Origin of the sequence: Halomonas sp. DP3Y7-2, from assembly GCF_019800795.1 — a bacterium.
Taxonomy (GTDB): domain Bacteria; phylum Pseudomonadota; class Gammaproteobacteria; order Pseudomonadales; family Halomonadaceae; genus Halomonas; species Halomonas litopenaei_A.
In genome coordinates this window covers 115,344-172,150 of the sequence record NZ_JAHVKJ010000005.1, presented here as the reverse complement: position 1 = coordinate 172,150, position 56,807 = coordinate 115,344, and the positions used below count along the sequence as shown (strand labels likewise).

The following is a 56,807-nucleotide window of genomic DNA, read 5'->3' as shown; positions in this document are numbered from 1 at the left end:
TGACCGCACCGACGGTGTCTATCTGCTGCCGGCCGCCACCCAGTTCGAAAGCTACGGTAGCGTGACGGCCACCAACCGCTCTGTGCAGTGGCGTGACCGTGTGGTGGAACCCGCGTTCGAAGCCAAGCCCGACCACGCCATCATGTATCTGCTTAGCCAACGTCTTGGCTTTGCCGACGAGCTGTTCAAGAACATCCAAGTCAATGGCGATGAGCCACTGATCGAGGACATCACCCGAGAATTCAACCGCGGGATGTGGACCGTCGGCTATACCGGCCAAAGCCCAGAGCGGCTGAAGGCCCACCAGCAGAACTGGCACACCTTCAGTTTCCGTGACTTGCGTGCCGAAGGTGGGCCGGCTGACGGCGATTACTACGGCCTGCCCTGGCCGTGCTGGGGCACGCCAGAACTTGGCCATCCAGGCACTCCGATTCTGTATGACACCAGCAAGCCGGTATCCCAGGGGGGGCTGACCTTCCGGGCTCGCTTCGGTATCGAGCATGAAGGCACCCCTATTCTGGCGGACAACTCCTTCAGCGCCGAGTCTGATCTCGAGGATGGCTATCCTGAATTCAGTGCCGACATGCTCAAGGACCTGGGCTGGTGGGACGAGCTGACCCCGGAGGAAAAACAGGCTGCAGAGGGCAGGAACTGGAAGACGGATCTGTCCGGCGGCATCCAGCGTGTCGCTATCGCCCACGAGTGCGCCCCCTTCGGCAATGCCAAGGCGCGCTGCAACGTGTGGACCTTCCCCGACCCGATTCCCAAGCATCGTGAGCCGCTCTATACCTCGCGACGCGACCTGGTCAAGGACTATCCCACCTGGGAGGACGTGGCCTCCCATTATCGCCTGCCGACGCTCTACCAGAGCATTCAGGAAAACGACGCCAGTCAGAAGTACCCCATCATCATGACGTCTGGACGTCTGGTCGAATACGAAGGTGGCGGCGAGGAAACCCGCTCGATGTCGTGGCTGGCCGAGTTGCAACAGGAGATGTTCGTCGAGATCAACCCTGCCCTGGCCAATGACCTGGGCATCCAGGACGGCAACATGGTCTGGGTCGAAGGTGCAGAAGGTGGACGCATCAAGGTCAAGGCCATGGTCACGCCGCGGGTGGCCAGGGAAGTGGTTTTCATGCCGTTCCACTTCGGTGGCGTGTTCCAGGGAGAAAGTCTGGCCGACCGCTACCCGGAAGGCACGGTCCCCTACGTGATCGGCGAGGCGGTGAATACGGCAACGACATACGGCTATGACTCGGTGACCCAGATGCAGGAAACCAAGTGCACGCTGTGTCGTATCGAGCTCGCGAGCTGAACCGTCGAATCGAACAAGAGATCGGGACCGGTGAACAGCCCGTCCCGACCTCCGGGAAACCAGGAGTTGCAAGATGGCCCAAATGAAATTCATGTGTGACGCAGAGCGCTGCATCGAGTGCAACGGCTGCGTTACCGCCTGCAAGAATGCCAACGAGGTCGAGTGGGGAATCCAGCGCCGGCGCGTGGTCACCCTGAATGATGGTGAACCCTCCGAAGTCTCCATCTCGGTGGCCTGCATGCACTGCGATGACGCCCCCTGCATGGCCGTCTGCCCCACCGACTGCTTCTACAAGACAGATGACGGCATCGTCCTGCACGACAAGGACCTGTGCATCGGCTGCGGCTATTGCCTTTACGCCTGTCCTTTCGGCGCCCCCCAGTTCCCTCAGCAGGATGCCTTCGGCGAACGCGGCAAGATGGACAAATGCACGTTCTGTGCTGGTGGTCCCGCGGACAGCCCGGAAGAAGAGTACGAGAAGTACGGCGCCAACCGTATTGCGGAAGGCAAGCTGCCGCTGTGCGCTGAAATGTGCTCCACCAAGGCTCTGCTGGCCGGTGATGCCCAGACCGTAGCGGATATCTTCCGCGAGCGGGTCGTCCGTCGCGGCCACAAGGACGGCGCCTGGTCCGCTATCGGCAACGGGTCGCCCTCGGCGATCGACGCAATGGCCTACGATGCGACTCAAGACCAGTGAGGAGGCCCCATGAACATGCGTGATGTCTTGAGCCGGCTGGGCCAGGGGTTTCGCTTGCCACGGCTGGCGATAGCCCTTCCAGGAATAGCCCTGCCCGGTTTACTCCTGCTGGTCGCCCTGGCCTTTGGTAGCGCTGCACTGGCTGCCGACCCCAATGCGGAGATTGCGGTCGCCGTGCCCGCCGCTGACGCAGATACCTGGCGACAGGTGAAGGATGGTGAGTCCTTCATCGATACTCGCCATGATTCCACCTACAGCCTGATCAACCAGAGTGGTGAGACCTGGCGTCAATGGCGCAACAAATGGGTATCGCCATTCGGGCTGGTGGCGGTGGGCGGTATGCTGGTCATGATCACGATCTTCTATCTGATCGTGGGGCGCAGCCAGCTCGATGAACCGCGCACCGGTCGCAAGCTGTTGCGCTGGTCGGTCTTAAGCCGAGCACTGCATTGGACCTTGGCCACCCTGTTCCTGATTCTGGCGCTGACCGGGCTCAACATTCTGTATGGCAAGTTTGTGTTCAAGCCCTTGTTCGGGGATGCGGTTTGGGCGGCCATGATCAGTGGCACCAAGTTCCTGCACAACTATATCGGCCCCTTCTTCGGCATCCTGCTGATCTTCGTGCTGGCGAAATTCCTGAAGCACAACTGGATCAAGCGCCATGATATCGAGTGGTTCAAGCAGGGGGGCGGCATGATCGGGGACAAGCATCCGGATGCGGGCTTCGCCAATGGCGGGGAGAAGGCGTGGTTCTGGATGCTGGCGACGGCGGGCATGGTGGTCTTTGCCAGCGGACTGGTGCTGGACTTCCCGAACTTCGATCAGAGCCGCGACACGATGCAGTGGGCCAACATCATTCACGCCGTAGGTGCACTGATTCTGACCGCCGTTTCCTTCGGCCATATCTACATTGGCACCCTCGGCACAGAAGGTGCGTTGGAAGGCATGACAACGGGATACGTCGACGAGACATGGGCCAAGCAGCACCACAACTTGTGGTACGAGGAGGTCAAGGATCAGGCCGGTGAAGCACCAGCGGCACAGCCCCACGACGATCAGGCCGACAGCGCCCCCTCCTCGTCCTCACCCTCGTGATCATCAAGGGCTATTGTCCATCGCAGTGACGGTCAAAGCTGCACATCGCTTCACACGTCGCCCCGACTCATGTTCGGGGCGACGTGTTTCTTGCGGGCGGGCTTGGCGTTACCATCATGGCATCCGGCTTTGTGCTCGACATATTTTCTGGAGAACCTCATGCAACATCTCGATGAACACACGCGCACTGAAGTGGAAGCGGCAGCCTTCCGTCGTCTCCTGAAGCACCTTGATGACAACAAGGACGTCCAGAACATCGATCTGATGATCCTGGCAGACTTCTGCCGCAACTGCCTTTCCAAGTGGCTGGTAGCAGCCGCCGATGAGCGCGGTGAAACCATCGACTATGAAAGCGCCCGCGAGTACGTCTACGGGATGCCCTACAGCGAATGGAAGGAACTCTACCAGGCAAAGGCCACGCCAGAGCAGATGGCCGCCTTCGAGGCACGCCAGCAGACCAAGCGTGACAAGCAGCAGAGCAAGGAGAGCCCGAGCTCATGAGCCACGATGCCATGATCGGATTGAAGATCGCCGTCCTCACCGTCTCCGATAGCCGAGATGAAGCGACCGATCGCAGTGGACAGGCATTGGTCCAGCGCCTGGAAGATGCCGGTCACCAGCTGGCCGACAAGCAGATCGTCATCGACGATATCTATCGTATTCGTGCGGTGCTGTCCCAGTGGATCGCGGACCCGGAGGTTCAAGTGGTGCTGACCACGGGCGGCACCGGGTTTACCGGCCGTGATTCGACGCCAGAGGCCGTCAGTGTGCTGCTCGACAAGCGAATTGAAGGCTTCGGCGAACTCTTCCGCCAGCTGTCGTGGCAGGAGATTGGAAGTTCTACCGTCCAGAGCCGCTGCCTGGGCGGCATGGCCAATCGCACGGTCATTTTCTGCCTCCCTGGTTCTACAGGGGCTTGCCGCACCGCCTGGGATGGCATCCTTGCCGAACAGCTGGACAGTCGCCACAAGCCCTGCAATTTTGCCAATCTCGTGATTGCGGAGCGCGGACAGCATGACCATTGAGCCGTCGAGCAGGCTGGCACCGATGCAGGACGCCCTGGACACCCTGCTGGAGGGCGTAAAGGCCCTCCCCGAGGAGACCGTCAGCTGCGACGTCGCCGACGGCCGAGTGCTGGCCAGGGACGTCAAGGCCGTGCTGGACGTACCGCCTTTCGACAACAGCGCCATGGACGGCTATGCCCTGCATCATGAGGATGCCGGCCGGCGTCTACCCGTGGCGCTGAGGATGGCGGCAGGATCGCCCACGGCGAAGCTTGAACGAGGCACCTGTGCACGCATCTTTACCGGTGGCGTGCTGCCACAGGGCGCGGACTGCATCGTGATGCAGGAAAAGGTGGAGCGTGACGGCAATATCGCGATCATGCCAGCGACGATTCCTGCCGGCGACAACGTGCGCAGGCAAGGGCGTGATGTCACCAGTGGCGACACCCTGCTGGCGGCGGGCACGCGCCTGGATGCCGCTGCCCTGGGGCACCTGGCAGGCCAAGGCATCGTCGAGGTGGCTGTCCACCGCCGACCCCGTGTCGCCCTGCTGTCGACCGGTGACGAGATCATTGACCCGGGCAAGACGCTAGCCCCCGGTCAGATCTACAACTCCAATCGTGCCATGCTACTCAGCTTGCTGCAGCGGTTCGGTGCCGAGGTGGTACTGACCCGCAGCGTGCCAGACACTGCCGAGGGTACTCGCGCTTGTCTGTCTGAAGCTGCCGCGATGGCCGATCTGGTGGTGTCTACGGGTGGGGTCAGCGTAGGCGAGGAAGACCATGTCAAGGCAGCCCTGGAACAGCTGGGTCACCTGGATCTATGGCGCCTCGCCATTCGCCCTGGCAAACCCCTGGCGTTGGGCCAGTTGCCGAATGCAACAGGACATGCGACACGCTTTGTAGGTCTGCCTGGCAATCCAGTCTCCAGCTACGTCGGTGCCTGGCTATTCTTGCGCCCACTGCTCGGCAGCATGCAGGGTTGCCAGCAAATGGCTGAGCTACCGCGCCTTTGGGCACAAAGCGATTTCAGCACCAGCACGGGGCCACGCCAGCACTACATGAGGGTTTCCCTCGACTTCCGTCAGACTGGCATTGCGGCGAAAGCCTTCGACGACCAGAACTCAGGCGTTCTATCTTCCTGCATCAATGCCGACGCCTTGGCCGTCATTCCACCGCACACCGAGATAAGCCCTGGAGATGCTGTCGAGTGCCTGTGGCTACGAACGTCATGAGAGACGTGGGGAGACTTCCCAGTGGCGACGGGTATCCCGCCACAGGATGGCGAAGTCTTCCCGCAGGACGTCGTAATCCTGCTCCAGGTGCGGCACCAGTTCCGCCAGCCGATTGGGACCCGATAAACGCGTACCGATGCCGGCAATCGCGCGGGTGGTGAACGCCAGGCTGGAATAGCGCCGCAACCAGTCCTCACGCACCATCACGGGCACCATCTGGGCCAGCCGCTGCGGCGCACCATGCCGCTCGAACAGTCTGTAGCAGCGATCAATCAGCTCGTCCCGCTCGCGCCACTGATCGCCGCTCAGCTCATCAGCGAGAAAGTGGTCCCACATCATGTCCAGCGCAATACCGGCAACGCGACGCCCACCTGCTGGCGCACGAGCCCTTGCGGCAGCGACTCGGGGGTGATGATCGACAAAGGCATCAACCTGGCGATGATGGAGCACGCCTTCCGCGACTGGCGCTGGCCACGCAGACAGGTCGGTCCCCTTGACGCCGTCGGCAATCAAGTTGCCGAGCAGAAAACCGTCACTGCCCTCGCGGGCCAGCCAGCCATGAGCCAGGAAATTCACAGCCGAGCCTAGAGGCAATTGGTCGGTTTAGGCAATCCAGCAAGGCGGGCACCTAGCTTCGGCGGACTGCCCGGAAATAACCGCATGAGATAGATCGAGCTAGCCTTGTCCTGGCCAAGGGCCTTGCCCACCGCCTTTACCAGCGGGCGCATGGCTGGCGACTGCTCGTAGCGTCCGTAGAACTCGCGCAGCACGTGGAGGATCTCCCAATGCTCCTCGGTAAGCACCAGGCCCTCCCGCCCTGCCAGCGCCTCGGCGACTTCAGGGGTCCAGTCGTTAAGATCGACAAGGTAGCCCTCGGGATCGAGTCCGATGGTGCCCGTGCCAAGGTTGAGCTCCTCAGCGGTCTGTGTCGTTGCCATGATGACGCTCTCCTGCTGGACGACGCTGATGACGGTGAATACTGAATGCCATGCCTGTATGGCGCTAGATAACAATAGGTGGGGGCACTGACAGCGAGCATAAACCCCGCGAATCCCCGGGGATGGCAGCTGGCTATCACCAGACTTACTGACTCAGTACCAGCTCACCACCTTGGTGGCCTGCTCCGTCAAGGCGACAAACTCCTGGACATCAATGACGGTGATGCTATCGGAACAGGCATCAACGAGACCTCGCGACGCCAGATCCTCTTGCAGCGCGAACACTCTGCCAGTGAGCTGAGGCCAGCGCCCAGCCTGGGCTGGCAGGCTCCCCAGGACACCATCCTCTATGAGCAACAGGCAATCTGCCTCGGTCATGGCGGCCAACGCCTGAATGTAGACTGACGAATCTAGCGGCGAGCGATTGAGGGTATGCAGAATCATTCTTGCTCCACACGGGCGACAAATGGCAATGGTGCAATAGATGGGTGAAGTCGATGGGTGCAATAGATGAGCCGTGACTCAACCAGCAGGATCGCTTCCGTCGTCCATAGACAGTGAACGCCTCGCAGGCCTCAGAACGTCATTACCAGCGAATGGCATGCCATCAACTGAGCGACACCGCCACTGTCGACAGCGGTGACGTCGATGACCAGCGCGTCTGCCGACATGTCGAGGGCTTCCAGACTGGCACTGTCGGCATAGCACCGATCGATGTCATACATCTCGAGCATATCCAGCGTCGGCAGAGTTCCCTTCTGGTCCAGCGGGCCTTTGCCCTGACCTGGCATCAAGGCGGCCACGCCACTGCCCATGAACAGAAGCGATACACGGCGCCCAAAGGCGGCAGCCACCAGAGCAGCATCAAGCCCTTCCTTCAGCGCGATACCTGAATGAGGACCATGGCGAAGAATCACCAGCAGTTCTCCCGCTGCCCCCTCGTCGACTGACGTCGTTACCGTCATACCCACTCCTCCGGGTTTGTCCCTGGCCGTGACTCCGGTCGCGTCATGCGCCGAAGGTGATCAGACGGTCACAGTCAACACCAAGGTCGATCAGCTGCCCCAGTCCGGTGAGCGTGAAAGGTGGCGCAAGGCTGTGCCCGTCCTTGCCATGTCGCGCCGCCTCAGCGGCATCGATGATGCCGCGTCGAAGAGCCGCCGCAATGCACACCTCGAGCCTGACCTCATGGTCACGCTGAAGATCTACCCAGCCATCGACAATCTGCGGCTCGTCCTGGGGCGGGGTCGCCAGGCTCGCCGCATTGTGAACGCCATCAGCGTAGAAGAACACGGCTTCCAGGCGGTGACCACGCGCTATCACCGCCTGGGCGAAACGCAGTGCACTATGGGCTGCCTGAGAGCTGTAAGGCGCACCCAGCAACAGGATGGCGTAGCGCATATGTCTCTACCCCTGGACAGCGTCATCAACCACTGGCATCGGGTCTATGGCGACACGCAGCCAGCACAAAAAAATGGCCCCGCATGAGCAGGGCCACCATTCTACGATACTTGTGCCATTCCGTCCCGTCTGGATCAATCCTGGCTGACAACGCCCAGCAGTGACAGCAGGCTGATGAACAGGTTGTAGATCGAGACGTACAGGGTGATGGTAGCGAGGATATAGTTGGTTTCACCGGCCCGATGAACGATCTCGCTGGTTTGATACAGGATCGCTGCCGAGGAGAACAGGACAAAGCCCGCAGAGACCATCAGGGACAGCGAAGGAATGTTGAAGATCAGCGCGGCAACCATGGCCAGAATCAGTACGATGGCACCCGCCATCATGAAGTTGGCCAGGAAGCTGAAGTCCTTGCGGGTGATCAGCGCGACCGCCGACAGACCGAAGAAGGTCAAACCGGTCATGCCCAGCGCGGTCATGATCAGTTCAGGGCCATTCGACAGCGTCAGGTAGGCGCTGAGAATAGGACCAAGGGTGAAGCCCATGAAGCCGGTGAAGGCGAACGTCGCCAATAGCCCCATGGCGGAGTTAGCGGTCTTGTGAACCAGGAACATCAGGCCGTATGCGCCAATGAAGAACACCAGAATGTTCATCTGCTGAACGCCGAGGGCCACTGCCGCCCCCGCTGTCACCGCAGAGAACAGCAGTGTCATCGCCAGCAAGCCGTAGGTATTGCGCAAGACCTTATTGGTCGCAGCTACCTGCGTCTGGGTCTGACGACTCACCTGTGACTCTTGATAAGCCATGTATCCGTAGCTCCCTGTTTGTGGACATGCATTCGACACAGCATGCCCATGGGAGGTTCCCGGCGCAAGACGTCCACCTGCGCGGTTTCAACGAAGGGAATTCACCTGAATGGCGCTGCATCCCCGCCACACTTGGCTCGAACAGCGTTTCCTATTGGCGACAAAAAATTGCTTAGCTGCACATTTCTTGCGCAGTTTCCCCCTTGCCAATCGCCTGGGCTAAAGATTAATGACCTGGCTGACGAGGGCTCCTCGGGTAAGCCGTAACACATTGATCGCACACAACTGTTGACGTGAGAAGAAAAGCTGGTAAAGTACATCGCCGTGAGCCGGAGGGATGGCAGAGCGGTTGAATGCACCGGTCTTGAAAACCGGCAAGGGTTAACGCCCTTCCAGGGTTCGAATCCCTGTCCCTCCGCCACCTCGAATTGCCAAACGCCGAATCTGTCCTGCAGATTCGGCGTTTTCGTGATGGTAAATCCACCTGGATCGTCAGCACGATCAGCCCCTCTCTCACCATACCGATGAAGCTCGAACCAACCCGCCTAGCATTCAGCGGTGCCCCGCGCTTGTCTTCTGTCTCTAGCCGCTTATTCCTTCTCTCTTCTCTCTTATCCCTTCCCACTTTGCTTATTGTTGTTGTTTCTTGTCGGTGTCTCTGCCCTCACCTGTCTCTGCCCTCATCTTCGACCATTGCGCCGGCACTCAGGTTGACGCCCGCCGTTTGAGCAGCAGCTGCCTATAGCGCTCCCAAGCGCTGCGCCTGGCAACCGCACTGACGTGATATCATTAGCAGACTAGGCATTAGCAGATGCCAGGGGATGAGCGGTCCGACTGCTGAAGCGCCGCGCCCCCTGGGGGCAAATGATGCGGACGGACTGAACCTTTTCGTTCCGTCATACTCTTATTGCTCAATAAGATATCGCTTAATGAATACCCTAATCATTACTCAGCATACGGCGCGTGACATCATCGTTGAAGGCTCAGTAAACTTTTGACCATGCTGATGGCTTACAGCACGTAGACTGCGCGCCTTCGCAAAAAGAGCAGAGTTTCCCATGAAGCACTTTCGCGTCGAGAGCTACCAGACCAAGGCGCTCAAACGTACCCGGTGGGCCGTCGTCGCCTTCTCCGACTCATCACCAGGAGCGACACGCCAGGTTATCTCACGCCATGACAGCCAGGACGCGGCGCGGTCGGCAGCGGCCGCCCTTGCCTTCGAGGACAGGCTACCCACCCCCCCTGACGATAAAGCGTAAAGAGCGTCCTATTGGCGCGGTATGGCCACCGCCGACCAGCCCAGGATCGCTACAGGCAACGAGACCCGCCAGACAACGTGGGGCCCATGCCAGAGCTGTCAGGCAAAGAGAAAGGATATAGAGGTGGCACTATAGCGGCCGAGCAGAACACCGAGATTCTACCGCCTCTTGATACTGTCTCTTGGCAGCAGCCATATGCTCTCTTAGCCCACTGATGCGGGACTGATGGCCGGGATGCGTGGACAGGATCTCAGGCGGTTGACTGCCGCCAAGCGCCGCCATATTGCGCCACAAGGTGATGCTGGCGCCAGGATCAAACCCAGCGCGTGCCATGATCGCAAGCCCCATCAGGTCTGCTTCTGACTCATGCACCCGGCTGAAAGGCAGCGCAATGCCTAGCTGACTGCCGATCCCCAGAGCTTCCATCAGCGGCTCCTGGCCGACATCGCCCTCGCTGATCAGACCCACCACCAACAGCACCGCCTTGATGCCTAGCTGCTGAGTCAACCGCTCGTTACCATGCTTAGCCAGCACGTGGGCGATTTCATGTGCAATGACGGCGGCCAGCTGGTCCGGGGACTGCGCGACTTCAAACAAACCCGTGTTGACCCCAATACGCCCACCCGGCAAGGCAAACGCATTGGGTGAAGGGGAGTCGAAGATCACCACCTGCCAGTCCTCGGGTGTCTCCACCTCTGGATATTCCAGGCGAGCTGACTTGATGAGGGCTGCGCTGATGCACTGGACCAGCGCCTTGCGCGACACGTCCTGATCCAGAGGAAGCTCATGGCGAAGCTGATCAAAGGCCTGCCTGCCCATATCGCTCATGACGAAACCCGGCACAAGAGCCAGCTGGCTGCGACCAGCCGGCGTTTCGTCGCAGCCGCTCAGCACCACCAGCAGCAACAACGGCAATAGTCGTCTGAGCATGACCATCTCTCCACACGCCTCCCAGGGACGACGCCCCATTGCTCCAAGGCTCTGACAACATGATTCGGACGCCTGCTCACCATCCAGCGGCAGGCTATTCGCCAGGTTTTGTCCGACAAGTCGACGAGCGAAGGTGAAACAAGGCAAACATCGGTGAGAAAGCGCAGTTTACGAGGTGTAAATGAGCATTTAGACCGATGTTTTAACGCCGTATCACCAAGCGCAGGCACTTTCCGTACAAGCCCTAGTACAGGCGCAGCCCCACCTTGGTGATATGGTTTCCCTCCATATCACTGACCACCCACTGGATACCGTGCCAGTCGACGTCATCGCCCACGACAGGATGACCGCCCAACCGCAGCCCCAGAAACTCCCCTAGCGTCAACGACGCTTCGCCAGGACTCAGGGTCAATCCGTAAGCGTCGGCCACGTCACCCATGCGCGCCTCAGCATCCAGCGTAAAGGTCCCGAAGAAGGCTCGCTGCTGGCGATGCTTCGCGTCGCCATTGAACAGACGATTCAGCGCAGGCAGGTCATCGCTCTTGCCGATGACACAGATGATGTCGTCCATGCGCAGCTGGGTACTGCCTTTGGGATGCAACATCACATGCTGACGAAACAGCGCCGAAATCAATGAGCCCGAGGGAAAGCGCAGCAAGCGAATCGGGATGTCTTCAAGATCAGAGTTCTCGACCTTGTAGACAAACATCTCGAAGTCGTTTTCCGGCAAGATGCCAAGCGGGCCGCGATGATTGGGCGTTGCGCTGTCAGGCACCATGACCTTCATCCGCTTGGCCATCCACGGCAAGGTCCCGCCCTGAATCAACAGCGATAGCAATACCACCGCAAAGGCCACATTGAAGTAAAGGTCCGCCCGCTCGACGCCGCCAATGACGGGAAAGATGGCCAGCACGATAGGCACCGCGCCGCGCAACCCCACCCAGGAGATAAAGCCGACCTCACGCCAGCGAAAATGAAAGAACGGCTTGAGCGTGAGAATCACCGCCAATGGCCGCGCCACGAAGATCAACGCCAGCGCCACTACCGATGCGGGTAACAGGACGTCGAACAGCGCCGACGGCGTAACCAGAAGCCCCAGCACCAGAAACAGGCCTATCTGACTCAACCATGCCAGCCCGTCGTGTACCGGCAAGATGAAGTTGAGATGACGACCGGGCTGATTACCGATCATCAGGCCCGCCAGATAGATAGCCAGGAAGCCGCTTCCTCCAAGAGCACTGGTCAGGCCGAAGACACAGAATCCCAGGGCCAGGGCCAGCAGCGAGTAGAGGCCAGGAGCCAGGTCAAGGTAGCGCAGCAACTTGCCGATCAGCCAGCCCGCGCCGAGACCCAGTGCAATGGCGACGGCGAACTGCTGAATAAAGAACAGCAGCATGTCCAGCGGTCCACCCAGGTCCCCCACCAGCGCTTCGATCAACACCAGTGTCAGAAAGATCGCCATGGGATCGTTGGTGCCGGACTCGATCTCAAGGGTTGCACCCACACGCTCATTGAGATTCAGGCCACGCCCGCTGAGCATGGAAAACACCGCAGCAGCGTCCGTCGACCCGACGATGGCTCCGACAAGAAGCCCCTGCAGCAGCGACAGGTCGAACACCCACATCGCCAACAGCCCCACCAGACCGCTGGTGATGAACACGCCTGCGGTGGCCAATCCCAAGGCCGGCCGGAAGCCCACTCGAAAGGTCTTCAGCCGGGTGCGAAGACCGCCATCGAGAAGAATCATCGCCAGCGCCAGATGACCAATGACGAAGGCTAGGGAATAGTTGTCAAAGTCGATGCCAAGCAGGCCATCCTCGCCCGCCAGCATGCCCAGCCCAAGAAAGAGCACCAGAAGAGGCACCCCGGCCAACGCGGAGAGTCGGCTCGCCAGCACGCTCAACGCGATCAAGGTGCCACATAACAGAAAAAGGCTATTGATGGAGTCCATGCGAGTCCCTTGCAAAGTTCGACCACAGTATCTCATGCGGGTCAAACGCTGATCCATCAAGATGTTGATGGATGCCGCTGGTAGGTGAAATTACCGTTGTATACACTAGCCCGCTGGTACGAACGCCTGATCCACGGGAGACACTTGATGGCGAAGTCAATGTCCTGGCGCCATCGTCTAGGCTGGCTCATGGCCACCGCTTTGACACTGGGCTTTATTAGCGCTTCCTGTCCGGCTGCAGACGAGCAGGGCTCAACCGATGCTGCCGTCGCAGTCGACAGCAACGAGGCCGCCACGGCGATCCAGCCGCAGGCTGACAACGATGCTGGGGAGCAGGAAGCGCAGCAGCAAGGGCAGCCCGACGAGAGCACCGCCAGCGCTCAGGACGACCCCACGGATACCCCGCCCGCTGCCGAACACGCCAACAACAGTGCGTCCGGTGCCGAGCGACATGATCCCGCGGCAGCCTATGAAGGCCTGCCCACAGGACCAAGCGTGGATACGCCGTCACGGGCCATCGCGCCATCGATCACCGCGGCGCCGGCAGACCCCATCGCTCCCCCGCCCGTGACCACTCTCAACGTCATTCTCGAATGGACCCCGGGTCCGCAGCACGCCGCGCTGCTCGTGGCGCAACACAAGGGACTGTTCCGGCGCCGCGGACTTGACGTTCATCTCAAGACGCCAGCAGATCCGGACGTGGCGGCCAAGCTGGTCGCTGCCTCACAGGCAGATCTTGCCCTGACAGATCAACTCAGCCTGCATGCCGCCGTCGATGACGGGCGTCCGATCATGAGGGTCGCTACGCTGGTGGAGCTTCCCCTCGCGGCGCTCGTCGTGCGTGACGACATCAACGCCGCCTCAGCGCTGTCATTGATCGATCATCGGGTCGGCTACGCCCAGCAATCCGACAAGGATGTCCTGCTTAGAGCCATTCTGCAGCAGGAGGGATTGAACCTGTCACATGTGGAAGCGAAGGACGTGCATTTCAGCATCATTCGCGCCATGAGCGAAAACTGGGTTGATGCGGTCGTTGGCGGCCACGGCATCTCGCTACCACGCGAATTGGGTGACCTGGGAGTGGCGACGCGAGTCATGTCGGCAGCCTCCTTGGGCATACCAATTCACGATGGGCTCATCCTGGTGGCCAACCAGGAACACTATCAGTCACAGCAGGATGCCATTCGTAGATTCATTGACTCGATTGAGGAAGCCACTCGCTGGATCATCGAACATCCCACCGAGGCGTGGGACATCATGGTGCAACAGCAACCGACCATGGACAGCGCAGCAAATGCCGCCGCGTGGCCCGACATCAGGCGCCGACTCAGCCTCCGCCCGGCGGCCATGGATCACGGTCGCTATCGGCGCGTGGAACGCTACCTGCACGACCAAGGCATAGTGAAGGAGATAACCCCAGTGTCTCGCCTTGGCCGCGACCCAGGCTGAACCTGGGTCAGAGCCCAGAGCCTTAAGCCACGAGCCCCAAGCCCGGCCGCAAGCGCCACGAAATGACCGAGTGCCTTTTATCCGCCTGGCGTTGGCCGTTATCGCGGCACCTGTCGCTGTTAGACTGACTAGGCTAATGGTTCAAGAAAGCGATCGATGCACTGCTGGAATTCCTTGGCCTTCTCGGTATGCAGCCAATGTCCGGCGTCAAGGGTTTCCAGCGAAGCCTCCGGCAGCACTTCACGAACCGCCGCCAACCTGGCGTCAGCCACATAGTCCGAGCGACTACCGCGAATGACGATGGAAGGCACTCGAATGGGACCCCGACCGGCGGGTTCGGCCATGATGTCTTCGTAACTTCCCTCGATGGCATCCAGATTGACCCTTAGGCAAAGTACATTGCCTTCCCCCCGAACGAGGTTGGTCGCCAAGAACATGCGGGTTGGCTTGTCCTCCACATGCGCAGCCATCAGCTCATCAGCTTCTCGGCGGTCCTTGGGGGCAGACGCCTCCACCGCACGTAGCGCCGCGAACACACTGTCATGTCGGTGCTCGTAGGCTACCGGCGCAATATCGGCCACCATCAGGGACGCGACAAGATCCGGATACAGGCGAGCAAGAGACATGACCACCTTGCCACCCATGGAATGCCCCAGCAGGTGGACCTTGTCGGCCCCTGATCCCGTGATAACGTCGGCCAGGTCCTCTGCCATGTCCTCGTAACTCATGCCGTCTGCGTGGGGAGAGCGCCCATGGTTGCGAAGATCGACCGCGATGACACGGCGCTGTTGCGACCAGTGCTTGACGTGGGAGCGCCAGTTGTCGGCGCTACCTAGCAGGCCATGCACAATCACCAGGGGCACTCCCGGCCCACCGCTGTCAGCTAGTTCAAGGGCAACCGCCATGTCTGCAACTCCTTCTCTTGCGCAATTCTAGGATCAGCCCCCACCCGCGATGGGGGAAAGAAATGGGGTAAGCACAAAGCTTACCCCGTCGCACCAGCGCCGCAAGGCTGACTTGGCCGTACCACTAGCCACGCCGATCTGCTGCGCGCTCCGGCCAGCGGTCAGCACTGCCCGTGGCGACGACCAGGCGCTGAGTCAGCGTCTTGAGCAACACCCCGTAAAGGGGCAGGAAGAACGCCAGACTGATGGCCAGCTTGATGGCGTAGTCCACTGCCGCAATTTCCGGCCAGTGCAAAGCCATGAAGGGATCAGGCCCCGCATGGAAGGCAATGGCGAAAAACGCCAGCGTATCGACAAGATTACCGAGCAGCGTGGAAGCTGCTGGGGCTACCCACCAGGCGCCCAAGCGCCGTAAGCGATCAAACACCTGCACGTCCAGCAGCTGGCCGAGCAGATATGCCATAAAACTGGCAAGCGCAATACGCGCGACAAAGAGGTTGACCTCATCGAAGGCAGCCATGCCCACGTAGCTTCCCTTGGGAAAAATCACCGACACCAGGTAGGAGATCACCAGGGCTGGCAGCATGACCCGCAAGATGATCGCCCGAGCGGGCTCCTTACCGAACAGCCTTACCGTCAGGTCCGTGGCGAGAAAGATGAAGGGAAAACTGAAGGCGCCCCAGGTGGTATGCAAGCCAAATACCGTGAAGGGCAACTGCACGAGGTAGTTGCTGGCGGCAATGACGGCAATATGAAAAGCCACCATAAGTGCCAGCAATCGACGGCGCTGATCGGTCGTAAGCGTCAACATAGCGAACCTTTTTGGCAAGGGGTGAGGGAACCCTGGTGATCGAGTCATGACGACAGACGTCGCGCATGAGGGTGTTGAGAGGCAGCAAACGTAGGCCCTGCTCGGGGAAACCGAGGTAGACCCGAGACGCAAACACCCCAAAAGTGCCTGCCGCGCGCTCTTATGCCGGGTGAAGGATTATACGCACATCGCCATGGCCATGCCATGCATGCCACGCGGCAGCCAGCCTGGGCCCCCACCACACGACGATGAGACAGCGTCTGTTAGCGCCCGTTGCGAATCGATTCTCTTTAGTCAACATCGGTAACAACACGAAGGCTATGGTTACTTAACGAGACAATGATTTGCTAATTCTGCTGTAGCGGTCACAAACAAGCGTTTAAGACGCGTTTACTCCTACAATGCGCTATAATTGAGGAGTTTCTTAATCACTGACGCACTGAAAGGCGAGCCGTCCTGGAGCGACATAAGCCTGGAGCAACTCAGGCCTGAAGCAACCTAGGTTCAGAGCACCCCAGGCATACAGCGAAAACGTCTATGGGCTTGTGTTGCAGCCCCAAGCGGGAGCGGGATGGCAACGCTGATCATCCGCGCTCACTTAATCAGGGTGACAAGACATTTATGCGAAACACTGCAACCTCTTGCAACGCCCCACCCGTCCAGAACCTGCTGGACCGCAAGCCAGCGCCGGGTGTCGATATGATCAGTCACCATTGCAGTGGAGAGTGCTGATGAACAGCCAACAACGTGTTGCCGGTCGTCTGCTTGAGGGAGGAGACGCCGTGGTCGATAGGGCCAGCGGCCTGCTCAAGGCGATTGCCAACGACAACCGGTTACGAATTCTCTGCCTGCTGGAAGGACACGAACTCTCCGTCACGGAGCTTAATCAACGACTTAGCCTCAGCCAATCCGCCCTATCGCAACATCTGGCCATTTTAAGGCGCGCGGAACTGGTCACTACGCGGCGCTCCTCTCAGACCATCTACTACTCACTCAATGGTGAAAGTGCGAGCATCATGATCGCCGCGATCGTCAAGATGAACGCCGCCAATGACGATTGATGGCCGTCAGATCGAGACGGACAAAAGGCAGGATGCCAACCGTCTTGAGTATCGCTACAAGGCTTGAGGACCAACGCTGTCACGCAGAGCGTGGCGAAAAACTCAAGCCTTGTGCAGGCGGGTGTTACTCGTCTCCTTCCAGCAATACCCTTTAACGATGCTCCCAGCGAGATGCGTCCAGGCGCTCTTCTACTCTATCAAGGGCTTTGTCCACCACAGCAGAAGAGGAAAAGCCTAGCCGCTGAGCTAGCGTCGGCACTGACGACAGCTTGACGCTAAAGACCCGCCGTTTGGACATCACCTGAGCGAGATAGGCTTCGCTGGTCGCCACTTCATCTGCCAACCCCTTCGCCACGGCTTCCTCGCCATACCAGACCTCGCCAGTGGATACGGCTTCAATATCCACATGGGTACGACGCTCAGCTACGTAGGACTTGAACCTCTCGTGAATATTCTCGAGATCCTGCTGAAGCTTGTCTCGTCCCTCATCGGTATTTTCGCCTAACACCGTCACCGTTCTTTTGTAGCGACCGGCGGTAAACAGCTCGACGTCGATATCATGGCGCTTCAACAGTCGATGGACGTTAGGAACCTGTGCCACGACACCAATGGAACCGATGACGGCGAAAGGTGCCACGATAATGCGCTTGGCGTTGCAGGCCATCAGATACCCGCCACTGGCGGCCACCTTGTCGACACATACCGTGGTATTGAGACCCGCAGCATTGAGCCTGTCCAGCTCTGCAGCAGCTTGCCCGTAGGCATGGACGACTCCGCCAGGGCTCTCGATACGAACGATGACATCATCCCCCTCACGGGCAGTATCGATCAGCAGTGAGACCTCCCTGGCCAGGCGGTCGACCCCACTGGCCTTGAGATTACCGTGAAAGTCCAGGACCCAGGCAGTAGACCTGCTATCGTCACCTTGGCCTGCCTCTTTCGTCTCGTCCGATGACGTCTTGAAGGGCCAGAGCCCCCGGCGGCGCTTGGGCGACATGGCCTGAACAAGCCTCGCCCGCAGCCGGCGCTGGCGCTGGCCCAAGTCGACAATCTGCAGCTGCTCTCGCCCTTCGCTCCTCTGGCCGCGTGATCCAAGCGCAATCGCTCCCATGACAACCAGCGCGACCAGCAGCAACTGAACAAAAAACGTCACCAATTCACCCAACCACTCTTCCATGACATCCTCCTGCGACACTTATAACGTGAGACGAGGCCGAACAGACAGAATCATGCTTTACAACCACCAGCATGCTCGGCAACGACAATCTCGACCTTGATTAAAACATCCGTTTGAAATACGCTTCCGTACAGATTCCCAGACCCCAGGATGCAACATGTCAACCACCCTCGAGTCCCTGCGCTCTCGCTTCAACCCGGATGCTGCCAAGGGCATGAACGAAGTCTTCCAGTTCCATTTCAGCGATGTCGAAGACTACTACGTGGTCATCGATGATGGCGCGCTGGATATCCAGCAAGGCGAGCATGACGACCCTTCTGTCAGCCTGAGCATGAGCAGTGAGACGCTCAAGGGAATCATGCAAGGCAACATCAACGGCATGACGGCCTTCATGACCGGTAAACTAAAGGCAACCGGCAACATCATGCTGGCGACACGGCTTACCGACCTGTTCCCGAGCTGATAGCCCGCGGCCAGCAGACAAGCTGCTGGCCGCTCCGCGCGACTGTCATTCTTCGACGCCGACCTGGACTGACAGGCGCTTACACAGCTCATCCCTAAAGCCGTTCATTTCTCAAGCCACTCATTTCTCAAGCCGTTCACCCCTCAATGAGTTCATCCGCCAAGTGGCTCAGGCCCTAACCACCCCGGCCGTCGCGCACCTCAGCCAGGTGCAGCTCTATCAGTTCGCGGGAAATCGAGTAGAGAGGGGGAAGCTGGGGTAGTGTGCGCGGTGTAAACCAGGCGGCATCCTGAATTTCATGGCCATCAATCCGGATTCTTCGGGTCGAGGCTTCCACCAGATAGCCAAGCATCAAAGAATGCGGAAATGGCCACGCCTGACTGCGAATGTAACGTAGCCGTCCCAACGAGATACCGACCTCTTCATGCACTTCACGATGCACGGCCTGCTCGGCAGATTCGCCGGGCTCGATGAATCCCGCCAGAGTGGAATATCGGCCAGGGGGAAACCTGGGACTGCGAGCCAGCAGCAGCGACTCACCATGGGTCACCAGGGTAATGATACACGGTGAAATACGAGGATAGTTGCGATGACCGCAATGGTAGCAGTGCATCGCAAATTCGTGCTCGAGCCGCGTGGCGGCCTGGCCGCAGCGCCCGCAGTAGCGGTGGTTGGCCATCCAGGCCCCCACCTGAAGCGCGGTCGACACGAGGGCGAACCATGATTCGGGTAACTGAGCCAACCATCCACGGCCGTCGATCCAGTCATCCCCTGGCTCGGATTCCAGACGCAGTCCAATCGGGTCGTCGTTCCACCAGCAAAGGGGTTGCACCTGGTCGTCCCAGTCCTGAATCAGCCCCAGTGGCGTATCGTCGACGCCAGGGGCGATGCGTCCTTCCGACAGCCTGATCACTCGGCCGCGCGCTATTCCCTGCGGCAGCTCCCGACGTAGCATCAGTGACTCTCCTCCTTGGGCTGACCTAGGCCAGCATACTCCGGTGCCAAGTGATCCCAATGACACTGGCCCGCCTTGGACCTCACGGCGTCGAGCTTCGCCAGGTGCGCCTGCTGCTCATCCTCATCGGGACGAATCACCGTCAGCCGCCCTGCATCCAGTGACAAGCGGCGCACTGACAACTCACCCGGAACTGCCGCCTGCTGATCCTTGTCATCCCCGGCATCCAGCGTCAGCGCGGTCTGGCCGCCCGTCATTGCTAGATAGACGTCGGCCAGAATCTCAGCGTCAAGCAAGGCGCCGTGAAGCACCCGGTGACCGTTGTCGATGTCATAGCGCTTGCACAGCGCATCCAGGCTGTTGCGTTGGCCGGGATGCAGCTCCCGCGCCATCGTAAGGGTATCCAGCACGCCGCAATGCTGCCTGACCGGACCAGGATAGAGATCGGGTCGAGTCGCCTTCAGCAGCGAGAATTCATGATCGATGAAGCCCACGTCGAAGGGTGCGTTATGGATAACCAGTTCAGCCCCCCGTATGAAGTCCCAGAACTCGGCTGCCACGTCGGCGAAGACCGGCTCGTTGGCGACTCGCTCATTGGTGATACCGTGAATCCCGATGGCTTCAGCATCGATATCACGTTCTGGATTGATGTACTGATGATAGGTGTTACCGGTGAGGCGACGATTGATCATCTCCACCGCACCGATCTCAATCATTCGGTGACCATCGCGGGTCTCGATACCGGTGGTCTCAGTATCCAGCACTATCTGTCGCATGGGGATTTCCTGAATGTGGTAACGCCAGCGCCTGCGGGGTCAGGCGCCGCTCAACAAGTCGTCGATGGCTTCGTTGACCAGCCTGTCGGCAGCTTCATTGCCTGGGTGGCCGCTGTGCCCCTTGACCCAGTGCCACTCGATCTGATGACGCTGGGTTTGGGCGTAGAGCTCGCGCCAGAGATCAGCATTCTTGACCGGTTGCTTGGCAGCTGTCTTCCAGCCACGCTTGATCCACCCGTGAATCCACTCGGTAATGCCCTTGCGCAGGTATTCTGAGTCTGTCCACAGCGCGACTCGGCATTCCCGCTTCAACACGCCGAGGGCGCGTATCGCGGCGGTCAGCTCCATTCGATTATTGGTGGTGTCATGCTCGGCGCCCTTGAGCTCCTTGCGATGGTCGCCACTCTCGAGCAGCGCGCCCCACCCTCCTGGCCCTGGGTTACCTCGACACCCTCCGTCCGTATAAATAGTGACGACAGGGAGTGAGTCCGGTGTGGTCAACGCATTTCACCCTTTTTTCTGCTTCTGATGTTGTCGGACGCTAGGCTCCAGACAGGTGGTACCCAGGTGAGCACCACCGACCTGCAGGCCAAACAGCGGCCGCCGTCCTTGTGTGCACGCCAACTGAGAGCGACAGCGCGCCTGAATGATGTAGCAGTCGCCCATCGGCAGGTTATAGCGCCGACCCAGGGTTTCCAGCATGGTGTTGCGCCCGGACAACCCCGGCAGACGAAAGCGGCAGTAGTCTAACCGGTCGATCTCGACATCGACAAACTCCAGCCAGTCCCTGAGCGTACCCGGTGTTCGCCAGTGGCCCTGACCTGGCAGATGGCGTCGCTGCCGTGGGCTGAGCCTCATCAGCCCGGACACCGACAAGGGAGACCACCCGAGCAGCACCAGCCTGCCCTGCGGCGCCAACACACGCACGGCCTCCTGCAGCAATTGATGAGGATGGGCCACGACCTCAAGCAGATGATTGAGCACTACTAGATCAACCGCCCCATCGGGTAGCGGGAGGCGCTCGGGCAGGCATACCAGCGTGCTGGAACTTTCCGCCAACTCCCTGGTCGGAGACCATCGTATCCAGTGACGCACGGCGGTCATGTCGACCAAAGGTTCGGCTAGAGATAGCTCGAGGCCATGCTGGCCGCACCAGCGCTCCGCCAGAGGACCCAGACAGGCCCTCTCGCAACGGCGGACAGCTTGACCACTGTCACTGGACCAGTAGCGTCGAGCGTGCCGTATCAGGCGCGCGAGCTCCATCGGCTCCGACGCATTTGACATAGTGGACTCGTGCCTCCAAAGTGTCTGATTTTGCAGGGCGAAAAGCGAAGTTTACTGAAGACATCAGCTGCCGCCTGTCGCCACTAGCAGAGCGCCTGCAAGCTAACTAGACGTGTGCGCCTGCGGCATTAAATCCAGTGGCTATCGACTCTGCGGCTTTCGAAGGAACCTGACGACCATGCTAAGCGTGACACCGATTCCTGCCTTTAGCGACAACTATATCTGGCTACTGCGCCAGGATTCGAGTCAAGAGGTCTGCGTGGTCGATCCAGGCGACGCCGAGCCCGTCATTCAGCTGCTTGAACGGGAAAACCTGACGCTGGGATGCATCCTGGTGACCCATCACCACCACGACCATACGGGCGGCATCGCCGAACTGGTCGAGCGCTACTCACCGCGCGTGGTCGGACCCAGAGCGTCAGACTCGGACGCTCCCACGGTCGAGGGCATTACCGAGATCGTCGGTGATGGTGATGAACTACGCGTGATGGGGCGCCTGTTCGAGGTGATGGCGGTTCCGGGGCACACCCTCGACCACATCGCTTTCTTCACCGCTGGCATCCCCTCTCTACTGTTTTGTGGAGACACCTTGTTCAGCGGTGGCTGTGGCAGATTGTTCGAAGGATCTCCCGAACAGATGCTGCGCTCCCTCGAGCGGCTGAATACGCTACCAGCCGAAACCCTGGTATTCTCGGCCCACGAATACACCCTGGCCAACCTTGCCTTTGCGCAGGCGGCCAATCCAGGCAACCCCGAGGTTGCCCGTGCCCTGACCGACTGTCAGAAAGCACGTGAACTGGACCGACCCACGCTGCCAACAACGATGGAACGTGAGCGCCGTATCAATCCTTTCCTTCGTTGCGATGATGAGGATGTCAAGCGCGCTGCATCAGCTCATGGGTCGACCGACAGCACGGACGCCACCTTTGCCACGTTGAGAGCCTGGAAGGATGACTTCTAAGGTCGCCATCAACTAGGCGTTCCATGTACATCGCCCCATGACAGGTTCGTGAACCCTTTCATGAACCGGGAGAACTCTTACGCATGACATTTCACACGACCCGTAGACGACTTCTTGGTGCGGCCAGTAGTCTGGCGCTCCTTGGCTCGTTGATGGCCGGTGCCTATACCTCGCAAGCCTCACCGCTCCCACCCGGTGGAGCACTGCCCTATAACAGCGGCCCCGGCAGCACTGCTGCCGCCCAGGGCGGCGCTGCGGCGCACCAGCATTTGACCACCCACTTCTGGGACGCGCTGGAACTGGAACCGCAGGATGCATGGACCAGCCTGCGCGGAGATTTTCAGTGGAACGATGTGGCCGTCAATGCGCGTGTGCAGGAGTGGATCGACTACTACCAGAAAAGTCCCCACAACGTTGCTGAGATCACCGAACGCGCCCGTCCTTGGCTAGCCTGGATCACCCAACAAGTGGAATCACGCGGCCTCCCCGGCGAGATCGCCTTGATCCCGTTCGTGGAAAGCTCCTTTGATCCCAAGGCACGCAGCCACTTTGGCGCCGCTGGACTGTGGCAAATCATGCCGCGTACCGGCGACGCGCTGGGGCTGAAGCGCAACGGTGCCTGGGATGGCCGCAACGACGTCGTGGCATCGACTCGCGCCGCCCTGGACTACATCGAGATGCAGGCCGATCAGTGGTACGAAGGCGATCTGATGCTGTCTCTGGCTGCCTACAACGCTGGCGCTGGTACGGTCAACAATGCCCGCCGCGCCGCGCAGGCAAGAGGCCTGGCCGGAGACTACTGGGACCTCAATCTTCCCGCCGAAACGATGGCCTACGTTCCCAAGCTGATTGCGATTTCTCGTATCATCGATAGCCCCGAGCGCTACGGCGTGACGTTACCTGACATCAGCGGCTCCGCGGCCTTCGCCAAGGTCTCGGTGACAGCTCCCATCTCGCTCAGCAAGGCCGCCGCCCTCGCCGGCGTGACCACCAGCGAGCTGGCCGAGCTGAACCCTGGGCTGAAGTCACGCAACGTCAATCCTCGCCACACCCGTCAAATTCTGGTCCCTGCCGAAAGCGCAGCGACCCTGCGCAGCGCCCTCACCAACATAAACGATGTTCAGGTGGCCAGCGCAGACCCGGCAGACACCCATGTGGTCGAGAGCGGCGAGACCCTCACGCGCATCGCCATGCTCTACTCTGTGTCACCTCGTGATCTTGCCCAATGGAATGGCATCGATAATCCGCAGGCTTTACAACCGGGCCAGCAACTGACACTTTCCGGAAGATAAAGCGGACGCCATTCTGGCGTCCCTCAGGACAAGGATTTCAGCGCGATGCGACAGGTGGCGATTGGCGTGAGCCTCGCGAGCGTGCTGCTGGCCGGACATTGTGCGGCCGCAGACGTGTCTACCGTTCCCACGGTGCATGCCCTACCTCTGTTCGGTGAGCCGGCGCTGCCGGCTGACTTTGACCACCTGCCCCATGCCAACCCCGATGCTCCCCATGGAGGCAGCCTCGTTCGTGCTGCCCAGGGCAGCTTCGACTCGACCAATCCCTTTATCGTGCGCGGCACTCCCGCCTCTGGGCTTACCCAGATCTATGACACCCTGCTGGAGTCGAATCCGGGTGAACCTTTCACCATGTATGGGCTGCTGGCCGAAGGCATCAGGCTCGATCCGGATCGGCGCTGGGTCGAATTCGACTTGCGCCCGGAAGCGCGTTTTCATGACGGTGAACCGGTTGATGCCGACGATGTTGTCTTCAGCTTCCAGACGCTGACCACCCAGGGACAGCCGTTCTATCGCGCCTACTACAGCGACGTTACCAGCGTGACCGCGGTTGATCGCGATACCATCCGCTTTGAACTTGGCGACAGCGAGAGCCGAGAGCTGCCGCTGATCCTGGGGCAGATGCCGATCCTGCCTGAGCACTTCTGGCAAGACCGTGATTTCGAGGCCGTCACCCGCGACGCCTTGCTGGGATCGGGGCCCTATCGTATCGCCGAGGTAGATCCTGGCCGCCGAATCGTCTACGAGCGGGTCGATGACTACTGGGGGTGGCAGGTTCCGGTCAACGTGGGCCGCCACAATATCCAGCGACTGGTGTTTGACTACTATCGCGACCAGACGGTGGCGCTGGAAGCCTTTAAGGCAGGCAACCTCGACTTTCGACTGGAGAACTCCGCCAGCAACTGGGCAACCGCCTACGAGTTTCCTGCGCTCAAGGAAGGATTTGTCAAACAGCTGCAGGTGCACGATGGCCAGCCAGCGGGCATGCAGGCCTACGTGATGAATCTGCGCAAGGACAAGTTTCAGGACGTGCGCGTACGCGAGGCCATCACCATGGGCTTCGACTTTCCATGGCTGAATCAGAATCTGTTCTATGGGGCATACGAGCGCACCGACAGCTACTTCGAGAATTCCGAGATGGAAGCCAGTGGCCTGCCTTCCGCCCAGGAGCTTGCCTTGCTGGAGCCCTTTCGTGACCAGCTACCCGAGCGGGTCTTCACCCAGCCATTGCCCATGGAGCAACCCGAGGCCTTACGCCCACGTCTCGCTCATGCCCTTCAGCTGTTGACCGAAGCCGGCTTCGAAGCCCGAGATGGCACGATGGTCAATGCGCAGACCGGGGAACCGCTCAACATCGAAATCCTGCTCTACAGCACCCAGTTCGAGCGCATTGCTCAGCCGTTGCTGCGCAATCTTGCAAGGCTGGGCATCCAGGGCAACATTCGCACGGTGGATGTCAATCAGTACCTCAACCGCCTACGCAACTTCGATTTCGACATGGTGGTGGGCAGCTATCCACAGTCCCTGAGTCCCGGCAATGAACAGCGCGAGTTCTGGGGAAGCGAGTACGCAGACCGCCCCCAGAGTCGCAACCTCATCGGATTGAAGGATCCGGTCATCGATGCCCTCGTGGATCGTCTTATCGCCGCGGAATCGCGCGAGGCACTGGATACGGCCGCGCATGCCCTCGACCGCGTGTTGCGCTGGGGGTTCTATGTGGTTCCGCAGTTTCACCTGGCCGCACACCGTATCGCGCTGTGGGACAAGTTCGCCTGGCAGGAGCCCTTTCCCGAGTACACGCTCGATCTCAGCGCCTGGTGGGTCGATGGCGAGCGCGAAGAGGCCGTCGAGGCCCGCCAACGCAGCCGCTGAAGGGCTGGCGAGATACCGTCCGCTGGAAGTCCAGCATGAAGGCGGCATAAAGGGGGCGCCGACGTTGATTCGGGCGAGTTGCTGAGTGACGCTCAACGCATCACCGTGGCAGCATGACGAGAACCTGTTCTGCAAGGAAGTGCCGTGGGTGCCTACATACTGCGCCGACTGTTGTTGATGATTCCCACCCTGCTGGGGATCATGCTGCTCAATTTTATGATCGTTCAGGCCGCCCCCGGCGGCCCCATCGATCAAATTCTGGCCCGTTTCGAGGGCTTCTCCAGCGAGGCCAGCACACGCCTGCAAGGCGGAGGTGGCGAGACGCTCACCAGCGGTGAGTCACGCGGTAGCCGCGGGGTGCCCGAGCAGTTCATTGCTCAACTCGAACAGCAGTTCGGCTTCGACAAGCCCGCCCATGAGCGCTTCTTCAACATGATGGTGGACTACGCCACCTTCGACTTCGGCGAGAGCTTCTTCCGCGGTGAAGCGGTCACCACACTGATGCTGGAGCGTCTGCCGGTGTCGATATCGCTCGGCCTGTGGACGACGCTGCTGGTCTATCTCATTTCCATCCCCCTGGGGGTGCGCAAGGCGCTAAAACACGGCTCCGCCTTCGATGTCTGGACATCGGGACTGGTCATCGTGGGATATGCCATTCCGGGGTTCCTGTTCGCCATCCTGTTGATCGTGCTGTTCGCGGGTGGCAGCTACTTCGATGTCTTCCCGCTGCGTGGGCTGACCTCACCGGATTTCGCGGAGCTGGGAACCTGGGGCAAAGTAAAGGACTATCTCTGGCACATTATCCTGCCGGTCAGCGCCTCGGCCATCGGCAGCTTTGCTACCCTGACCATGCTCACCAAGAACAGCTTTCTTGATGAGATTCATCGCCAGTACGTACTGACGGCCAGAGCCAAGGGCGCCGGTGACCGCAGGGTGCTGTACGGTCACGTCTTTCGTAACGCCATGCTGATCATCATCGCCGGCATGCCTGCCGCCCTGATTGGCATCTTCTTCACCGGCTCGCTGCTGATCGAGGTGATCTTTTCCTTGAACGGCCTGGGGCTGCTCGGCTTCGAGGCCGTGATGCAACGTGACTACCCGGTCATCTTCGGCACCTTGTATCTGTATACCCTGATAGGCCTCCTGTTAAAGCTGGTGTCCGACCTGACCTATGTCTGGGTGGACCCTCGCATCGACTTCGACACTCGGGAGTCCTGACCGTGCCGACGCTATCCCCCATCACCCGACGCCGACTCAGCGTATTTCGTCACCAGCGCCGCGCCTGGTGGTCGCTGTGGGTCTTTGGACTACTGTTCGTCCTGAGCCTTGGCGCGGAGCTGGTAGCCAATGACAAGCCGTTGCTGGTGAAGTACCAGCAGGAATGGTATTTCCCGCTGGCCGTGGATTACCCCGACACCGCCTTTGGTGGCTTCCTGCCTACCCCCGCCGACTATCGCGATGCGTTTACCCGGGACGCCATCGAGGCAGACGGCTGGATCCTGTGGGCCCCCATTCCCTACTCCTACGACACCCTGGATATGGCGCTGACCCACCCTGCCCCCTCGCCGCCCGATGCCCGCCACTGGCTAGGTACCGATGACCAGGGGCGGGATGTGCTGGCTCGCGTCATCTATGGCTTCCGCCTGTCGGTCATCTTTGCTCTGGTGCTGACACTGGGTTCTCTCGTGCTAGGCGTGCTGGCAGGCGGCGTGCAGGGCTACTTTGGGGGAAAGGTCGACCTGGTGGGCCAGCGCTTGACCGAAATCTGGTCCGGACTGCCCGTGCTGTTCCTGCTGATCATCCTGGCGAGCCTGGTCGAACCTAACCTGTGGTGGCTGCTGGGGATCATGCTGCTGTTCTCATGGCTCGGCCTGGTGGATATCGTGCGAGCGGAATTCCTGCGTGCGCGCAATCTCGAATATGTCAGGGCGGCAAAGGCCATGGGACTACCGTCGCATCTGATCATGTGGCGGCATGTCCTGCCCAATGCCATGGTCGCCACCCTGACCTTCATCCCGTTCCTGTTCACCGGTGCCATCACCACCCTGACAGCACTGGATTTCCTGGGCTTTGGCTTGCCACCGGGCTCCCCTTCCCTGGGCGAGCTGGTCGCCCAAGGTAAGAACAATCTCCAGGCTCCCTGGCTTGGCATTACCGCCTTTCTGACGCTCGCCATCATGCTGTCATTGCTGGTGTTTATCGGTGAGGGTATCCGTGATGCCTTCGATCCCCGCCACGTGCCCTCCTCGGCAAGCAGCGGAACAGCCCAAGGAAGCGAGACATGAGCAGCGATACGCTACTGACCCTCGATCGCCTCAGCATCGACTTCGACGGACATAATGTCGTCAATGAGCTGTCCCTGGAGGTCAGGCGCGGGGAAACCCTGGCGCTGGTCGGGGAGTCTGGCTCAGGCAAGTCGGTCAGCGCACTCGGCGCCTTCAATCTGCTCTCCGACAATGCCAGCGTCTCTGGGGGGCGCTTCCTCGAGCAGACCGATCTCAGCAGGCTTACACGGGCGCAATGGCAAGGCCTGCTAGGCAACAGAGTCGGCTTCGTCTTCCAGGAGCCGATGACGTCACTCAATCCGCTGCACACGATTGGTCGCCAGTTGGCCGAAACCTTGAGATTGCACCAAGGCATCAAGGGACGTGCGGCACGTGCTCGCTGTCATCAACTACTCGAACAGGTACAGCTTCCCCGCGCGGAAGAGCTACTCGACGCCTGGCCCCATCAACTCTCCGGGGGGCAGCGCCAACGGGTGATGATCGCCATGGCCATCGCCAACGAGCCACAGCTGTTGATTGCCGATGAGCCTACCACGGCGCTGGATGTCACCGTGCAGCAGGATGTCCTTACACTGTTGGCTGAGCTTCGCGATCGCCATGGCATGGGCATGCTGTTCATTACCCATGACTTGAATCTGGTGAAACGCCACGCCGATCGCGTCTGTGTCATGCACCGAGGCGTGGCCCAGGAAACCGGCGATGTCGACGAGGTCTTCAGCGCTCCCCGTAGCCAACATGCAAGAGAACTGCTGGAGGCAGAGCCCGAGGGACAGCCTGCCCCCACCGCAGCAGATGCCAGCCTGCTGATGCGCGCAGAAGGGCTCAGCGTTACCTTCGAGCGCCCGCGGCGGCTGCTGCAACGGGCGCGGCCAGGATTTCAGGCGGTAGCGCCGCTGGACCTCGAAATTGCCGAGGGTGAAACCCTGGGCATCGTTGGCGAGTCGGGTTCGGGCAAGACCACTCTGGCGAGCGCCCTGCTAAGGCTTACCCGCAGCAGCGGGTCCATCCAGTTCGGTGACCAGCGGCTTGATCAGCTGAGCGGCAACGCCCTGCGCAAGCAGCGTCGCCAGCTGCAGATGGTGTTTCAGGACCCCTATGGTTCCCTGTCACCCCGCATGCCGGTGGCCGACATCGTCAGTGAGGGGCTGCGCTACCATCACCCCGAGCTTTCCCCGACAGAAGTTGCCGAGCGGGTTCGCCGAACGCTACGGGAGGTCGAACTGCCGCAAGACGTAGCGCGACGTTACCCCCATGAATTCTCGGGAGGCCAGCGCCAGCGCATCGCCGTGGCCAGAGCCATCATCCTTGAGCCTCGTCTCATCGTGCTGGATGAACCCACGTCGGCGCTGGACCGAACCGTTCAGAAGCAGCTGATTGACCTGCTGCGACAACTTCAGGAGCGACATGGCTTGAGCTACCTGTTCATCAGTCATGACCTGGCAGTAGTGCGAGCCATGGCGCATCGCGTCATGGTACTCAAGGAGGGAAAGGTGGTCGAAGAAGGCCCTTGTGCCGACATCCTCTCCCGCCCAAGCAGTGCCTATACTCGTGCCCTGGTGGACGCCGCCGGACTCTCAACGGGTGACGACCCTCAGTAACGAGCGTCAGGAACGGCCGACGGCAACGGCCGACGGTAACGAACGTCAGTAACGGACGGTAACGAGCGTCAGCTACGAGCGTCAGTAACGATCGGCAGTGACGGCCGGCACTCGCCTACCATGATGTCGCCGTACCACCCCACGGGGGGCGTTCAACGGTGATAGCGGAGTGCCCTGCTCCATCCTGGGATAGACCGCAGCATCATCGCTTGCTGTAAAGGTCGACTTGCCAACGTTTGAAGGGAAAAAGCTCCGTTGTGTTTTCTGCCGCCAAGCAAGATAACGGTATAAAAAGCCAGAAGCGTAAAAAAGCGTTAATGGGAATGTCAGCCTCATCAAGTGAACCAGAGGATACCTCGTTCTATACTGGCCGGATCAGCCGTTACAGGTCCTGCCATGCGCCGCCTTTGTCTTGTTCTCCTCTTCGCCGTCGGGTGGCTCGCCAGTGGGCAGGCACTCAGCGACGCGTTGGCGCTCAATAGCCAATGGGAATACCGTTGGGGCGACTCTCCTCGAGACAGCAGCGGACGCCTCGTCTGGCTAGACGAAGCTGACACCTCCTGGCAACCCCTGGCGGGTGTCGGCAATCCGCCGGGGCGCGGCCACAACAACAGCCTCTGGATTCGACATCAGTTACCTGACGGGGCCTGGCATCAGCCGGTCCTGTTCATCTCCAGCTTGAACCTGGTGGGGGAAGCCTACGTCGACGGCTTGCAGATCTATCGCCATGGCTCACTGGAGGGCGGAGCCGCCGGGAAATTCGCCGGCTGGACCTGGCACGCCATCGACCTGCCAACGCCGGTCGCTGACAAGATGCTGTATCTAAGAATCAAGTCGTCCTACAAGGATATCGGCCTGTGGGGCAAGGTGGTGGTGATGGAGAGGGCCGATGTTCTCCCTACCATCCTGTCGGAGACACGTGGGGAGATCATCATCGCCCTCAGCTGCCTGATCCTTGCTCTACTCGCGCTGATCCTGATCCTGACGCAACCCGAGCGCTGGCGCCTTGGCAGTATCGGGCTATTCTCGCTGGCGGCGGGCTCCATGGTGCTGGCGGAAAGTGATGCCAGCCAGCTACTGCTATTTGCGCCGCTGGCGTGGGATTATGTGGCCGCCTTGGCCTACTTCTCGTTGCCAATCGCCATGGCGCTGATCCTGGAGCACTGGTTCCCGCAGATCCCGCGCAGGGGCCTTCGCCGACTGTGGCTGTGTCTCGTCGGCTATGCGGCCGGAGCACCCGCACTGGCCATGCTGGACATCGTGACCCTACCCACCACGTTTCCGGTCTTCGATATCCTCCTGCTGGCCGCCCTCGCCTACATGTCACGCTGGCTGTTCAGGTACCGCAGGACCTTCGATGGCAACCAGCGTCTGATCGTCGCCAGCTATGCCATCTTCAGCATGGTCACCGTTATCGATATGGTCGTGGCCCACGGTTTTGTGTCCTGGGTGAGCGTTCCTGTGCACCTTGGTGCACTGGCCTTCATCTTCGCCATGGTGGTCATCGCGGCACGCCACTACGCACGCTCGCAGCGCAAGCTGGAGCACCTCAACAACCAGCTGGAGCAAGAGGTCACGGCACGCACCCGACAGCTCGAGACCTACGCCGAGCGTGAGCGTCAGCGGGCCAGGTTGCTCGCCAACGAGCACAGCAAGACGCATCGCCTTGCCAACTTGATCGACTCGCTGCAAGCCTGCACGTCCCTTGAGCAGGCGCTCGACCTTACCCAACGGGCCATGCCGGACATCCTTGCCCCCATGAGCGGGGCTTTCTATCGACCCCAGGACGAACCCGACACCATGCACCTCGAGCTATTCTGGCCCACCAGCCACTGCCCTCCAGCGCGTCTGGATGGCTCGACTATTCCACCGCTGGAGGCACGTGGGGACGACGATCTGCCGGACTTCGAGGACCTGCTTCAGCAAATGCGCAGCGAACGCACCGTGCCGGTGAACGGGACCTCCGTTGATGAGCTGCCACGCTGGACCTTTCCCCTGGATGTCACCGGTCCGGGACGACAGCCCCGTCGCCTCGGCGTGATCTGTGTGATACCCCAGGGCCCTCTCGTGCGTCGACCACAATACTGGGATCGCACCTATCACTTTATCGAGCTTGGAGTGAGCCGACTGGCGCTGGTGCTGTCGAGCATCGCCTTGCAGGAGGAGCTGTCGGCCCTGTCCTACCGGGATGACCTGACCGGGCTCAATAACCGGCGCTACTTCGAGGAGCTATTCGCCCACGAGAGCGCCATATCACTACGTAAGCAAAGTCCGCTGGCGGTGGTTATCCTGGATATCGACCACTTCAAGAAGTTTAACGACCAGCATGGCCATGCCGCGGGCGATAGCGTGCTGGAAGGAGTCGGAAGGATGCTCGCCAACAGCTTCCGTGACATTGACGTGGTGTGCCGGTTTGGCGGGGAAGAATTCGTGGTACTGCTGCCCGGGGCGGCCGCGGAAGATGCTCAACACCGGATGCGCCGAATGTGTGAGGCACTGGCCAGCGCCAGCTTCCGTCATGAAGGAAACAGCCTGGGCACGGTGTCCGTCTCCTGTGGCATTGCCAGCTTTCCTGCCACCACCCAGGATCCCCATGAACTACTGGAACTCGCCGACAAGGCCCTGTACCAGGCGAAGAACGCGGGGCGAGCCAGAATCACTCTGGCCACCCCTCAGTGAGAGCGCTCCCAGCTTTAACAGCCCTTAAAACAGGGCTCGCTCCGCGTCAGTCAGCTCACGCCATTCACCCGGAGCGAGCTCAGGATCCAGCGTCAGTGCTCCAATAGCGTGACGATGTAACGCTTCGACGTGGTTGCCGATCGCGGCGAACATACGGCGGACCTGGTGGTAGCGTCCTTCGACAATGGTCAGTTCGACCTGGCGCGGGCCATGGCATACCAGAGTGGCAGGACGCGTGGGAAGCTCCTCCCCATCCAGCAGCACCCCTTCGGCAAACTGCTCGATCGCTTGCTCGGGATCTTCCAGGTCTCGTGCCAAGGTCACCTGGTAGCGCTTGCCACTGCGGTGACGCGGGGAGGTGATGCGGTGGGACCACTGGCCGTCATCACTCAATAACAATAGCCCGGTGGTGTCGACATCCAGTCGCCCCACCGGCTGGAGCCGTTCTGCCTTGGGTAGATCAATGGCGTCCACCGCTCGCGGGTACAGGCCTCTCCTGGCCGTACACTCTACGCCAACAGGCTTGTGCATCATGATGTAGCGCAACCCCACTAGCGCCAGCGGCTGGCCTTGCCAACTGACGCTGTCATCCTGCGCTAACTGGCGCGCGGCCTTCTTCTCTACTTCCCCGTTCACCGTGACCTCCTCGCGCATCAGCGCACGCTTGGCAAGGCTGCGAGTGAGATCGGTGGTTTCGCTGAGAAAACGGTCAAGGCGCATCAGTAGGTCTCATGGTCAAGGGTAAAATCGTCGGCATCTTGCCATGCCGGGAACTTCTCGCGAAAGGCCGACAGCGCTTCCCTGTCGAGCACACCGGTCCGGACGAAGGCTCGATCACGGGGCTCATCGATCAGCGCATCTCCCTTGGCATCAATCAGCATCGAGTCTCCGGCATAGCTTAACCCCTTGGCGTCCTCGCCCACACGATTGACGCCGATCACCGCGGCCAGGTTTTCCACCGCCCGCGCCTGCAGCAATACGCGCCATGGGTGACGCCGCGGTGCTGGCCAGTTGGCCACACACAGCAGGGCATCATATTCGAAAGGTGCACCTTGGGTTGCCTGCTGCCGCAACCAGACCGGGAAGCGCAGGTCGTAGCAGACGCTCAGCAAGATACGAAATCCGTTGAGCTCAACGATGACCCGCTCACGGCCCATGTCATAGCGCTCATGTTCGCCCGCCATACGGAACAGATGCCGCTTGTCATACCAGTGCAGGCCACCATCGGGTTGCGCCCATATCAGACGGTTGAGATAGCGCCCTTCATCCACTATTGCGACGCTGCCGGTCATCACACAGTCACGCTGCTTGGCCTGTTCACGCAGCCACTGGACCACCTCGCTGGTTGCCATGGGCTGTGCCATGTCGCGGGAATTCATGGTAAACCCGGTGGCGAACATCTCGGGAAGCACAATCATGTCGGTTTCCCGGCCACCCAGATCGGCCAAGGTGTCTTCGAGCATCCGGCAATTGCTGGAGGGGTCTTCCCAGCGCAGGTCGCACTGAACCAGAGTGGTACGCAGCTGTGACATGGTGATCTCGTCAGTGAAGTTCGTCTGCCTAGACTAAACGACATCGCCGCCGAGACCAAAGCCACCATGCCGCCGACAAGAGTGTGCTAATGTGGCTGGCCGATGCACGCCCTGCATCGATCCCTATCCTGTGTTATGGACGCTCTTTCGATGAAAGGACTCTCCCCCGCTACCGGATCACTCCAGGGTGTCGGTTTTGCGCTTCTCGCCTACGGCATGTGGGGCACCTTCCCCCTGTTCTTCGCCTTGTTCGATGGGGTCAGCGCGCTGGAGATCCTGGCCCATCGCGTGATCTGGTCGTGCCTGTTCCTGGCCCTGGTCATTACCCTGCTAAAGCGCTGGGGGGCCATCGCCCGACTGCGCCACGCGCCGCGCCAGTGGCTGCCAGCGATGGCCTGCGCGCTGTTGATCGGGCTTAACTGGGGGCTTTACATCTACTCGGTCGAGACACATCGGGTCCTCCAGGCCAGCCTGGGCTATTTCATGACGCCGCTGGTCAATGTGATGCTCGGGGTACTGGTCCTGAAAGAGCGGATCACGCTGGTCCAGGGCGTCGCCATCGCCCTGGCCGTGGCCGCCATCTCACTTCAGCTGTTCCAGTTGGGGTCGTTGCCCTGGCTGAGCCTGAGTCTTGCCGCCTCGTTTGGCACCTATGGCTTGCTGCGCAAGCAGCTGGCCTTTGATGGCCTGTCGGGGCTGTTTCTCGAGACCCTGCTGCTGCTGCCGTTGGCGCTACTGCTGCTGCCGCTGCAGCCAAGCCACTTCATCCCTGAGCTCATTGCGGCTCCCCCCTATACGACTGCCTTGCTGGTCGCCTCCGGTGTGTTGACCGCCCTACCCTTGCTGGCGTTTGCCGGGGCGGCGAGACGGCTGACCCTGAGCACCCTGGGCTTCTTGATGTACCTGAACCCAACGCTTCAGTTCCTGATTGCGCTATGGGTGTTCCATGAACCCATCGTGCCGGCGCAGCTGACGACTTTCGCGTTAATCTGGATCGCACTATTGCTCTACTCGTGCTCAAGCCTGTTTCAGCCCCGTCGATCCACCAGGTAGGCTAGCCTGTTGACCGACGAGGGACGCTGCAGGCAGGTGCCGTACACGTCTGCCACTTCCCCCAATTCCATTGGCGGAGCAAAGAAGTATCCCTGACCTTCCTGGACGCCTAGCATCACCAGCCAACTGGCATCTTCAATGGTCTCGACACCCTCGGCCACCACGCACAATTCCATGCGGTGACAAAGCCCGACCAGGGCCGCATAGGCCTGACGGGCTTGATCGAAGCGACGTGCGGCATGCAGCAAGGAGTAGTCCAGCTTGATCGACGTCAACGGCAGTCGCTGCAACAAGTTGAACGCGGTGTAGCCTGAGCCAAAGTCGTCCAAGGCGATGCCAATGCCACGCTCCCGTAGCGCCAGCATCTGACGCTGCACCTGCTCGACATCGTCGACATTTTCATGTTCCACCAACTCAAGCTCCAGACATTCGGGTGCAATCCCGCGTAGCGCCAGCTGCTGTGACACGTAGTCAGGGAAGTCTTCAGCCAGCAGGCTGCTGAGATGCACGTTGACGGAGACACAGTGCAACCACTCCGTCGGGGCCACCAATGAAGCGAGCCAGTCCAGCGCTTGCTTGATCACCCAGCGGTCGAATCGCTCGGCCAAGCCCAGCATCAAAATGACCGGCAAGAAGTCCGCTGGTGGTATGTCTCCGGCCTCGGGGTGTCGCCACCGAATCAGCATCTCGACCCCCACCAGGGAGCGGTTGGGCGGGGCCAGTTTGGGTTGAGCCACCAGCCGCCACTGGGTGTCGGGTTCTTCGATCAAGACACCGACCTGGCGGCACAGCCAGCGTAGATGGGTTTCCTGGTAGGGACCAGCGGCCACCACCCGCAGTATCGGGCGCACCCAGCCTTCTGCTTCCAACCGTTGCATGCCCTCATCGAGGGCGCTCAGGCAGGCGTTCAGGTTACTGGTATGCGCAGGCACCAGGGTCACACAGGCATACCAATGCAACACCTTTTCATTCGCCGCCTGCTGTCGCTTGCACACCAGCGCCAGATAGCTATCGAGCTGTGACTCAACGTCCGGACCGTGAACGTGTGCAGGTATGGCACCGATGATGCGCTCATCCTTTCCGATATACAGGCGCCAGCCCTTGGGCAGGTGCGCAGAAAGAGCATCCAGACTGGAACGTAACAGTGCCTCGAGACACATGTTGCCCAGGCGCCGCCGATAGCGGATCACTTCCGGCGCAGCGAGCAGGAATAGCCATTCGATCTCTGCACAGCGAAGGCCTTGATAGTCTGATTCGAGGGCCATCCGCGTGGGCAGCTGGAAACGATCATCCACCATCAGGCGGCGACGTCGCCTGAGCGATGAAAAGCGAGACAGCAGCAGCATGACCGCCACCAGCAGGCCGGTCAGGGTGACCGCCACCATTCCCACGACCGCCTGCTGATAGCCGCGGGTCAGCTGTTCCAGACGCCCCCTGACACCGACCCATTGAAAGGCGACATGTTCCTTACCATCGAACAGCTGATACCAGCGTGCATGGATAAGATAGCGCTGTGCCATGATCGAGGAGCTGGCGGGCACCAGCTCAAACGCTGGCGTCAGCGCGACTTCCACCGCCGCGTGGGCCAGGAACTCGATATCAAGGATGGCGCCACCGGCGCACCCCACCGCCATCTGAAAGGCAAAATGGCAGAACACGGGTACCTTCTGTCGGGCCAGCGCCTCAAGCCGCTCCGCCGTGCTGCCCGGCCCTTCGTTCCAACCGGAGTCACGCCCGCCCTGCATGTAAAGCCGTGTCCCGGGCGGACTGCGCGCAAGTCGGTCGAGGACGAGCTCGGGCGTCCAGCCGTGGATGACATCCACCAGCTGGACATCGCGCACACTGCCGACCACCTCGGTCATGTCATCAATGACGTTGTAGGCGTGCTCCGTATTTTCCCCCAGCAAGATCAGGTGCAATGGCGCGCCAAAGGTATCCACCAACATGTTCAGGGACTGGGCCATGACGGGATAGGACTTCAAGGACTTGACGCCTGCAGCTTCGGCTTCGACCCTGAGCAGGTCATCGTTCAAACCCAATGCCACCACCTTTTCGGGCCATGGTAGAGCATCTCTATAGCGAAGATAGAAGGCCATGGCCGGGTCATCGGTGAGAATCAGACTCCCCCTGGGATCCAGGCTGGCCTGCTGCAGTCTCGCTAACAGCGCTTCATCGGCCAGGTGCCCGGGCAGACGCAGCGCATCAAGATACTCCACCTGGAACCGGCCGGCCGTCGCCGTCTCGTGAGCAAAGCGTGCTTCCACGCTGGCCACGATATCGTCGTTCCAGCGATACCCCTGATGATAGGACGTCAACAGCAGCAGCGAGGCGTCACCCGCGGCCTCATTGGCGCGTGACGGGGCAGGACTTACCGCCAGCAGCAACCCGGCCGCCCACAGGACGACCAGCAGCATGATCCGACGTCGCCCTAGCCGTGTCATTGCTGAGGTGACTGACATGGAGACAAACTCCGTTAGTCCACTGCAAGCAGCAAAGCGGCCTGCTTAGAGCCGGTCCATCGACAGGATCAGCGAGAGAGGGGCTAGCCACACAAGACCTATCCACACAAGACGGCTCGTGGTGCCCTGTCATGAGCTTAGGGCCCACGACCACCAATCTCGCACTCTCATCCGAGGTAACGCTGATCATCAAAGGGGATAGCCGTCAGCCGAAAGGCCAATGGTGACGCCGTCATTCGCATCAGACTTTGACGTCGTACCCACAACTGCGCACCATCTGAGCTCACCCAGGAGTCTTGCCTACCATGCCCCTACCCCATTTACTGCTGGTCGGTGCCGGCCACGCGCACCTTTATCTGCTGAGACAGAACGCGCTGCTGAAGCGTTTTCGAATCACCTTGGTGGACCCAGGTGGGTTTTGGTATTCAGGTCTCGCCAGTGGGGTGCTGGCCGGCGACCACAGGCCTTCGCAAGACCGTATCGACCCCGCGCTGCTTTGCCGCCAGAACGGCGTGGACGTCATACGTGCCAGGCTCGTGGCACTTGACCATGAGCAACAGCGAGGAATGATGAGCAATGGCTCCTGGCTATCCTTTGACTACCTCAGCCTTAACCTGGGCTCGGCCCCTCTCGCTCCTCTGCCAGTGCATTCGACGACGAAAGGTTCACCTCACTATTGGCCAGTCAAGCCGATACCGCGCCTGTTGCAGTGTCGGCGCAGCCTGGAGCGACGCTTTCATCATCTGCCTCTGAGCCTTCACGTGCTCGGCGCTGGCGCCAGCGGCATTGAAGTCGCCTGCGCGACCAGGGCGCTAGCCCGCCGGCACGGGGTAGCCGACATGGCGCTGCCCATTCACCTGCACCATCGCGGTAACGGCCCCCTGGCACAGGCGTCCGCGGGCGCACAGCGCTATGTCCGTGACTGTCTCGATCGGCGCGCCATCACGCTGCGGGTCCATCCCCGCGCAGAGACGACCTCACTGCCCCCGCTGGACGATGACGAGGCCAGCGATATCATCGATGCCAGGGGCCTCGCTCCGCCCCACAACCTGGCCCATCTGGGCCTCCCCACCCTAGCGGGACGCGGCATCGCGGTAGCGGCTGACCTGAGGATCGACGGCAGCACCACCCAGTTCGCCGCGGGCGACTGCGCCGCCATCATCGACCAGCCGCTGCCACGTCTTGGGGTGCACGGCGTGCGACAAGGACCCATTCTCGCGCACAACCTGCTGGCCAGCCTCGCCGAGGAGCCACTCAAGCGTTACCATCCCCCAAAGCGGGCACTATCGATCATCAACCTGTGCCATGGCGAGGCCTTGGCTCTCTACGGGTCATACTGGTGGGGCGGACGACTCGCCAGTCGCTGGAAGCGGCATCTGGACATGGGGTTCATGCGGCGGACCAGGGTTCCGGTGTAACCTACATCCATGGACGATGAGGGCCGATCAGACAAGTCGCTACGCCGCCACTTCACCAAGACCAGGACGTCAATCTGCCCATGCTCAAGCGCTACATTCCTATCCTGGCCTGGCTGCCACACTATACGCCGCGACTGTGTGGGAGCGACCTCCTGGCAGGGATCATCGTCACTGTCATGGTGATTCCCCAGTCACTCGCCTATGCCATCTTGGCTGGACTTCCCGCGGTCGTCGGACTCTACGCCAGCCTGCTGCCGGCGGTGGCCTACGCCGTGCTCGGCACCAGTCGCTCTCTCGCCGTTGGCCCGGTCGCCATCATCGCTCTGATGACGGGGGCGGCGCTGTCCAATGTGGCAACCCAGGGGACATCTGCGTATGTCGAAGCCGCCTTGGTCCTGGCCCTGCTGTCCGGCCTCATGCTCACGCTGATGGGCTTTCTGCGTCTTGGCTTCTTCGCCAATTTCCTGAGCCACCCGGTCATCGGAGGGTTTCTGTCGGCGTCAGGCCTGCTGATCGCGATCAGCCAGCTATCGCACTTGCTCGGCATTGATGCCGGCGGCTACACCGCATTGGCGCTGATCACCCATCAGGTACAGCAGTTGGACCACATCAACTGGCCGACCCTGGCGGTAGGCGCCTCGACCCTGCTGTCGCTATGGCTGATGCGCGGATACGGCGTGGCCGCCCTGACCGCGCTGCGGCTACCTGAGGGCCTGGCCAGGTTGCTGGTCAAGGCGGGTCCGGTGGTGGCGGTGGTAGTGACGACGCTCCTCAGCTGGCAGCTTGACCTGGCCCGCTACGGGGTCGCCACCGTAGGTCAGATCCCCGCTGGCCTACCCTCCCTCGCCATGCCGAACATCGATCTGCCGCTATGGCACGCGTTGCTGGTACCCGCCATGCTGATCAGCGTGGTGGGCTTCGTCGAATCGATCTCCATGGCCCAGATGCTGGCCGCCAAGCGCCGTGAGCGTATCGCACCCAACCAGGAATTGATCGGCCTGGGGGCAGCCAATCTGGCCGCTGCCTTCAGTGCGGGCATGCCAGTCACGGGAGGACTGTCACGCACGGTCATCAACCAGGAGTCCGGTGCCCGCACGCCCATGGCTGGACTGTTTGCGGCGCTTGGCATTGGTACGGTGACCCTGGCATTGACGCCGCTGCTCGAGTACCTGCCGATTGCAACGCTTGCCGCGACCATCACCGTGGCGATTCTCACGCTGGTGGACCTTCCACTGCTGCGTCAGACCTGGCGCTACTCACGCAGCGACTTTTCAGCGTTGGCGGTGACCATGCTGCTGACCCTGGTGGAAGGTGTCGAGGCCGGCATCATCGCGGGGGTCAGCCTGTCCATTGCCTTGTTCCTGTATCGCACCAGCAAGCCCCATAGCGCTATCGTGGGGCGCATCCCCGGCAGCGAGCATTTTCGCTCGGTCACCCGTCACGAGGTCGAGACTGTCAGTCACCTGGCGCTGTTTCGCGTCGATGAAAGCCTGTACTTCGCTAACGCACGTTATCTGGAGGACACGCTCTACTCGCTGGTAACCCAACGCCCGGAGCTCAGCGATGTCGTGCTGATCTGTTCCGCCGTCAACCTGATCGACGCTTCCGCGCTGGAGAGCCTTGACGCCATCAACGCCAGACTCAAGGACTCACGGGTCACGCTGCACCTGGCCGAGGTCAAGGGGCCGGTCATGGACCGTCTGAAGCATTCCGACTTCCTCGATGCCCTGACCGGGCGAGTGTTTCTCAGCACCTTTGCGGCCTGGTCCGAACTGCGGCGCCCGCGAGACTGAGACACTCTGAACCAGCCCCCTGAACGACACCCGGGCCAATGCCTAACCCGTCGGCACACCCAAGGCCTTAGGCGAATGTCGAGCGCTGCGCCATTCAGGTAAGATGGCGGCGTGATACATGGACGGGCCACGAGATGGAAGACTCACCCAAGCAGAACCTCGCCATCAGCGCCTACCGCTGGCTGAAGCAAGACATTATTCGGGGCACCTTCGCGCCCGGGGAAAAACTCCTCATGGCGGGACTCAAGGAGCGTTATGAGCTGGGCGTCGGTCCCTTGCGGGAAGCGCTCTCCCAATTGGTCGCTGATCGCCTGGTGGTGGCGATCAGCCAGCGCGGCTATCGCGTAGCCCCCATGTCCCTGGCGGAGCTGGCAGATCTCTACGACGCCCGTGCCCAACTTGAGGGACTGATGCTCGAACTGGCCATTCAGCGTGGCGATGATCGCTGGGAAGCCAATATCATTGCCACCGCCCATACCCTGGCCAAGGTGGAAAGCGTCAGCTCCTCTGATGAGCTGCTGGATCTGTGGGACAAGCGCCACAAGGCGTACCACAGTGCCATTGTGGCCGGCTGCAACTCACCTCACCTGATGCAGGTGCGCGAAGCACTGTTCGACCAGGTAGAGCGCTATCGACACCTGTGGCTGCGCGAGACCGTTTTCTCGAGCCAGGCCCTGGCCGCCAAACGCGATGAGCACGCAGCACTGACCGAGGCAGTGCTGTCACGACACACGCAGAAAGCGCGACAGATGATGCGGGACCATTTGATGACCCCGGTACCCATCATCACCGACGTGATGGCCAAACGTGGACTGAGCTGAACCCTGACTCCCCCCGACTGGGCCGGCGCTGTTACCTCGGAGGTGAGGAAGACAGCGGCGGCTGCAAGGTCCATCATCGCTAGGGACGCGCTGCGTGCATCAGCTGAGCGGCGAAAGGCGCCCGCAGCGCAGAATCCGGAGCCTAGGCGGTAGAGATGGGGAGTTCGAGCAGCGCGTAACGCAGCGAATCGGCGGTGCAGGCATTCATTGTTTCCTTAGGGCTTGTCACCGCAGTGTCATCGGGTAATCCTATGCTTTCCATGAACATGTATGACGCTTGCGTCGCCACCGGAGAGACATCATGCCCCACTTACTGAGATTTTCACGGGAGCTGGAGGCTCGCCTGGACCTACTGGCAGAGCGCACGGGCATGACCAAGGCGGCTCTGATCGAGCGTCTGGTCAGCGAGGGTGCCGAGGTACTTGAGGCAGAGCTGGCACAGCACGGCGCCGGCAGCGAGCGCGCCGAACGCTCCATTGATCAACTGCTGCGAGAAAGCGGGCTAGGCGCCTGACCTTTCGCCAGCGTCGTCCTTTCCCGGGACTCTTGCGCTCGCGCCAGAGCGGCACGGGGGTCTCGGGGATAGTAGCGTTCGGGCTGACGGGCCACATGGGGGAAGAACCGGGTATCCTTGTACGGCATCTTCATGAATCCTGAGATGCCCAACCCTTCTATCAGTTTCACCGCATCCACAATATCTTCCAGACAGTCCCTGAACTGCTGCTCTCTCGACGGATCCAGCAATCGGTAGTGATGATGAATTTTCAGGTGTGAAGGCAGCACCTCGAAGATGATCATTCCGGTGTGATGAATATCATTGAGCGCCTGCAGCGAACTGATGATGGCGTCGGGTAACACCAGTAGCTCTTCAGGATCGGGACCATCTTCAAAGTAGCTGTGCAGGCGAGAGCGATCCTCCAGCTCAGGGACGGCACTGACCTCGTAGGACAGGGCAAGCCCCGGGTCCACCACGAAAGGATGTTCGGGAGAGCTGCGTTCCAGATGCAAGGTGTCTCTTGCGTTGAACAGACAGCTTTTAAAGATGCCCCGGCGGTGTATCGCGCGCGCCAGCGTGACCATGTTGTTGACGGCGGCCACGAACGCCACTTTCACCTGCGGGTCATGTACGTTCAGCGACGAGTCGATGTAGACGCCATCCGCTTCCCAACGAACGGCGAGTCCTCCCACGACAGGGTATTTGCCCAGCCGGCTGACCGCTGCCAGAAACGCCTTCTCTGTCTCCCCCATGCCCTGCATGAAATTACGGTAGTAGCGGTCAAGCTGGACGTCGTTGACGTCGGCCAAGGTCTCCTCGACCCCCTCTTCCCGCAGAAAGGCCTTGCGTGAGCTGTAGACCACCGTGTCAATCTCCCGTCGGGCGGGACGACTCCACACCGGCACCAGCGGTGATTCCTGTGGCAAAGGGAGCTCCAGCATGACCAGGCGTCCCATCCGCGGCATCTCGGCGATAAAGTGATCACCCGCCTTGAGCCTGACCTCTGGGTCAGGGTCGAGCATGCCATCCAGGGTCCTGGCAAACTCCATCGGAAGACCCAACGAGGTCGCCGGAATAGCGCGATGACCAAACCGGCAGGATTGTGCGGACGCCAGCGCATACAGGGTCCCGGCGGCGCCCTGCTCGTCAAATCGCGGCGATGACAGGGCACCTCCCAGCTGCTCTTCACCGATGAAGTAGACGTCGCCTAGACGGGCATTGGTCTGCTGCAGGTTGTCTGACATCAGTTCCATCACATTGGCGCTGACAAACTGGCGTCGGGCATCCAGCTGAGCAAAGACCGAAGAGCCCCAGTCGATCAGCGCCACCGTCTCGTCGCGGGCATCGAAGACCAGGTTGGAGGGTTTGATATCGCCATGCACGACTGGCCGCCGTGGCGCCCCCGCGGGAGATGTCTCCCGTCGCAGCTCACGCAGGATATCGGCCAGCTGAGTGGCAATCCGTATCACCAGACGCGGCGACAGGCGCCCATGTTGCAGCGAGACTTCTTCGAGATTGATACCTGGTGCACGTTCCATCACCAGGATGGGCTGATGACGCACCCGCTGATAGGCCACCAGGGCAGGCACTCGGGGATGGACCACCTGCTCAAGCATGAAGGCTTCTTCCTCCAGCCTGTCCTGCAGGTGCTGGGGCAAGGTTACCCGGGTGAACTTGAAGACGTAGTGGTGCTGTTCGGCGCTGATGCCGGCGAAGACAAACCCGTAGGCCCCCTTGCCGATCAGCTCGATCTGTCGATAGCCCAGCTGCTCCAGCTGCTGCTGACACAGCGCGACCCATTCCTTCAGCTTGCGTGCATCGTCCTGACTCAACAGGTAGATGGACTGATCTTCCGGAATGTAGAACTGCTGCAACGGTGCTGGGGCCATGGTGCTTCCTCCACCCTACCCCAGGCGCCAGACGCGCCTCACGCCTGGCCCCAGGTAGCCTACAGTGAACCTGATCAGGCCAGGTGCAGCAACATGCTTTCAGGGTCTTCAAGATACCCCTTCCAGGCGTTGCAGAAGCGTGCAATGGTGCCACCGTCAAGCAAGCGATGGTCGCCCGCCCAGGTCGCCGTCATGATGGCGCGCCGCGTCACATTACCCGCGGCATCAAAACGCGGTAGCCACTGGGTCTTGCCGATGGCAACAATCGCAGACTCGGGTACGTTGATGATAGGCGCCGCATAGGTGCCCCCGATCGCGCCAATGTTGGAGATACTGATGGTCCCGCCCTTGAGATCTGACGCGGACACGCGCCCTTCCCGCGCCGCGGAGGTAAGTCGCTGTACCTCACCGGCAATCTCGAGCAGCGTCAGGCGTTCACAGCCCTTGATGTTCGGTACCATCAAGCCGGCCTTGCCATCTACCGCCATGCCCACATTGCACTGGCTGGGGTAAAGAATCTGGGTGACCTGATCATCAAGTCTCGCCTGCACAATCGGGTAGTCCTTCAATGCCAGCGCCAGCGCCTTGATGAAGAATGGCATCACTGTCAGCCGTATCTCTTGCTTCTCCGCGACAGATTTCAACCTCTCACGCAGCGCCAGAAGCTCGGTGACATCGATCTCCTCCCCATACTGAAAATGGGGAACCGTGCTGGCCGCCGTGACCATCTGCTTTGCCATGGCTGCACGCACGCCGCGCAATGGCTCGCTGCGCTCCACCGCCGACGACTCAGAGCGGTCCGCTTGGACGGGCTGATGCGAAGCGTCACGGTGTTGCTTGTCGTCCACCTGCTGCCCCTGCTCCAGGAAGGCCAGTACATCATGCTTGAGCACCCGACCGTCGCGACCACTGCCTGGCACCTCTTCCAGACGAAGTTGGTGCTCCCGCACCAGCCTGCGCACTGCCGGACTGGCCGGCACTCGGCCGAAGGCTCCGCGCCCAGCACCCCGCGCTTCATGAGCGCGCTGCTCGCGAGTGGCCGCGCCAGCGATGGTTGCTGATGCGCTCGATCCCTCAGCGGTGGGCCGGGACTCGGCGCTGTCAGCGGGAGCTGCCTGCGCGGCTGGCCCAGCAGGCCCTTCTTCCACGCCATCGGCAAGATACCCGAACAGCGGCGCATGTACCTTCGCCATGTCGCCCTTCTCTGCATACAGCGCCTCGACCACACCGTCCTCGGGGGCGGTGATCTCGACCATGGCCTTGTCGGTCATGACGTCGACCAGGCGCTGGTCTTCACAGATCGAGTCACCGACGGCCACGTGCCATTCGACCACCTCACATTCGACGATGCCCTCACCAATGTCCGGCAGCACAAAGTCCACCCGGCGTCTGTTCGACGCTGTGGCAGCAGGCGCAGTCTCTGCGGAGCAGGCCGCGTCCTGCTGTCCATTGAGCGCATCGCCACCCGCCTCGTCGGCATCGCCAGCAGCAGCCTCCGAGTCACCCTGATAGGCAAACAGCGGGGCATGAACACGCGCCATTTCCCCTTTTGCCACATGCAGGCGAGTGACCACGCCAGCCTCGGGAGCGGTAATCTCCACCAGCGCCTTGTCGGTCATGACCTCGACGACCGGCTGATCCTCTTCGATGCGATCGCCCTCGGCGATCTTCCACTCCATGACCTCACACTCGACGATCCCTTCGCCGATGTCAGGAAGCTTGAATTCCGTCATTTCGTGACTCTCCCGGCGCCGTCTCAGTAGTGGAGTGAGGCGGTGATGGCTTCATAGATCTTCAAGTGATCGGGCAGGTACTCTTTCTCTAGGATCAGCGGAAATGGCGTATCCAGCCCGGTCACCCGTCGAATCGGCGACTCCAGATAGAGGAAGCAGCGCTCCTGGATCGTCGCCGCAATCTCGCCGGCGAAACCACCGGTGCGAGGCGCCTCATGGGTAATCACCAGCCGGCCGGTCTTGAGCACGGATTCGACCACCGTGTCCTCATCCCAGGGAAGAATGGTGCGCAGGTCAATGACCTCACAGGAGATGCCTTCCTTCTCTGCCATCTCGACCGCACGCTCGATGACCTCCATCTGGGCGCCCCAGCCCAGCACTGTGACGTCGGCTCCCTCCTTGATCACCTCAGCCTCCCCGATAGGCAGCTGATAATCGCCTTCAGGCACGTCACCGGTCGAGGCGCGATACAGGCGCTTGGGCTCGAAGAACAGCACAGGATCCGGATCCCGGATCGCAGCCAGCAGCAGTCCCTTGGCCTCATAGGGATTACGGGGTACGACAATCTTTAACCCCGGGGTGTGGGCGAAATAAGCCTCAGGGGACTGGGAGTGATAGAGCCCGCCTGAAATGCCGCCGCCGTAGGGAGTCCGAATGGTCATCCCACCGACATTGAACAGGTCCCCCGAACGAAAGCGAAACTTGGCCGTTTCATTCACTATCTGGTCGAACGCCGGAAAGATGTAGTCGGCGAACTGGATTTCGGCCACTGGCACCGAGCCCTGGGCAGCGAGACCGTTGGCAAAGCCGATGATCCCCTGCTCGACCAGCGGGGTGTTGAAGCAGCGCGCCTTGCCGTACTTTTCCTGCAAATGACTGGTGGCACGGAAGACCCCGCCAAAGCCTCCCACGTCCTCGCCGAAGCACAACACGTTGTCGTCTTCGGCCATGGCAATGTCGAGTGCCTGGTTGATGGCCTGCAGCATGTTGATGGTAGGCATGTCAGTCTCCTCCCTGGCTGTCATCATCCTGGCCTAACGCAGGATCCAGGGAACGTGCTCCCCGGGGGTACGCATCGGGATAGCGACGGACGTGCCGCTTCAACTCATCAAGCTGACGCTGCAAGGCAGGCGTCACATCGGCATATACATCGGTGACCATCGAGTCGATGGGAGGTGGCGGCCGCTTCTCGGCGCGCTTCATGGTGTCGAGCACCTCACGCCGCAGTTCGTCCTGCAGCGCCTTCTCCTGCTCTTCGTCCCACCAGCCCTGGGCTTCGAGCCACAGCTGCATGCGACGGATAGGATCCTTGGCGCGCCAGGCGTCCTCTTCCTTGCGCGAGCGGTAGCCGGAGGGATCATCCGAAGAACTGTGGGCCGCCAGACGGTAGGTCATGGCTTCGATCAATACCGGCTTGTTGTCTTCCACCGCGATCTTTCTGGCCAGCTCGGTGGCCCGGTAGACCGCCAGCACATCATTGCCATCGACCCGGATCACATGCATGCGATAACCCAGCGCACGAGGTGCCACCCCATCGGCGGCAAACTGTTCGACGGATGGGGTAGAGATGGCATAGCCGTTATTGCGGCAAAAGAAGATGACCGGCGCTTCATGCACTGCAGCCATATTGAGGGCTGCGTGGAAGTCGCCCTCTGACGCGGCACCCTCACCAAAATAGACAATGGTGCACAGGCCATCGCCGGCCAATTTTTGCCCATAGGCAAAACCCGTGGCTTGGGGGATCTGAGTCGCCAGCGGCGACGAGATGGTCATGTAGTGCAGCTTGCGCGACCCATAGTGGATCGGCATCTGGCGTCCCTTGCCATAGTCCAGCTCGTTACCGAACAGCTGATTCATGAACTCATCAAAACTGAACCCTCGGTACATCAGAGCGCCCTGCTCCCGGTACTGGGCCATGATCATGTCGGCGTCATCCAGGGCCGCGGCACTGCCGATGACAGCGGCTTCTTCCCCGGTGCATTGCATGTAGAAGCTGAGGCGTCCCTGGCGCTGAGCTGCCAACATACGCTCGTCGAGAACCCGTGTGGCCAGCATGGCACGATAGATGCGCAATGCCTGGTCACGCTCCAGTGCCGGGCCTTCGGCGCCGTCGTACAGGGTGCCGTCCTGAGAAAGAACGGCATAGGTCGCAATCGAATATTCGTCGCCAGCCAGAAAGTCCGGGCTGTGCGTTTGTGCGGTCGTTGTCATCGCGCTGTTCCTTTGCCCCTTATGGGGGCAGTGTTGTCGTTATTTCTTCCCCCTACCAGGGGATCGCCCATAGTGGGGTCAACGCACGTTGTTGACGTTAACGTAAACTGATTCACGTGACTAGCCACGACTTTGGTCGAAAATCTAGGCGATAACAGCGGTCGCTAGCGTGATAGCCAGAACATCATGCTGGGAACCACCCAGCCTTCAGCAATAGCTCCGGCAGCCTACGAACAGACGCACCGTCCAAACAGCCTGCAAGGCAGGCCGTCGGTGCGCCAGCGGGAGAAGAACGTCGAACGGCAGGGAAACGTCTAACGAGCGTAGAACGTCTAACGCGAGGAAAGTCGTGCGAACACGCTATCGACTGCCAACGCCAGCAGTGCGATCAACAAGGCACCCTGCACGATGTAAGCCGTATTGCCGTTCACGATGCCAGAGATGATGGGATCACCGAGGTTGCTCGAACCGACCGTGGCTCCCAGGGCTGCCGTCGCGATATTGATCGTCACGGAGGTGCGAATACCCGCCAGGATGACCGGCGCAGCCAGCGGAAGCTCCACCTGGCGTAGGATTTGGCCGCCGGTCATGCCCATCCCTCGGGCCGCCTCCAGTACCGAAGGTGAGATACCCTCGATACCGGCCAGGGTGTTACGCACGATGGGCAACAGACCGTAGAGCAACAGCGCCACCACGATGGGCAAGGTGCCGAAGCCAAGTACCGGTACCGCCAGCGCCAGCACCGCTACGGGGGGGAACGTCTGGCCCAGCGATGCCACTTGCGCGACCAGTGGCAGGAACTCTCGCCCGGCCGGGCGAGTCACGGCAATCGCGCCTAGCACGCCCAACAGCGTGGCCAACGCAGCTGCGATGGACACCACCAACAAATGACGGCCCAGCAAGACGAGAAAGTCCACCCGAGCGTAAACCACGTCTCGGCTGTCGGGCTCAAGCCAACGAAAGACGGGTTCGAACAAGGACATCGCCAGACAGCCAACCAGCAATAGCGCGCACCATACGAAAGGCATCAGCCAACGTCGTGTCAGGACATCAGTCATTGACGCGGGCTCCCACCAGGCGCCGGAAGTTAAGCTCACCGATCGGGATGTCGTCGTCATCGACAACCGCCAGCCGCTCGACTCGCCGCCACAGCATGACCGACAGTGCCTCGCGAAGCGAAGCGGTCTGATCGATGCGTTCACGCGCCACCCCACCTGCCCCAAGGGGCACCATTCGCTCGCTGACGGGCAACAGCGCAGCCTCTTTGAGACCTCGATCTTCCCCACCCAACAGCGAAGCGACAAAATCATTGGCAGGCTCGCGCAGTAGCTGCAGCGGATGGCCCTGCTGAACGATGCGACCTTCATGCATCACCACCAGGCGATCCGCCAGCCGCAGCGCCTCATCCATATCGTGAGTCACGAAGACAATGGTCTTGCCCAGCCGCGCCTGGAGATCCCGCAGCTCCAGCTGCAGTGTCTCCCTGGTGATCGGATCCAGGGCGCCAAAGGGTTCGTCCATCAGCAGAATGTCCGGGTCCGCTGCCAATGCCCTGGCCACGCCCACTCGCTGAGCCTGTCCCCCGGACAGCTGGTCCGGATACTTGTCGGCGTAGTCGGCCATGGACAGGCCAAGCAGCGACATCAACTCCTCTACCCGAGCATCGATGCGCGACTTCGGCCACTTGAGCAGACGCGGCACCAGACCAATATTGCGAGCGACCGTCCAGTGAGGAAACAGCCCAGTGCTCTGAATCGCATAGCCAATACGGCGCCTGAGCACGTCCTCGCGAAAACTGCGAATGGGCTTTTGGTCGATGTGAATCTCACCCTCGCTATGTTCAATCAATCGATTGATCATCTTCAACGTGGTCGACTTACCGCAGCCTGACGTCCCCACCAGACAGCAAAACTCACCGCCGTCTATTTTCAGCGAAACATCATCGACCGCCACGGTATGATCGAACCGCTTAGTGATATGAATGAGTTCGATCATCGTGTGACTCCCCGACCAAGACGCCGTGAAAGATTACCCAACACACCATCGGCCAGCATGGCCATGACCAGGATGGGAAGTGCTCCGAGCAGCACCAGGTCCATCGCCGCTTGCCCCAATCCCTGGAAAATAAAACGTCCAAGCCCGCCGGCACCGATCAGCGCAGCCACCGCCGTCAGGCCGATAGCCTGCACCGTGGTAATCCGCACGCCTTCGAGCAGCACCGGCAGCGCCAATGGCAAACGCACCTGCCAGAACATCTGACCTCGACTCATGCCCATGCCTCGTGCAGCCTCAATCACCCCACGATCGACACCCTCCAGCGCCACAAAGGTATTACGCACCATTGGCAACAGGCTATAGGTCACCAGAGCCACCAAGGCCGGCGCCCAACCGATGCCACTGATACCGAGCTGATCCAGCCACGGAAAACGCTGGGCGGCCCAGGCCAGGGGCCCTAACAGCAGTCCAAACAGGGCCAGGCTGGGAATCGTCTGCATGAAATTGAGCACCCCAAACCCGGCGCGCTGCAACGCTGGAAGGCGACGCATCAACAGGGCCAGTGCAGCGCCCAATGCCAGGCTAAGCGCCACCGTCGCCCCAACCAGCAACAGGTGTTCCCCCACCGCTAGCCAGAAGTCGTCCGCCCGCCCCCGATACTCCTGCCACAGGGCCAGACGATCGAGACCAAGAGGAAGACATAGCGCGGTGACAACCAGCGGTACGCAGAGGCATGCAATATAGAGCCCTGCAGGCCAGCGCTGGCGAGTCCTCAGATCCAACAGCGCCAGCAACAGCACGAACAGCGTGCACCAGGCTCCCGCCCCGATTCCCAAGCGCGCCTGTGGCAGCTGCGGGTCAACAAGTTGATGAACGCACAGCACTAGCCATAACGGCAGGCCCAACAGTGCCAGCAGCACGAGTCCCAGTGAACGCCATCCAGGATCGGGCTGGCGCGCGACCCAGCCCGCCAAGGCCATGGGAAGACTCGCCAGCACAGCCATCGCCGGCCCCGCCACTTGCCAGGCATAGACAGCGTCACCCGGGACGATGCGGTTGGGAGCGCTACTGGCCACCGGCAAGCTCCACCACGCGAGCAGGCCCAGCGCCATCAATGTCAGCAACACAATATTGCCGCCACGGCGGCTTGCCACTGTCGTGATAATGGATCAGTCCTCGAGGGTCGCCAGATAATCTGCTGCCACCTTGGCAGGATCGAGGCCATTGACGGCCACATCCCCATTCAGGCGCTGCAAGGTTTCCAGGCTCAGCGACTCGAATACGGGAGCCAGAGCTGCGGCGATCTCAGGGTGGTTATCCAGGGCGGCACGCCGAATCACCGGAGCTGGCTGATACACCGGCTGCACCCCCTTGGTGTCCGTCATCACGACCAGGTCCAGCGCCTGCAGGCCCCCATCGGTGCCATAGGTCATCGCTGAGTTGACGCCGCTGGTCTGTTGCGCCGCAGCCCGCATGGTGGCAGCGGTATTACCACCGGAAAGCACCAGCAGGTCGTCATCGTCGAGGGAGAATCCGTAGGCCGCTTCGAAGGCAGGCAGGGCGAAGGCAGATTCAACGAAGTCGGTACTGGCGGCCAGCTTGTAGTCGCCGCCGTCATTGATAAAGCTCGCCATGTCCTCCAGGGTCTCGAGTCCGTTTTCCCTGGCGACGTCGCCGCGCACGCTGATCGCATAGGTATTGTTGGCCGACGCGGGGGTAAGCCATTCCAGGCCCAACTCGGCATCCTTGGCCTTCACCGTATCGTAGGCTTGTTGCGCATCGTGCCACACGGGGCTGTCGGTCATGTCATGAAAGAAGGCGCCATTACCGGTGTATTCCGGGTAAATGTCGATCTCGCCATTGAGCAGCGCCTCACGCACGATGCTGGTGCCGCCTAGCTGCAGTCGATCCTCGACCACGAGGCCTGCCGCCGACAGACGCTGCAGGATCATCTGGCCAAGAACGGACCCTTCGGTATCAATCTTGGACGACACCACCAGAGCATCTTCTGCGTAGGTCTGCGTGGCCACGGCAGAGCTCAACATCGTGGCCACCACTGCGGCCGACACTAAGGGACGCTTCATTATTCTCACCTGATTCCATGTGAATGTATGCTGAAGTATATGGAGATGACCCAACGCCTGCAGGACGTTCTGCCAACGTGAGTCCACCATGCCACCACGCCAGACCGCAAGCGCCAATCGGCCGGGACACACGCCCCGCCAATCCTCAACGCCGCATTCCCCCAAGCCGAGTGCGGTCAGCTCGCTGACGCCGACCGGCCGTGATCTGGCCTGGTTGCTGGAAGCACCAGACCTGGTGCGCTCACGCTGGGGTGGCCGCCCGACCCTTGACGAGCTGGGCCTTCACACCCGCAAAGCCCGCCACCAGCTGCTGTTGCAGGCACTTGACCCACTGCCCATTGCGACCACGGACACCCACTTGGGGTCATTACCTCGGCTTGGACAATATCATGAAGCGCTTTGGCAGTTTTTGCTGGCCACGGCACCGGGCACCGAACTGGTGGCACACAATGTGCCTATTCGAGAGGACCGCCGGACCCTTGGCGAGCTGGACCTGCTCTACCGTGATACCGCCGGCGGCCTGATCCATCTGGAGGTCGCCATCAAGTATTTTCTCGGCCTGCCAGAAGGGCCAGGCCGCCAGGATGACACCAGCAGATGGATCGGCCCCGGGGGGCTGGACAGCCTGGCCCTGAAGCTGACCCACCTGGAGCGTCATCAACTTGCGCTACTGTCCACACCACACCGGCGACAGCTGTTGAATGATGCACTGGCGAGCAGCACGGGACATTCAGGCGGTGCTCCGAACCCACCCCCCATCGAGGACACCATCAAGGCCCGTCTGGCCATGCCAGGCGTGCTTTTTTACCCATGGCAGCATCACATGCCGCCTCCTCGACAGGCGAACGATCATGTTCTCGAGGGTATCTGGTGTCATTGGCGTCACTGGGGCGAGCTATGCCGCCAGCATGACACGCTGCGCTTCGGCGCATGCCTGACCAAGCCCCATTGGTTGGCGCCACCTCCACCGACACAATGGATGCCGCGCAGCACCCTGAGTCGATCCCTGGCCGCCCACTTCGCCACCTACGCCTTTCCCGTGCAGGTCATGCTGTGTGATGACCCTGCTCGTGTGGAGCAGGACATTCTTGCCATCGATGGCGGCGGGCAAGCTGCCTACAAAAACGCGCCGTCCGCGTTGAGCGGACGACGCATCTTTGTGGTCGACGACAGCTGGCCTCACCAGGTACCACTACCACCGCGAAGCCCGGTCTGACGCCATTGTCGCCAGGCCGACAGTCAGCTGCGATCCACCACCCAGTGGGTGCCTTCACGGGAGTCCTTGAGAATGATCCCCTGAGCCGCCAGTTCATCGCGGATACGATCCGCCTCAGCGAAATCGCGAGCCTTCTTCGCCTCGGCGCGCGCAGTGATCCGGGCATTGATCTCATCGTCAGACAGATCGACAGCCCCCCCTTTCAAGAACGCAGCCGGCTCCTGCGTCAACAGGCCCAGTATTCCCCCCAGTCGCTTCAACTCGAGGGCCAGACCGGCCACGTCTGCGCTCGTGGTACTGGCATTGCTCTGCTCCGCCTCCTTGCGGGCACGATTGAGTTCGCGCACCAGCTCGAACAGCACCGACAGGGCCTCGGGCGTGTTGAAATCGTCATCCATGGCAGCGGTAAACCGCGCGGCATAGTCACCCGGCCCCACTTCGATTTCTGCAGGAAGCTCGATGCCATCAAGCGCGGTATAAAAGCGCTCGAGGGACTTGCGCGCTTCACCCAGGGCGTCGGGCGCATAGTTGATAGCACTGCGGTAATGGCTTGCCACCAAAAGGAAACGCACGACCTCGGGGTCGTGTTGCTCGAGAACCTCGCGGATCGTGAAGAAGTTGCCCAGGGACTTGGACATCTTCTCGCTATCGACCCTGACCGCCCCGGCATGCATCCAGGTGTTGACGTAACGCTGGCCGGTTGCCGCCTCGCTCTGCGCGATTTCGTTCTCGTGATGAGGGAAGGTCAGGTCCGGCCCCCCACCATGAATGTCGAAGGTATTGCCCAGGCAGCAGGTGGACATGGCAGAGCACTCGATGTGCCAGCCGGGACGACCTTCGCCCCACGGCGACGTCCAGCTGGCCTCGCCGGGCTTGGCCCCTTTCCATAGCACGAAGTCGAGAGGATCTTCCTTGTGCTCGTCCACCTCGACGCGGGCGCCCGAACGCATCTCATCCAGATTACGGTTGTTGAGCTTGCCGTAATTCTCGAACTTGCGTACCCGGTAATAGACATCACCGTTGCCCGGGGCATAAGCAAAGCCCTTGTCGATCAGCACCTCGATCATGGCAATGATCTCGGCAACATGACCGGTAGCTCGCGGCTCCTGGTCAGGACGCTGAACGAACAGGCGGCCCTCGTCCTCATGCATGGCATCGATCATGCGCTCGGTCAGCTCGCCGATGCTTTCGCCATTCTCCTCGGCGCGACGCAGGATCTTGTCATCGATATCGGTGATATTGCGGACGTAGGTGACATCATAGCCACGATGACGCAGGTAGCGACTGATGACGTCAAAGGCCACCATCACGCGAGCGTGGCCAAGATGGCAGAAGTCATACACCGTCATGCCACAGACATACATCCGAACCTTGCCGGGCTCAATCGGTGTAAAGACTTCCTTGGTACGGGTCAGCGTGTTGTAGATCTGCATGTCAGCCCTTCTTCTGCATCTTGGCCCAGGTGTCTTTCAGACCGACCGTGCGGTTAAACACCAGGTGGTCTGGACGGCTGTCGTGACGATCGGCGCAGAAGTACCCCACTCGCTCGAACTGGTAGCGGTCTTCATTGTCGGCATTGGCCAAGCTCGGTTCACCAATCCCCTTCACGGTCACCAGCGACTCTGGGTTCAGGTGATCGAGGAAATCCGCGTCCTTGTCCTTGTCTGGCTGCTCGACCAGGAACAGGTTGTCGTACAAGCGAACTTCCACAGGAACGCCATGACGCGCGCTTACCCAGTGGATGACGCCCTTGACCTTGCGTCCCTCCGGGTTCTTGCCCAAGGTATCGAAGTCAACACTGCAGCGCAGTTCCTCGATCTCGCCATCCGCGCTCTTGATAACCTCATCGCAACGTATGACGTAACTGTTGCGCAGGCGGACTTCCTTCCCGGGCGCCAGACGGAAGAACTTCTTGGGCGGCTCTTCCATGAAGTCGTCGCGGTCGATCCACAGCTCCCGGTTAAACGGAATCTTGCGCACCGGCATATCTTCACGGGCGGGGTGGCCAGGCACCTCGTAGACTTCCTCGTGGTGCTCCTCCACGTTCGTCAGCACCACCTTGAGCGGGTTGAGCACGCACATGGCGCGAGGTGCATTGTCCTCGAGATCCGAGCGGATGGCGTGGGTCAACATGGCAATATCGACCAGGCCGCCGTCGGCGCGGGTCACCCCGATCATCTCGCAGAACTTGCGCAAAGACGCAGGGGTATAGCCTCGCCGACGCATGCCGGAGATGGTCGGCATGCGCGGATCGTCCCAGCCCTCGACGATGCCATTGTCCACCAGCAGCTTGAGCTTACGCTTGGAGGTCAGCGTGTAGTTGAGGTTGAGTCGAGCGAACTCGATCTGGCGCGGCTTGGTCGGCACTGGCAGCTGATTCAAGAACCACTCGTACAGCGGACGGTGGTCCTCGAACTCGAGGGTGCAGACAGAGTGCGTAATGCCCTCAATGGCATCGGACTGACCGTGGGTGAAGTCGTAGGAAGGATAGATCTTCCACTTGTCTCCGGTCTGGTGGTGATGGGCATGCCGAATACGATAGAGGATCGGATCGCGCAGGTTGATGTTGGGCGAAGCCATGTCGATCTTGGCCCGCAACACCTTCTCGCCTTCGGCGAACTCGCCCTGGCGCATACGCTCCAGCAGATCAAGATTCTCGTCGGCACTGCGGTCGCGATACGGGCTTGGGCGACCAGCCTCGGTCAGCGTACCGCGGTATTCACGAATCTCGTCTGGTGACAGATCGTCGACATAGGCCTTGCCTGCCTGGATCAGGTACTGCGCCCAGGCGTACAGCTGATCGAAGTAGTCAGAGGCGAAGCGAATGTCCCCCGCCCACTGAAAGCCAAGCCAGCTGACGTCTTCCTTGATGGCGTCAATATAGGCCTGTTCTTCCTTGGCCGGATTGGTGTCATCAAAGCGCAGATGACAGTCACCACCGAATTGCTCCGCGAGCCCGAAATTGAGACAGATTGACTTGGCGTGGCCGATATGCAGAAAGCCATTGGGCTCCGGGGGAAAGCGCGTCACGATCTTCTGCGACTGTCCGCTCTCGATTTCCTCGCGAATCTGGTTGCGAATGAAATTCGGCGCGCTGCTTGTCTCGGTGGTCATGTTGATGGATCAACCTCTGGTGGTGTACGGGCGTTGAGGGGCTGGCGGTTGCCCCCCGACTTCGCGCTGCGAAGCAAAACCGCTATTATAGCGTCACGCTAGGGCACGGCGCCAAGCCGTGCAGAGAACGAGAAAGGTGCCGACAGGCACAACATACCCAACAGGACCACTCAATGATCATCTTGCAGACCAATTTCGGCGACATCACGATCGAGCTCAACCACGACGAAGCGCCGAAAACCGCTGCCAACTTCGAGCAGTACGTTCGCGAAGGCTTTTACGATGGCACCCTGTTCCATCGCGTGATCGACGGCTTCATGGTCCAGGGCGGTGGCTTCGACAGCAACTTCGAGCAGAAGCAGACCCACGCTCCGATCGAAAATGAAGCCGACAACGGCTTGAAGAACGTGACTGGCACCCTCGCCATGGCGCGGACCCAGGACCCCCACTCTGCCACTGCGCAGTTCTTTATCAACGTTGCCGACAATGATTTCCTGAATCATACCGGCAAGAACATGCAAGGCTGGGGCTACTGCGTGTTCGGCCGCGTGGTCGAGGGCATGGAAGTCGTCAATCGCATCAAGGGTGTCTCCACCACTCGTCGCGGCATGCACGCTGACGTCCCGGCCGAGGATGTGATCATTCAGCGCGCCTATATCAAGGACGACGCCTAAACACCCACCTCAGCCCCCTCCAGGCCCATGCTTGGCCTGGAGGGTCAAGGATTACGCCATGGGCAAGACGACACTTCTGATCTCGGATCTCCATCTGCACCCCGGTGCGCCTGACATTACC

The 56,807-nt window shown here is 60.7% G+C and carries 53 protein-coding genes and 1 tRNA gene (2 of these 54 cut by a window edge); 26 read left to right on the top strand and 28 right to left on the bottom strand.

Annotated features, from left to right (window positions below; genetic code table 11):
* The 6 genes from KUV45_RS06085 to glp form a co-directional block, all read left to right on the top strand.
* On the top strand, positions 1–1,315 hold the end of the coding sequence (locus tag KUV45_RS06085) for a formate dehydrogenase subunit alpha (protein ID WP_222163791.1). The gene continues 1,541 nt to the left of window position 1, outside the view; the window shows 1,315 of its 2,856 coding nt (coding positions 1,542–2,856); its start codon lies off the left edge, out of view; its stop codon occupies positions 1,313–1,315.
* Positions 1,316–1,388: 73 nt separating this feature from the next.
* Positions 1,389–2,012 carry a formate dehydrogenase FDH3 subunit beta gene (gene fdh3B, locus KUV45_RS06080; protein WP_206938871.1) on the top strand — a complete coding sequence of 208 codons (624 nt, stop codon included), beginning with the start codon at positions 1,389–1,391 and terminating at the stop codon, positions 2,010–2,012.
* 9 nt (positions 2,013–2,021) lie between these two features.
* A complete protein-coding gene (locus KUV45_RS06075; RefSeq protein WP_222163790.1) occupies positions 2,022–3,107 on the top strand; it encodes a formate dehydrogenase subunit gamma in 1,086 nt (361 codons plus the stop codon).
* A 159-nt stretch (positions 3,108–3,266) separates the two neighbouring features.
* Complete coding sequence (locus tag KUV45_RS06070; protein ID WP_206938875.1) at positions 3,267–3,608, top strand: DUF1244 domain-containing protein; 342 nt, start codon at positions 3,267–3,269, stop codon at positions 3,606–3,608.
* Positions 3,605–4,132, top strand: a complete 528-nt coding sequence (moaB, locus tag KUV45_RS06065) for a molybdenum cofactor biosynthesis protein B (protein WP_206938882.1) — start codon at positions 3,605–3,607, stop codon at positions 4,130–4,132. Before KUV45_RS06070 ends, moaB begins: the two co-directional genes overlap by 4 nt.
* Positions 4,122–5,345: a gephyrin-like molybdotransferase Glp gene (glp, locus tag KUV45_RS06060; protein WP_206938883.1), complete on the top strand. Its 1,224-nt coding sequence runs from the start codon at positions 4,122–4,124 to the stop codon at positions 5,343–5,345. The genes moaB and glp overlap by 11 nt, the downstream gene beginning before the upstream one ends.
* Here the strand turns inward: glp and KUV45_RS06055 are convergent.
* The 6 genes from KUV45_RS06055 to KUV45_RS06030 form a co-directional block, all read right to left on the bottom strand.
* Positions 5,340–5,921: an ACP phosphodiesterase gene (locus KUV45_RS06055; protein WP_222163789.1), complete on the bottom strand. Its 582-nt coding sequence runs from the start codon at positions 5,919–5,921 to the stop codon at positions 5,340–5,342. The genes glp and KUV45_RS06055 overlap by 6 nt on opposite strands.
* An 8-nt stretch (positions 5,922–5,929) precedes the next feature.
* On the bottom strand, positions 5,930–6,283 hold the full coding sequence (locus KUV45_RS06050; RefSeq protein ID WP_206938885.1) for a TusE/DsrC/DsvC family sulfur relay protein: 354 nt from the start codon (positions 6,281–6,283) through the stop codon (positions 5,930–5,932).
* 153 nt (positions 6,284–6,436) lie between these two features.
* Positions 6,437–6,727: a sulfurtransferase complex subunit TusB gene (gene tusB, locus KUV45_RS06045; protein ID WP_222163788.1), complete on the bottom strand. Its 291-nt coding sequence runs from the start codon at positions 6,725–6,727 to the stop codon at positions 6,437–6,439.
* A 131-nt stretch (positions 6,728–6,858) separates the two neighbouring features.
* Complete coding sequence (locus KUV45_RS06040; protein ID WP_206938897.1) at positions 6,859–7,248, bottom strand: DsrE family protein; 390 nt, start codon at positions 7,246–7,248, stop codon at positions 6,859–6,861.
* Between the two features lie 43 nt (positions 7,249–7,291).
* Entirely contained in the window at positions 7,292–7,684 is a 393-nt protein-coding gene (tusD, locus tag KUV45_RS06035) for a sulfurtransferase complex subunit TusD (protein ID WP_222163787.1), read from the bottom strand.
* Positions 7,685–7,818: 134 nt separating this feature from the next.
* Positions 7,819–8,490, bottom strand: a complete 672-nt coding sequence (locus tag KUV45_RS06030; RefSeq protein WP_206938901.1) for a Bax inhibitor-1/YccA family protein — start codon at positions 8,488–8,490, stop codon at positions 7,819–7,821.
* Positions 8,491–8,821: 331 nt separating this feature from the next.
* Between KUV45_RS06030 and KUV45_RS06025 the strand changes: the two genes are divergently transcribed.
* Both KUV45_RS06025 and KUV45_RS06020 read left to right on the top strand, forming a co-directional pair.
* Positions 8,822–8,911, top strand: a tRNA-Ser gene (locus KUV45_RS06025).
* Positions 8,912–9,548: 637 nt separating this feature from the next.
* Complete coding sequence (locus KUV45_RS06020; protein ID WP_222163786.1) at positions 9,549–9,749, top strand: hypothetical protein; 201 nt, start codon at positions 9,549–9,551, stop codon at positions 9,747–9,749.
* A 129-nt stretch (positions 9,750–9,878) separates the two neighbouring features.
* Here the strand turns inward: KUV45_RS06020 and KUV45_RS06015 are convergent, their stop codons facing one another.
* Together KUV45_RS06015 and KUV45_RS06010 are read right to left on the bottom strand one after the other, a co-directional pair.
* Positions 9,879–10,679, bottom strand: a complete 801-nt coding sequence (locus KUV45_RS06015; protein WP_222163785.1) for a M48 family metallopeptidase — start codon at positions 10,677–10,679, stop codon at positions 9,879–9,881.
* Between the two features lie 244 nt (positions 10,680–10,923).
* Positions 10,924–12,630 carry a potassium/proton antiporter gene (locus tag KUV45_RS06010; RefSeq protein ID WP_222163784.1) on the bottom strand — a complete coding sequence of 569 codons (1,707 nt, stop codon included), beginning with the start codon at positions 12,628–12,630 and terminating at the stop codon, positions 10,924–10,926.
* Positions 12,631–12,777: 147 nt separating this feature from the next.
* On the opposite strand from KUV45_RS06010, the gene KUV45_RS06005 reads away from it, so the two are divergent.
* The gene (locus KUV45_RS06005) at positions 12,778–14,079 is read left to right on the top strand and encodes an ABC transporter substrate-binding protein (protein ID WP_222163783.1); all 1,302 of its coding nucleotides are present in this window, start codon (positions 12,778–12,780) and stop codon (positions 14,077–14,079) included.
* 128 nt (positions 14,080–14,207) lie between these two features.
* Here KUV45_RS06005 and KUV45_RS06000 read toward each other — a convergent pair whose 3' ends face one another.
* Together KUV45_RS06000 and KUV45_RS05995 are read right to left on the bottom strand one after the other, a co-directional pair.
* A complete protein-coding gene (locus KUV45_RS06000; RefSeq protein WP_222163782.1) occupies positions 14,208–14,984 on the bottom strand; it encodes an alpha/beta fold hydrolase in 777 nt (258 codons plus the stop codon).
* 124 nt (positions 14,985–15,108) lie between these two features.
* Entirely contained in the window at positions 15,109–15,795 is a 687-nt protein-coding gene (locus tag KUV45_RS05995) for a 7-cyano-7-deazaguanine/7-aminomethyl-7-deazaguanine transporter (RefSeq protein ID WP_206938933.1), read from the bottom strand.
* 731 nt (positions 15,796–16,526) lie between these two features.
* Here KUV45_RS05995 and KUV45_RS05990 point away from each other — a divergent pair.
* On the top strand, positions 16,527–16,856 hold the full coding sequence (locus tag KUV45_RS05990; protein ID WP_206938942.1) for a metalloregulator ArsR/SmtB family transcription factor: 330 nt from the start codon (positions 16,527–16,529) through the stop codon (positions 16,854–16,856).
* 151 nt (positions 16,857–17,007) lie between these two features.
* On the opposite strand, the gene sohB is transcribed toward KUV45_RS05990, so the two are convergent.
* Complete coding sequence (gene sohB, locus KUV45_RS05985; protein ID WP_222163781.1) at positions 17,008–18,033, bottom strand: protease SohB; 1,026 nt, start codon at positions 18,031–18,033, stop codon at positions 17,008–17,010.
* 157 nt (positions 18,034–18,190) lie between these two features.
* Here sohB and KUV45_RS05980 point away from each other — a divergent pair, with 157 nt between their 5' ends.
* A complete protein-coding gene (locus KUV45_RS05980) occupies positions 18,191–18,496 on the top strand; it encodes an SCP2 sterol-binding domain-containing protein (protein WP_222163780.1) in 306 nt (101 codons plus the stop codon).
* 175 nt (positions 18,497–18,671) lie between these two features.
* Here the strand turns inward: KUV45_RS05980 and nudC are convergent, their stop codons facing one another.
* Genes nudC through KUV45_RS05960 form a run of 4 tightly spaced genes read right to left on the bottom strand, consistent with a single transcriptional unit; the run spans position 18,672 to position 21,511 of the window.
* Positions 18,672–19,451, bottom strand: coding sequence for an NAD(+) diphosphatase (nudC, locus tag KUV45_RS05975; RefSeq protein ID WP_222163779.1), 780 nt, complete (start codon positions 19,449–19,451; stop codon positions 18,672–18,674).
* Positions 19,451–20,227 carry a DNA polymerase III subunit epsilon gene (gene dnaQ, locus KUV45_RS05970; protein ID WP_206938950.1) on the bottom strand — a complete coding sequence of 259 codons (777 nt, stop codon included), beginning with the start codon at positions 20,225–20,227 and terminating at the stop codon, positions 19,451–19,453. The genes nudC and dnaQ overlap by 1 nt, the downstream gene beginning before the upstream one ends.
* 39 nt (positions 20,228–20,266) lie before the next feature.
* Entirely contained in the window at positions 20,267–20,728 is a 462-nt protein-coding gene (gene rnhA, locus KUV45_RS05965) for a ribonuclease HI (RefSeq protein ID WP_206938954.1), read from the bottom strand.
* A gap of 6 nt (positions 20,729–20,734) precedes the next feature.
* Positions 20,735–21,511, bottom strand: a complete 777-nt coding sequence (locus tag KUV45_RS05960; RefSeq protein WP_224852104.1) for a class I SAM-dependent methyltransferase — start codon at positions 21,509–21,511, stop codon at positions 20,735–20,737.
* A 178-nt stretch (positions 21,512–21,689) separates the two neighbouring features.
* Here KUV45_RS05960 and gloB point away from each other — a divergent pair, with 178 nt between their 5' ends.
* From gloB to KUV45_RS05925, 7 genes are all read left to right on the top strand, one after another.
* Complete coding sequence (gloB, locus tag KUV45_RS05955; protein WP_206938963.1) at positions 21,690–22,472, top strand: hydroxyacylglutathione hydrolase; 783 nt, start codon at positions 21,690–21,692, stop codon at positions 22,470–22,472.
* An 83-nt stretch (positions 22,473–22,555) separates the two neighbouring features.
* Positions 22,556–23,764: a transglycosylase SLT domain-containing protein gene (locus tag KUV45_RS05950; RefSeq protein WP_222163778.1), complete on the top strand. Its 1,209-nt coding sequence runs from the start codon at positions 22,556–22,558 to the stop codon at positions 23,762–23,764.
* 45 nt (positions 23,765–23,809) lie between these two features.
* Complete coding sequence (locus tag KUV45_RS05945) at positions 23,810–25,636, top strand: extracellular solute-binding protein (RefSeq protein WP_222163777.1); 1,827 nt, start codon at positions 23,810–23,812, stop codon at positions 25,634–25,636.
* A gap of 144 nt (positions 25,637–25,780) precedes the next feature.
* Complete coding sequence (locus KUV45_RS05940) at positions 25,781–26,854, top strand: microcin C ABC transporter permease YejB (protein WP_222163776.1); 1,074 nt, start codon at positions 25,781–25,783, stop codon at positions 26,852–26,854.
* 2 nt (positions 26,855–26,856) lie between these two features.
* Complete coding sequence (locus tag KUV45_RS05935) at positions 26,857–27,921, top strand: ABC transporter permease (protein WP_374107017.1); 1,065 nt, start codon at positions 26,857–26,859, stop codon at positions 27,919–27,921.
* The gene (locus KUV45_RS05930) at positions 27,918–29,519 is read left to right on the top strand and encodes an ABC transporter ATP-binding protein (protein ID WP_222163775.1); all 1,602 of its coding nucleotides are present in this window, start codon (positions 27,918–27,920) and stop codon (positions 29,517–29,519) included. Before KUV45_RS05935 ends, KUV45_RS05930 begins: the two co-directional genes overlap by 4 nt.
* 396 nt (positions 29,520–29,915) lie before the next feature.
* Entirely contained in the window at positions 29,916–32,198 is a 2,283-nt protein-coding gene (locus tag KUV45_RS05925; RefSeq protein ID WP_222163774.1) for a GGDEF domain-containing protein, read from the top strand.
* 24 nt (positions 32,199–32,222) lie between these two features.
* On the opposite strand, the gene KUV45_RS05920 is transcribed toward KUV45_RS05925, so the two are convergent.
* Both KUV45_RS05920 and KUV45_RS05915 read right to left on the bottom strand, forming a co-directional pair.
* A complete protein-coding gene (locus tag KUV45_RS05920; protein ID WP_206938990.1) occupies positions 32,223–32,918 on the bottom strand; it encodes a pseudouridine synthase in 696 nt (231 codons plus the stop codon).
* Positions 32,918–33,730 (bottom strand): amidohydrolase, encoded by an 813-nt coding sequence (locus KUV45_RS05915; protein WP_206938995.1) that lies wholly within the window; start codon positions 33,728–33,730, stop codon positions 32,918–32,920. Before KUV45_RS05915 ends, KUV45_RS05920 begins: the two co-directional genes overlap by 1 nt.
* Before the next feature lie 150 nt (positions 33,731–33,880).
* Between KUV45_RS05915 and rarD the strand changes: the two genes are divergently transcribed.
* Positions 33,881–34,783 (top strand): EamA family transporter RarD, encoded by a 903-nt coding sequence (rarD, locus tag KUV45_RS05910; protein ID WP_206938997.1) that lies wholly within the window; start codon positions 33,881–33,883, stop codon positions 34,781–34,783.
* Here rarD and KUV45_RS05905 read toward each other — a convergent pair.
* Positions 34,759–37,242: an EAL domain-containing protein gene (locus KUV45_RS05905; protein WP_222163773.1), complete on the bottom strand. Its 2,484-nt coding sequence runs from the start codon at positions 37,240–37,242 to the stop codon at positions 34,759–34,761. The two genes, rarD and KUV45_RS05905, sit on opposite strands and share 25 nt — an antisense overlap.
* A gap of 305 nt (positions 37,243–37,547) precedes the next feature.
* Between KUV45_RS05905 and KUV45_RS05900 the strand changes: the two genes are divergently transcribed.
* From KUV45_RS05900 to KUV45_RS05885, 4 genes are all read left to right on the top strand, one after another.
* Positions 37,548–38,660 (top strand): NAD(P)/FAD-dependent oxidoreductase, encoded by a 1,113-nt coding sequence (locus KUV45_RS05900; RefSeq protein ID WP_222163772.1) that lies wholly within the window; start codon positions 37,548–37,550, stop codon positions 38,658–38,660.
* A gap of 80 nt (positions 38,661–38,740) precedes the next feature.
* Entirely contained in the window at positions 38,741–40,453 is a 1,713-nt protein-coding gene (locus KUV45_RS05895) for a SulP family inorganic anion transporter (RefSeq protein WP_222163771.1), read from the top strand.
* 134 nt (positions 40,454–40,587) lie between these two features.
* Positions 40,588–41,274 (top strand): DNA-binding transcriptional regulator CsiR, encoded by a 687-nt coding sequence (gene csiR / locus KUV45_RS05890; protein ID WP_206939004.1) that lies wholly within the window; start codon positions 40,588–40,590, stop codon positions 41,272–41,274.
* A 301-nt stretch (positions 41,275–41,575) separates the two neighbouring features.
* Positions 41,576–41,788 (top strand): ribbon-helix-helix protein, CopG family, encoded by a 213-nt coding sequence (locus KUV45_RS05885; protein ID WP_206939008.1) that lies wholly within the window; start codon positions 41,576–41,578, stop codon positions 41,786–41,788.
* On the opposite strand, the gene KUV45_RS05880 is transcribed toward KUV45_RS05885, so the two are convergent.
* From KUV45_RS05880 to KUV45_RS05845, 8 genes are all read right to left on the bottom strand, one after another.
* Positions 41,755–43,659, bottom strand: a complete 1,905-nt coding sequence (locus tag KUV45_RS05880) for a protein kinase (RefSeq protein WP_206939017.1) — start codon at positions 43,657–43,659, stop codon at positions 41,755–41,757. The two genes, KUV45_RS05885 and KUV45_RS05880, sit on opposite strands and share 34 nt — an antisense overlap.
* A gap of 74 nt (positions 43,660–43,733) precedes the next feature.
* Complete coding sequence (locus tag KUV45_RS05875; protein ID WP_222163770.1) at positions 43,734–45,392, bottom strand: dihydrolipoyllysine-residue acetyltransferase; 1,659 nt, start codon at positions 45,390–45,392, stop codon at positions 43,734–43,736.
* 23 nt (positions 45,393–45,415) lie between these two features.
* Entirely contained in the window at positions 45,416–46,393 is a 978-nt protein-coding gene (locus KUV45_RS05870) for an alpha-ketoacid dehydrogenase subunit beta (protein ID WP_206939020.1), read from the bottom strand.
* 1 nt (position 46,394) lies between these two features.
* Positions 46,395–47,603, bottom strand: a complete 1,209-nt coding sequence (locus KUV45_RS05865) for a thiamine pyrophosphate-dependent dehydrogenase E1 component subunit alpha (protein ID WP_206939022.1) — start codon at positions 47,601–47,603, stop codon at positions 46,395–46,397.
* A gap of 332 nt (positions 47,604–47,935) precedes the next feature.
* Positions 47,936–48,661: an ABC transporter permease gene (locus tag KUV45_RS05860; protein WP_222163769.1), complete on the bottom strand. Its 726-nt coding sequence runs from the start codon at positions 48,659–48,661 to the stop codon at positions 47,936–47,938.
* Positions 48,654–49,598, bottom strand: coding sequence for an ABC transporter ATP-binding protein (locus tag KUV45_RS05855; RefSeq protein ID WP_222163768.1), 945 nt, complete (start codon positions 49,596–49,598; stop codon positions 48,654–48,656). The genes KUV45_RS05860 and KUV45_RS05855 overlap by 8 nt, the downstream gene beginning before the upstream one ends.
* Entirely contained in the window at positions 49,595–50,752 is a 1,158-nt protein-coding gene (locus tag KUV45_RS05850) for an ABC transporter permease (protein WP_224852105.1), read from the bottom strand. Before KUV45_RS05850 ends, KUV45_RS05855 begins: the two co-directional genes overlap by 4 nt.
* Positions 50,753–50,767: 15 nt before the next feature.
* The gene (locus KUV45_RS05845) at positions 50,768–51,682 is read right to left on the bottom strand and encodes a glycine betaine ABC transporter substrate-binding protein (RefSeq protein WP_222163767.1); all 915 of its coding nucleotides are present in this window, start codon (positions 51,680–51,682) and stop codon (positions 50,768–50,770) included.
* An 88-nt stretch (positions 51,683–51,770) separates the two neighbouring features.
* Between KUV45_RS05845 and KUV45_RS05840 the strand changes: the two genes are divergently transcribed.
* Positions 51,771–52,898, top strand: coding sequence for a DUF1853 family protein (locus KUV45_RS05840; protein WP_222163766.1), 1,128 nt, complete (start codon positions 51,771–51,773; stop codon positions 52,896–52,898).
* Positions 52,899–52,921: 23 nt separating this feature from the next.
* Here the strand turns inward: KUV45_RS05840 and cysS are convergent, their stop codons facing one another.
* Together cysS and KUV45_RS05830 are read right to left on the bottom strand one after the other, a co-directional pair.
* Positions 52,922–54,331, bottom strand: a complete 1,410-nt coding sequence (cysS, locus tag KUV45_RS05835; RefSeq protein WP_222163765.1) for a cysteine--tRNA ligase — start codon at positions 54,329–54,331, stop codon at positions 52,922–52,924.
* A 1-nt stretch (position 54,332) separates the two neighbouring features.
* Positions 54,333–56,012 carry a glutamine--tRNA ligase/YqeY domain fusion protein gene (locus KUV45_RS05830; protein WP_222163764.1) on the bottom strand — a complete coding sequence of 560 codons (1,680 nt, stop codon included), beginning with the start codon at positions 56,010–56,012 and terminating at the stop codon, positions 54,333–54,335.
* A gap of 173 nt (positions 56,013–56,185) precedes the next feature.
* Here KUV45_RS05830 and KUV45_RS05825 point away from each other — a divergent pair, with 173 nt between their 5' ends.
* Positions 56,186–56,686, top strand: a complete 501-nt coding sequence (locus KUV45_RS05825) for a peptidylprolyl isomerase (protein ID WP_206939037.1) — start codon at positions 56,186–56,188, stop codon at positions 56,684–56,686.
* Positions 56,687–56,744: 58 nt separating this feature from the next.
* Positions 56,745–56,807, top strand: partial view of a UDP-2,3-diacylglucosamine diphosphatase gene (locus KUV45_RS05820; protein ID WP_206939039.1) — the start only. Its footprint extends 717 nt past the window's final position; only the first 63 of its 780 coding nucleotides appear in the window; its start codon is at positions 56,745–56,747; its stop codon lies beyond the right edge, outside the window.

Excerpts from the sequence above, each read along its gene's own strand:
- fdh3B (WP_206938871.1), top strand. The coding sequence starts at position 1,389 with ATGGCCCAAATGAAATTCATGTGTGACGCAGAGCGCTGCATCGAGTGC.
- KUV45_RS05995 (WP_206938933.1), bottom strand. The coding sequence starts at position 15,795 with ATGTTGACGCTTACGACCGATCAGCGCCGTCGATTGCTGGCACTTATG.
- KUV45_RS05855 (WP_222163768.1), bottom strand. The coding sequence starts at position 49,598 with ATGATCGAACTCATTCATATCACTAAGCGGTTCGATCATACCGTGGCG.
- KUV45_RS05990 (WP_206938942.1), top strand. The coding sequence starts at position 16,527 with ATGAACAGCCAACAACGTGTTGCCGGTCGTCTGCTTGAGGGAGGAGAC.
- KUV45_RS05950 (WP_222163778.1), top strand. The coding sequence starts at position 22,556 with ATGACATTTCACACGACCCGTAGACGACTTCTTGGTGCGGCCAGTAGT.
- KUV45_RS05900 (WP_222163772.1), top strand. The coding sequence starts at position 37,548 with ATGCCCCTACCCCATTTACTGCTGGTCGGTGCCGGCCACGCGCACCTT.
- KUV45_RS05945 (WP_222163777.1), top strand. The coding sequence starts at position 23,810 with ATGCGACAGGTGGCGATTGGCGTGAGCCTCGCGAGCGTGCTGCTGGCC.
- dnaQ (WP_206938950.1), bottom strand. The coding sequence starts at position 20,227 with ATGCGACAGATAGTGCTGGATACTGAGACCACCGGTATCGAGACCCGC.
- KUV45_RS06030 (WP_206938901.1), bottom strand. The coding sequence starts at position 8,490 with ATGGCTTATCAAGAGTCACAGGTGAGTCGTCAGACCCAGACGCAGGTA.
- KUV45_RS06020 (WP_222163786.1), top strand. The coding sequence starts at position 9,549 with ATGAAGCACTTTCGCGTCGAGAGCTACCAGACCAAGGCGCTCAAACGT.
- gloB (WP_206938963.1), top strand. The coding sequence starts at position 21,690 with ATGCTAAGCGTGACACCGATTCCTGCCTTTAGCGACAACTATATCTGG.
- KUV45_RS05825 (WP_206939037.1), top strand. The coding sequence starts at position 56,186 with ATGATCATCTTGCAGACCAATTTCGGCGACATCACGATCGAGCTCAAC.
- KUV45_RS05845 (WP_222163767.1), bottom strand. The coding sequence starts at position 51,682 with ATGAAGCGTCCCTTAGTGTCGGCCGCAGTGGTGGCCACGATGTTGAGC.
- KUV45_RS06000 (WP_222163782.1), bottom strand. The coding sequence starts at position 14,984 with ATGGCGGTTGCCCTTGAACTAGCTGACAGCGGTGGGCCGGGAGTGCCC.
- KUV45_RS05905 (WP_222163773.1), bottom strand. The coding sequence starts at position 37,242 with ATGTCAGTCACCTCAGCAATGACACGGCTAGGGCGACGTCGGATCATG.
- KUV45_RS06040 (WP_206938897.1), bottom strand. The coding sequence starts at position 7,248 with ATGACGGTAACGACGTCAGTCGACGAGGGGGCAGCGGGAGAACTGCTG.
- KUV45_RS06075 (WP_222163790.1), top strand. The coding sequence starts at position 2,022 with ATGAACATGCGTGATGTCTTGAGCCGGCTGGGCCAGGGGTTTCGCTTG.
- KUV45_RS05885 (WP_206939008.1), top strand. The coding sequence starts at position 41,576 with ATGCCCCACTTACTGAGATTTTCACGGGAGCTGGAGGCTCGCCTGGAC.
- rarD (WP_206938997.1), top strand. The coding sequence starts at position 33,881 with ATGAAAGGACTCTCCCCCGCTACCGGATCACTCCAGGGTGTCGGTTTT.
- KUV45_RS06070 (WP_206938875.1), top strand. The coding sequence starts at position 3,267 with ATGCAACATCTCGATGAACACACGCGCACTGAAGTGGAAGCGGCAGCC.
- KUV45_RS05875 (WP_222163770.1), bottom strand. The coding sequence starts at position 45,392 with ATGACGGAATTCAAGCTTCCTGACATCGGCGAAGGGATCGTCGAGTGT.
- KUV45_RS05960 (WP_224852104.1), bottom strand. The coding sequence starts at position 21,511 with ATGTCAAATGCGTCGGAGCCGATGGAGCTCGCGCGCCTGATACGGCAC.
- KUV45_RS05920 (WP_206938990.1), bottom strand. The coding sequence starts at position 32,918 with ATGCGCCTTGACCGTTTTCTCAGCGAAACCACCGATCTCACTCGCAGC.
- KUV45_RS05880 (WP_206939017.1), bottom strand. The coding sequence starts at position 43,659 with ATGGCCCCAGCACCGTTGCAGCAGTTCTACATTCCGGAAGATCAGTCC.
- nudC (WP_222163779.1), bottom strand. The coding sequence starts at position 19,451 with ATGCTACGTCGGGAGCTGCCGCAGGGAATAGCGCGCGGCCGAGTGATC.
- KUV45_RS06015 (WP_222163785.1), bottom strand. The coding sequence starts at position 10,679 with ATGCTCAGACGACTATTGCCGTTGTTGCTGCTGGTGGTGCTGAGCGGC.
- KUV45_RS05930 (WP_222163775.1), top strand. The coding sequence starts at position 27,918 with ATGAGCAGCGATACGCTACTGACCCTCGATCGCCTCAGCATCGACTTC.
- moaB (WP_206938882.1), top strand. The coding sequence starts at position 3,605 with ATGAGCCACGATGCCATGATCGGATTGAAGATCGCCGTCCTCACCGTC.
- KUV45_RS05915 (WP_206938995.1), bottom strand. The coding sequence starts at position 33,730 with ATGTCACAGCTGCGTACCACTCTGGTTCAGTGCGACCTGCGCTGGGAA.
- KUV45_RS05865 (WP_206939022.1), bottom strand. The coding sequence starts at position 47,603 with ATGACAACGACCGCACAAACGCACAGCCCGGACTTTCTGGCTGGCGAC.
- KUV45_RS05860 (WP_222163769.1), bottom strand. The coding sequence starts at position 48,661 with ATGACTGATGTCCTGACACGACGTTGGCTGATGCCTTTCGTATGGTGC.
- KUV45_RS05980 (WP_222163780.1), top strand. The coding sequence starts at position 18,191 with ATGTCAACCACCCTCGAGTCCCTGCGCTCTCGCTTCAACCCGGATGCT.
- cysS (WP_222163765.1), bottom strand. The coding sequence starts at position 54,331 with ATGCAGATCTACAACACGCTGACCCGTACCAAGGAAGTCTTTACACCG.
- sohB (WP_222163781.1), bottom strand. The coding sequence starts at position 18,033 with ATGGAAGAGTGGTTGGGTGAATTGGTGACGTTTTTTGTTCAGTTGCTG.
- tusB (WP_222163788.1), bottom strand. The coding sequence starts at position 6,727 with ATGATTCTGCATACCCTCAATCGCTCGCCGCTAGATTCGTCAGTCTAC.
- KUV45_RS06005 (WP_222163783.1), top strand. The coding sequence starts at position 12,778 with ATGGCGAAGTCAATGTCCTGGCGCCATCGTCTAGGCTGGCTCATGGCC.
- KUV45_RS05925 (WP_222163774.1), top strand. The coding sequence starts at position 29,916 with ATGCGCCGCCTTTGTCTTGTTCTCCTCTTCGCCGTCGGGTGGCTCGCC.
- KUV45_RS05895 (WP_222163771.1), top strand. The coding sequence starts at position 38,741 with ATGCTCAAGCGCTACATTCCTATCCTGGCCTGGCTGCCACACTATACG.
- KUV45_RS06010 (WP_222163784.1), bottom strand. The coding sequence starts at position 12,630 with ATGGACTCCATCAATAGCCTTTTTCTGTTATGTGGCACCTTGATCGCG.
- glp (WP_206938883.1), top strand. The coding sequence starts at position 4,122 with ATGACCATTGAGCCGTCGAGCAGGCTGGCACCGATGCAGGACGCCCTG.
- csiR (WP_206939004.1), top strand. The coding sequence starts at position 40,588 with ATGGAAGACTCACCCAAGCAGAACCTCGCCATCAGCGCCTACCGCTGG.
- KUV45_RS05870 (WP_206939020.1), bottom strand. The coding sequence starts at position 46,393 with ATGCCTACCATCAACATGCTGCAGGCCATCAACCAGGCACTCGACATT.
- KUV45_RS05830 (WP_222163764.1), bottom strand. The coding sequence starts at position 56,012 with ATGACCACCGAGACAAGCAGCGCGCCGAATTTCATTCGCAACCAGATT.
- tusD (WP_222163787.1), bottom strand. The coding sequence starts at position 7,684 with ATGCGCTACGCCATCCTGTTGCTGGGTGCGCCTTACAGCTCTCAGGCA.
- KUV45_RS06050 (WP_206938885.1), bottom strand. The coding sequence starts at position 6,283 with ATGGCAACGACACAGACCGCTGAGGAGCTCAACCTTGGCACGGGCACC.
- KUV45_RS05840 (WP_222163766.1), top strand. The coding sequence starts at position 51,771 with ATGCCACCACGCCAGACCGCAAGCGCCAATCGGCCGGGACACACGCCC.